General features: G+C 67.9%; 53 protein-coding genes (1 of these 53 only partly in view). 29 read left to right on the forward strand and 24 right to left on the reverse strand.

What is annotated here, in order from left to right; genetic code table 11:
* A partial coding sequence (locus GV790_RS30770; protein WP_218586439.1) for a hypothetical protein occupies positions 1–279 on the reverse strand: 279 nt, incomplete at its 3' end.
* Between the two features lie 383 nt (positions 280–662).
* Between GV790_RS30770 and GV790_RS19305 the strand changes: the two genes are divergently transcribed.
* Positions 663–1,172 carry a hypothetical protein gene (locus GV790_RS19305; RefSeq protein WP_163814733.1) on the forward strand — a complete coding sequence of 170 codons (510 nt, stop codon included), beginning with the start codon at positions 663–665 and terminating at the stop codon, positions 1,170–1,172.
* Here the strand turns inward: GV790_RS19305 and GV790_RS19310 are convergent.
* Genes GV790_RS19310 through GV790_RS19320 form a run of 3 tightly spaced genes read right to left on the reverse strand, consistent with a single transcriptional unit; the run spans position 1,165 to position 4,940 of the window.
* Positions 1,165–2,937 carry an SDR family oxidoreductase gene (locus GV790_RS19310; RefSeq protein WP_163814734.1) on the reverse strand — a complete coding sequence of 591 codons (1,773 nt, stop codon included), beginning with the start codon at positions 2,935–2,937 and terminating at the stop codon, positions 1,165–1,167. The genes GV790_RS19305 and GV790_RS19310 overlap by 8 nt on opposite strands.
* A gap of 12 nt (positions 2,938–2,949) precedes the next feature.
* The gene (locus GV790_RS19315; RefSeq protein WP_163814781.1) at positions 2,950–3,987 is read right to left on the reverse strand and encodes a PDR/VanB family oxidoreductase; all 1,038 of its coding nucleotides are present in this window, start codon (positions 3,985–3,987) and stop codon (positions 2,950–2,952) included.
* Between the two features lie 50 nt (positions 3,988–4,037).
* Positions 4,038–4,940: a metal-dependent hydrolase gene (locus GV790_RS19320; RefSeq protein ID WP_163814735.1), complete on the reverse strand. Its 903-nt coding sequence runs from the start codon at positions 4,938–4,940 to the stop codon at positions 4,038–4,040.
* A gap of 216 nt (positions 4,941–5,156) precedes the next feature.
* On the opposite strand from GV790_RS19320, the gene GV790_RS19325 reads away from it, so the two are divergent.
* Positions 5,157–6,545, forward strand: a complete 1,389-nt coding sequence (locus GV790_RS19325) for a WS/DGAT/MGAT family O-acyltransferase (protein WP_163814736.1) — start codon at positions 5,157–5,159, stop codon at positions 6,543–6,545.
* A 53-nt stretch (positions 6,546–6,598) separates the two neighbouring features.
* On the opposite strand, the gene GV790_RS19330 is transcribed toward GV790_RS19325, so the two are convergent.
* Positions 6,599–7,483, reverse strand: coding sequence for an alpha/beta fold hydrolase (locus GV790_RS19330; RefSeq protein WP_163814737.1), 885 nt, complete (start codon positions 7,481–7,483; stop codon positions 6,599–6,601).
* Between the two features lie 214 nt (positions 7,484–7,697).
* On the opposite strand from GV790_RS19330, the gene GV790_RS19335 reads away from it, so the two are divergent.
* Positions 7,698–8,438, forward strand: a complete 741-nt coding sequence (locus GV790_RS19335; RefSeq protein WP_163814738.1) for a glucose 1-dehydrogenase — start codon at positions 7,698–7,700, stop codon at positions 8,436–8,438.
* Between the two features lie 13 nt (positions 8,439–8,451).
* On the opposite strand, the gene GV790_RS19340 is transcribed toward GV790_RS19335, so the two are convergent.
* Positions 8,452–9,990, reverse strand: a complete 1,539-nt coding sequence (locus GV790_RS19340) for an aldehyde dehydrogenase family protein (protein ID WP_163814739.1) — start codon at positions 9,988–9,990, stop codon at positions 8,452–8,454.
* 208 nt (positions 9,991–10,198) lie between these two features.
* On the opposite strand from GV790_RS19340, the gene GV790_RS19345 reads away from it, so the two are divergent.
* The 6 genes from GV790_RS19345 to GV790_RS19370 are packed head-to-tail and all read left to right on the forward strand — an operon-like array spanning position 10,199 to position 15,283.
* Positions 10,199–10,654, forward strand: coding sequence for a Zn-ribbon domain-containing OB-fold protein (locus GV790_RS19345; protein ID WP_163814740.1), 456 nt, complete (start codon positions 10,199–10,201; stop codon positions 10,652–10,654).
* Positions 10,651–11,151 (forward strand): Zn-ribbon domain-containing OB-fold protein, encoded by a 501-nt coding sequence (locus GV790_RS19350; protein WP_163814741.1) that lies wholly within the window; start codon positions 10,651–10,653, stop codon positions 11,149–11,151. The genes GV790_RS19345 and GV790_RS19350 overlap by 4 nt, the downstream gene beginning before the upstream one ends.
* Positions 11,144–12,214, forward strand: coding sequence for a lipid-transfer protein (locus tag GV790_RS19355; protein WP_163814742.1), 1,071 nt, complete (start codon positions 11,144–11,146; stop codon positions 12,212–12,214). The genes GV790_RS19350 and GV790_RS19355 overlap by 8 nt, the downstream gene beginning before the upstream one ends.
* Positions 12,211–13,365: a thiolase domain-containing protein gene (locus GV790_RS19360; protein ID WP_163814743.1), complete on the forward strand. Its 1,155-nt coding sequence runs from the start codon at positions 12,211–12,213 to the stop codon at positions 13,363–13,365. Before GV790_RS19355 ends, GV790_RS19360 begins: the two co-directional genes overlap by 4 nt.
* Before the next feature lie 46 nt (positions 13,366–13,411).
* On the forward strand, positions 13,412–14,611 hold the full coding sequence (locus tag GV790_RS19365; protein WP_163814744.1) for a thiolase C-terminal domain-containing protein: 1,200 nt from the start codon (positions 13,412–13,414) through the stop codon (positions 14,609–14,611).
* Positions 14,612–14,620: 9 nt separating this feature from the next.
* Positions 14,621–15,283 (forward strand): TetR/AcrR family transcriptional regulator, encoded by a 663-nt coding sequence (locus GV790_RS19370; protein ID WP_163814745.1) that lies wholly within the window; start codon positions 14,621–14,623, stop codon positions 15,281–15,283.
* 209 nt (positions 15,284–15,492) lie between these two features.
* Here GV790_RS19370 and GV790_RS19375 read toward each other — a convergent pair whose 3' ends face one another.
* Entirely contained in the window at positions 15,493–17,085 is a 1,593-nt protein-coding gene (locus GV790_RS19375; RefSeq protein WP_163814746.1) for an AMP-binding protein, read from the reverse strand.
* Positions 17,086–17,314: 229 nt separating this feature from the next.
* Here GV790_RS19375 and GV790_RS19380 point away from each other — a divergent pair, with 229 nt between their 5' ends.
* Both GV790_RS19380 and GV790_RS19385 read left to right on the forward strand, forming a co-directional pair.
* A complete protein-coding gene (locus GV790_RS19380) occupies positions 17,315–19,054 on the forward strand; it encodes a MerC domain-containing protein (RefSeq protein WP_163814747.1) in 1,740 nt (579 codons plus the stop codon).
* A gap of 9 nt (positions 19,055–19,063) precedes the next feature.
* Positions 19,064–19,435 carry a hypothetical protein gene (locus tag GV790_RS19385; protein ID WP_163814748.1) on the forward strand — a complete coding sequence of 124 codons (372 nt, stop codon included), beginning with the start codon at positions 19,064–19,066 and terminating at the stop codon, positions 19,433–19,435.
* A gap of 16 nt (positions 19,436–19,451) precedes the next feature.
* Here GV790_RS19385 and GV790_RS19390 read toward each other — a convergent pair whose 3' ends face one another.
* A complete protein-coding gene (locus GV790_RS19390) occupies positions 19,452–19,634 on the reverse strand; it encodes a hypothetical protein (protein ID WP_163814749.1) in 183 nt (60 codons plus the stop codon).
* A 513-nt stretch (positions 19,635–20,147) separates the two neighbouring features.
* On the opposite strand from GV790_RS19390, the gene GV790_RS19395 reads away from it, so the two are divergent.
* Complete coding sequence (locus GV790_RS19395) at positions 20,148–21,341, forward strand: esterase/lipase family protein (protein WP_163814750.1); 1,194 nt, start codon at positions 20,148–20,150, stop codon at positions 21,339–21,341.
* Between the two features lie 648 nt (positions 21,342–21,989).
* Here GV790_RS19395 and GV790_RS19400 read toward each other — a convergent pair.
* Both GV790_RS19400 and GV790_RS19405 read right to left on the reverse strand, forming a co-directional pair.
* Complete coding sequence (locus tag GV790_RS19400) at positions 21,990–23,543, reverse strand: acyl-CoA carboxylase subunit beta (RefSeq protein ID WP_163814751.1); 1,554 nt, start codon at positions 23,541–23,543, stop codon at positions 21,990–21,992.
* Between the two features lie 148 nt (positions 23,544–23,691).
* Entirely contained in the window at positions 23,692–23,838 is a 147-nt protein-coding gene (locus GV790_RS19405) for a hypothetical protein (RefSeq protein WP_163814752.1), read from the reverse strand.
* A gap of 318 nt (positions 23,839–24,156) precedes the next feature.
* Here GV790_RS19405 and GV790_RS19410 point away from each other — a divergent pair, with 318 nt between their 5' ends.
* The 3 genes from GV790_RS19410 to GV790_RS19420 all read left to right on the forward strand — a co-directional run bounded on the left by GV790_RS19410 (position 24,157) and on the right by GV790_RS19420 (position 27,112).
* Positions 24,157–25,380, forward strand: coding sequence for a serine hydrolase domain-containing protein (locus tag GV790_RS19410; RefSeq protein WP_163814753.1), 1,224 nt, complete (start codon positions 24,157–24,159; stop codon positions 25,378–25,380).
* Positions 25,381–25,426: 46 nt separating this feature from the next.
* Entirely contained in the window at positions 25,427–26,776 is a 1,350-nt protein-coding gene (locus GV790_RS19415) for a WS/DGAT/MGAT family O-acyltransferase (protein WP_163814782.1), read from the forward strand.
* 132 nt (positions 26,777–26,908) lie between these two features.
* Positions 26,909–27,112: a cold-shock protein gene (locus GV790_RS19420; protein ID WP_163814754.1), complete on the forward strand. Its 204-nt coding sequence runs from the start codon at positions 26,909–26,911 to the stop codon at positions 27,110–27,112.
* Here GV790_RS19420 and GV790_RS19425 read toward each other — a convergent pair.
* The gene (locus GV790_RS19425; RefSeq protein ID WP_175585947.1) at positions 27,109–29,208 is read right to left on the reverse strand and encodes an MMPL family transporter; all 2,100 of its coding nucleotides are present in this window, start codon (positions 29,206–29,208) and stop codon (positions 27,109–27,111) included. The two genes, GV790_RS19420 and GV790_RS19425, sit on opposite strands and share 4 nt — an antisense overlap.
* A gap of 62 nt (positions 29,209–29,270) precedes the next feature.
* Here GV790_RS19425 and GV790_RS19430 point away from each other — a divergent pair, with 62 nt between their 5' ends.
* Positions 29,271–29,783 (forward strand): MarR family winged helix-turn-helix transcriptional regulator, encoded by a 513-nt coding sequence (locus GV790_RS19430; RefSeq protein WP_163814755.1) that lies wholly within the window; start codon positions 29,271–29,273, stop codon positions 29,781–29,783.
* Between the two features lie 220 nt (positions 29,784–30,003).
* Here GV790_RS19430 and GV790_RS19435 read toward each other — a convergent pair whose 3' ends face one another.
* Complete coding sequence (locus tag GV790_RS19435; RefSeq protein WP_163814756.1) at positions 30,004–30,867, reverse strand: MerR family transcriptional regulator; 864 nt, start codon at positions 30,865–30,867, stop codon at positions 30,004–30,006.
* A 216-nt stretch (positions 30,868–31,083) separates the two neighbouring features.
* Here GV790_RS19435 and GV790_RS19440 point away from each other — a divergent pair, with 216 nt between their 5' ends.
* Positions 31,084–31,716 (forward strand): lipocalin family protein, encoded by a 633-nt coding sequence (locus tag GV790_RS19440; protein WP_256673401.1) that lies wholly within the window; start codon positions 31,084–31,086, stop codon positions 31,714–31,716.
* Positions 31,713–33,077, forward strand: coding sequence for a cryptochrome/photolyase family protein (locus GV790_RS19445; protein ID WP_163814757.1), 1,365 nt, complete (start codon positions 31,713–31,715; stop codon positions 33,075–33,077). Before GV790_RS19440 ends, GV790_RS19445 begins: the two co-directional genes overlap by 4 nt.
* A 29-nt stretch (positions 33,078–33,106) precedes the next feature.
* On the opposite strand, the gene GV790_RS30775 is transcribed toward GV790_RS19445, so the two are convergent.
* A complete protein-coding gene (locus GV790_RS30775; RefSeq protein ID WP_218586440.1) occupies positions 33,107–33,532 on the reverse strand; it encodes a hypothetical protein in 426 nt (141 codons plus the stop codon).
* 381 nt (positions 33,533–33,913) lie between these two features.
* Positions 33,914–34,471 (reverse strand): TetR/AcrR family transcriptional regulator, encoded by a 558-nt coding sequence (locus tag GV790_RS19455; RefSeq protein WP_163814759.1) that lies wholly within the window; start codon positions 34,469–34,471, stop codon positions 33,914–33,916.
* A 75-nt stretch (positions 34,472–34,546) separates the two neighbouring features.
* On the opposite strand from GV790_RS19455, the gene GV790_RS19460 reads away from it, so the two are divergent.
* From GV790_RS19460 to GV790_RS19470, 3 genes are read left to right on the forward strand one after another with little or no spacing between them, the layout of a single operon-like run.
* On the forward strand, positions 34,547–36,142 hold the full coding sequence (locus tag GV790_RS19460) for an FAD-dependent monooxygenase (protein WP_163814760.1): 1,596 nt from the start codon (positions 34,547–34,549) through the stop codon (positions 36,140–36,142).
* 42 nt (positions 36,143–36,184) lie between these two features.
* Positions 36,185–36,781 carry a TetR/AcrR family transcriptional regulator gene (locus GV790_RS19465; protein WP_163814761.1) on the forward strand — a complete coding sequence of 199 codons (597 nt, stop codon included), beginning with the start codon at positions 36,185–36,187 and terminating at the stop codon, positions 36,779–36,781.
* A 14-nt stretch (positions 36,782–36,795) separates the two neighbouring features.
* Complete coding sequence (locus tag GV790_RS19470; RefSeq protein WP_163814762.1) at positions 36,796–37,683, forward strand: alpha/beta hydrolase; 888 nt, start codon at positions 36,796–36,798, stop codon at positions 37,681–37,683.
* Positions 37,684–37,956: 273 nt separating this feature from the next.
* On the opposite strand, the gene GV790_RS19475 is transcribed toward GV790_RS19470, so the two are convergent.
* The 6 genes from GV790_RS19475 to GV790_RS19500 form a co-directional block, all read right to left on the reverse strand.
* A complete protein-coding gene (locus GV790_RS19475; RefSeq protein WP_256673403.1) occupies positions 37,957–38,529 on the reverse strand; it encodes a GNAT family N-acetyltransferase in 573 nt (190 codons plus the stop codon).
* Positions 38,483–38,899, reverse strand: coding sequence for a DUF6463 family protein (locus tag GV790_RS19480; RefSeq protein ID WP_163814763.1), 417 nt, complete (start codon positions 38,897–38,899; stop codon positions 38,483–38,485). The genes GV790_RS19475 and GV790_RS19480 overlap by 47 nt, the downstream gene beginning before the upstream one ends.
* Positions 38,900–39,105: 206 nt before the next feature.
* Positions 39,106–39,849, reverse strand: a complete 744-nt coding sequence (locus GV790_RS19485; protein WP_194991367.1) for an alpha/beta hydrolase — start codon at positions 39,847–39,849, stop codon at positions 39,106–39,108.
* A gap of 193 nt (positions 39,850–40,042) precedes the next feature.
* Positions 40,043–40,984, reverse strand: a complete 942-nt coding sequence (locus tag GV790_RS19490; protein WP_163814765.1) for an NAD-dependent epimerase/dehydratase family protein — start codon at positions 40,982–40,984, stop codon at positions 40,043–40,045.
* Position 40,985: 1 nt separating this feature from the next.
* Positions 40,986–41,351 (reverse strand): hypothetical protein, encoded by a 366-nt coding sequence (locus tag GV790_RS19495; RefSeq protein WP_280213331.1) that lies wholly within the window; start codon positions 41,349–41,351, stop codon positions 40,986–40,988.
* Positions 41,352–41,425: 74 nt separating this feature from the next.
* Positions 41,426–42,178, reverse strand: coding sequence for an SDR family NAD(P)-dependent oxidoreductase (locus GV790_RS19500; protein ID WP_163814766.1), 753 nt, complete (start codon positions 42,176–42,178; stop codon positions 41,426–41,428).
* A gap of 242 nt (positions 42,179–42,420) precedes the next feature.
* On the opposite strand from GV790_RS19500, the gene GV790_RS19505 reads away from it, so the two are divergent.
* The 3 genes from GV790_RS19505 (at position 42,421) to GV790_RS19515 (ending at position 44,096) form a co-directional block, all read left to right on the forward strand.
* Positions 42,421–43,017, forward strand: coding sequence for a TetR/AcrR family transcriptional regulator (locus GV790_RS19505; protein WP_163814767.1), 597 nt, complete (start codon positions 42,421–42,423; stop codon positions 43,015–43,017).
* Between the two features lie 276 nt (positions 43,018–43,293).
* Positions 43,294–43,671 (forward strand): RNHCP domain-containing protein, encoded by a 378-nt coding sequence (locus tag GV790_RS19510; RefSeq protein ID WP_163814768.1) that lies wholly within the window; start codon positions 43,294–43,296, stop codon positions 43,669–43,671.
* Positions 43,672–43,682: 11 nt separating this feature from the next.
* Entirely contained in the window at positions 43,683–44,096 is a 414-nt protein-coding gene (locus GV790_RS19515; RefSeq protein WP_163814769.1) for an RNHCP domain-containing protein, read from the forward strand.
* A 69-nt stretch (positions 44,097–44,165) separates the two neighbouring features.
* Here the strand turns inward: GV790_RS19515 and GV790_RS19520 are convergent, their stop codons facing one another.
* Together GV790_RS19520 and GV790_RS19525 are read right to left on the reverse strand one after the other, a co-directional pair.
* The gene (locus GV790_RS19520; RefSeq protein WP_163814770.1) at positions 44,166–44,435 is read right to left on the reverse strand and encodes a GlsB/YeaQ/YmgE family stress response membrane protein; all 270 of its coding nucleotides are present in this window, start codon (positions 44,433–44,435) and stop codon (positions 44,166–44,168) included.
* Between the two features lie 385 nt (positions 44,436–44,820).
* The gene (locus GV790_RS19525; RefSeq protein WP_163814787.1) at positions 44,821–45,972 is read right to left on the reverse strand and encodes a Rieske 2Fe-2S domain-containing protein; all 1,152 of its coding nucleotides are present in this window, start codon (positions 45,970–45,972) and stop codon (positions 44,821–44,823) included.
* A gap of 252 nt (positions 45,973–46,224) precedes the next feature.
* Here GV790_RS19525 and GV790_RS19530 point away from each other — a divergent pair, with 252 nt between their 5' ends.
* Together GV790_RS19530 and GV790_RS19535 are read left to right on the forward strand one after the other, a co-directional pair.
* Positions 46,225–46,878: a fasciclin domain-containing protein gene (locus GV790_RS19530; RefSeq protein ID WP_163814771.1), complete on the forward strand. Its 654-nt coding sequence runs from the start codon at positions 46,225–46,227 to the stop codon at positions 46,876–46,878.
* Positions 46,879–47,021: 143 nt separating this feature from the next.
* Positions 47,022–48,572, forward strand: a complete 1,551-nt coding sequence (locus GV790_RS19535) for a molybdopterin-dependent oxidoreductase (protein ID WP_163814772.1) — start codon at positions 47,022–47,024, stop codon at positions 48,570–48,572.
* Between the two features lie 23 nt (positions 48,573–48,595).
* Here GV790_RS19535 and GV790_RS19540 read toward each other — a convergent pair whose 3' ends face one another.
* Both GV790_RS19540 and sigK read right to left on the reverse strand, forming a co-directional pair.
* Positions 48,596–49,327, reverse strand: a complete 732-nt coding sequence (locus GV790_RS19540; protein WP_163814773.1) for an anti-sigma factor — start codon at positions 49,325–49,327, stop codon at positions 48,596–48,598.
* Complete coding sequence (gene sigK, locus GV790_RS19545; RefSeq protein ID WP_163814774.1) at positions 49,320–49,973, reverse strand: ECF RNA polymerase sigma factor SigK; 654 nt, start codon at positions 49,971–49,973, stop codon at positions 49,320–49,322. The genes GV790_RS19540 and sigK overlap by 8 nt, the downstream gene beginning before the upstream one ends.
* Positions 49,974–50,309: 336 nt before the next feature.
* Here sigK and GV790_RS19550 point away from each other — a divergent pair, with 336 nt between their 5' ends.
* The 3 genes in view from GV790_RS19550 to GV790_RS19560 are tightly spaced (each overlapping or abutting the next) and all read left to right on the forward strand, a layout consistent with a single transcriptional unit that may run on beyond the window.
* Entirely contained in the window at positions 50,310–52,568 is a 2,259-nt protein-coding gene (locus GV790_RS19550; RefSeq protein ID WP_163814775.1) for a DUF6603 domain-containing protein, read from the forward strand.
* A complete protein-coding gene (locus GV790_RS19555) occupies positions 52,568–54,949 on the forward strand; it encodes a hypothetical protein (RefSeq protein ID WP_163814776.1) in 2,382 nt (793 codons plus the stop codon). The genes GV790_RS19550 and GV790_RS19555 overlap by 1 nt, the downstream gene beginning before the upstream one ends.
* Positions 54,946–57,279: the 5' portion of a hypothetical protein gene (locus GV790_RS19560; protein ID WP_163814777.1), read on the forward strand. It continues 1,176 nt past the right edge of the window; the window shows 2,334 of its 3,510 coding nt (coding positions 1–2,334); the start codon lies at positions 54,946–54,948; the stop codon falls past the right edge of the window. Before GV790_RS19555 ends, GV790_RS19560 begins: the two co-directional genes overlap by 4 nt.

The following is a 57,279-nucleotide window of genomic DNA, read 5'->3' on the forward strand; positions in this document are numbered from 1 at the left end:
GCCGCCACCGCCGCCTCCTCCCCCACCGGTTCCGCCGGAGTCGCCACCGCCCGAGTCACCGGATCCGGCGATCCACCATCCACCGCCCGCGGCGGCCGCAGATCCGCCGCTGGTGCGACGCCTACCCGTCCGGCGATCGGCGCGAGTCCGCTGCGAACCCCGGGTACGCTCGGACCTGGCTGTTTCTGCCGAACGTCGCTGCTTCACGAGGAAGACGATCGCCACTGCCGCCGCGACCGCGACCAGCAGCAGCGCCAGCGCGATGAGAAATTCCGTCATCAGCTCTGGTTACCCGATCACGCAGGGGCGGAACCGCATTCGCCGCAACGGGCCCGCCGAGGGTGGCGGCGGCGGTTCTCGGTCAGGGATTCGCTCAGCCGCCACCACCGCAGCTGGAACCGCCTCCGCCACAACTCGATCCCCCGCCACAGCTCGCACCGCTTCCACTGTGATGGCCACCCCCATCCGGATACCCCGAACCGCCTGCCGCCCAGTAGGGTCCCGGCGGCCGACCTCGGTGCCGGGGCCGGCCCGCGCGCTGCACGGCGACCACGAACGCCACGATCCCACCGACCGCCGCGGTCACCAGCACGATCAGCACCAGCGAGAACATGATGAGCCCCATACATCGCAGCGTAGGGCTTCCGGTCCTACAGTGAACTGTGTTCGGATTCAGCAGACGAAGCCGCCGGGAAGTCGAGCTCGCTCGGGTCGATCGGGCGGTCCGGGACCTCGAGCTGCCGGACGCGATCTACAAGACCTGCCCGTGGCAGCCGCGCGAGCTGGTGGAAACCGGTCTGCGGCAGTGGCTTCGGTGTTGCGGAGCGGCCATGCGGGACGGGCAGGTGATCGGGATGCCGTCCCGCGCGGTGGACGAGGCATGGCACGGGTTGATCCTGTGCACCGAGCTCTACGCCCGCTTCTGCGAGCAGGCCTACGGTAGGTTCCTGCACCACTATCCAGAAGGGGTCGCTGCCCGCGCCGGCTCGCACGGCTCGATGAGCGCCCAGCTCGGGCGCACCGTCGTCGCCTGGGCGATGGTGGGCGCCCCCGGTGAGCCGTGCGTGTTGTGGGACCTCGACACCCGCGTCGGCGTCGACGCCCCGTGGGGTATCGACGCCGCGCGCGTGGCGGCCATCGAAGCCGAACTGCGGCGCGCAGAACTCAGGTGAGCTTCACCCGCGCCGCCACGAACCTGCCGATGGCGGGCGCCAACCGGCTCAGGTGATAGTTCACCCGAGCTTCCGGCGTCACCGGGACGATGCTGCGTCCGCGCGAGACCGCCGTCACGATCTGTTCGGCGACCTTGTCCGGGCCGTAACGACGCATCCGGTAGAGGTTGTCGTAGTGCTGCTGCTTGCGCTTTTCCTCATCAGCGTCGACGCCCGAAAATGTAGTGGTGGCAACGATATTGGTGTGCACGATGCCGGGGCAGATGGTGTGCACCCCGATTCCGCGCCCGGCGAGTTCGGCACGCAGGCAATCGGAGAACATGAAGACCGCCGATTTGCTGGTGGCGTATGCGCTGAACCCCTGCTGTGGTGAGTACGCGGCCATGCTGGACAGGTTCACGATATGCCCCGTACCGCGTTCTGCCATCGCGGGCCCGAATGCCCGGCATCCGTTGACTACTCCGCCGAGATTGATCCGCATCACCCGGTCGAACTCCGCCGACGGGGTATCGAAGAAATCGCCCGCCTGACCCACTCCCGCGTTGTTGACCAGAATGTCGGGCACACCGTGGGTTTCCAGCACGGCCCGAGCATGATCGTTCACCGCGGTTTCGTCGGAAACATCGAGCTGGTAGGCATGGGCGAGCCCACCGGCGGCGGCCACCAGTTCGGCCGTCTCCTTGGCCGCGGCCAGGTTGATATCCGACAGCACGATCTCGGCGCCCCGGCGCGCGAATGCCAATGCCGTCTCGCGTCCGATCCCACTGCCGCCGCCGGTGATCACCACCAGCTGATCGCCGAATTCGCCTCGGCTGCGGCCGATCTCGGCGCGACGCAAGCCACGCGGCGTGGGCCGTCCCGCGAGCGTGTCGATGAGTTCGGTCGTCGCGCTCGCCAGTAGCTCCGGGTGGGAGAACGGCATCCAATGCCCGGCGGGCACATCCCGGCGCCACAGCCGCGTCGCCCAGGTCCGTTCGTCGTCGTAGCCCGCGGGCCGGACCGCGACATCGCGTCCGGCGACGATCAACTGCACCGGCACATCGGTGTGTCGTTCCCGGGGAGCCAGCAGCCGCGGCAGGATATTCGCCCGGTAGATCAGCAGCCCGTCGACGATGTCCTGCCGGAAGGTGCTGCCGAGCGACACATTCGACGCCGAGGTCGCGTTCATCAATCCCACCAGCTGCCGCCAGCGTCCCTCGGTGGCCACCTGACCGAACACGACGCGCGGCAGCACCGGGGTCATGAAGAAGAAGGTGTAGGCCGAGGAGGCCAGCTGGGTGAGCGGCTGCCACACATTGCGCGGCGTCGGCCGCGACAGCCGCGCGCGCACCCATTTGCCGAGATGGTCCAGATTGGGCCCGGAAACCGAGGTGAACGAGGCGATGCGCCGGGATGCGCCCGGTTCGCAGACCGCTTCCCAGATGTGCACCGATCCCCAGTCGTGGGCCAGTACATGCACCGGCCGATCAGGGCTGACCGCGTCGGCGACGGCGAAGAAGTCCGAGGCCAGCTCGTCGAGCCGGAAGTCGGCGGTGCGCCGGGTGCGGGTGGACTCACCGTGGCCGCGGGTGTCGTAGCTGACGACGTGGAACCGGCGCGCCAGCAGCGGCACCACCTTGTCCCACAGGTGATGGGTGTCGGGCCAGCCGTGCACCAGTACCACGGTCTCGGCGGCTGGGTCGCCGTACTCGTGCACCGCGAGCGCGAACTCGCCGTTGTGCACGGTGCGCCGAAGGTGCTCCGGTTCGGATGATCGGGTGGTCACAGGTGGTCTCCTCTACAGGTCCAGCGTCAAACGTCCACCCGCCGAACGGGATACGCAGATGAGCATGTCCCCCGCGGCGCGGTCGGCCTCGGTGAGCACGGTGTCGCGGTGATCGGGCTGCCCGGCCAGCACCCGCACCGTGCAGGTGCGGCAGAAGCCCTGACGGCACGAATACGGCCGGTCCGGCCGGGTTTCCAGGATGACGTCGAGAGCCGTCCGGTCGGCGGGCACCTCGAGCACCTCACCCGTGGCGGCCAGCTCGATCTCGAAGGGCACGCCGTCGACGATCGGCGGCGGCGAGAACCGCTCGGAATGCAGTTCCACGCCGGGCAGGTGCCGGATCGCGTCGGCGACCATCCCGGTCATCGGCACCGGCCCGCAGCAGTAGACGGCGGTGCCGCTGGTGACGGCGGGCAGCAAGGCGGCCGCGTCGGGCAGCCCGTGCTCGTCGTCGGTGCGCACGGTGACCCGGCTGCCGAAGCGCTGCACCTCGTCCAGGAACGGGATGGTGTCGCGGCTTCGGCCGGTGTAGACCATGGACCAGTCGACGCCGAGCCGGTCGGCCAGCCGCATCATCGGCAGGATCGGGGTGATGCCGATTCCGCCGGCGACGAAATGCAGTCGCGTGGCGGGCGATCCGTAGCCGGGCACCGCGAACGGGAAGGCGTTACGTGGCCCGCGCACCGTGATCGGCGTGCCGACGACGAGGTCGCGGTGCACTTCGAGGGAGCCGCCACCACCGTCGGGGATGCGCCGCACGGCGACCCGATAGGCGCGCGCGTCGGCCGGATCGCCGCACAGTGAGTATTGCCGCAGCCTGCCCGACGGCAGTTCCAGGTCCAGATGCGCACCCGGACGCCAGGCCGGGAGTTCGCGGCCGTCGGGTGCGCGCAGCACCAGACTGATCACATCGGTGTCGCTGGCCTCGATCCGGCGTTCGGCGACCACCACCCGGATCCGGCCGTCATCGGCACGCGGCGCGCGCGGCCTGCGATTCACCCATGCGGCCCAGCGCAATCGAGCCTCGACGACCGCGTCGAGCACCCGCATCGTGCGATCAGTCGACCGTTTGCCGTACAGGTCGGCGGGCGGGGTGGCGATCACGACGCGGCTGCCCGGGCCGCCGGGGACGCGGCCAGATACGCGATGGCCTGCGCGGTGGAACCGACGGATTCCGGGTGGTAGCCAGGCTTGAAGGTCGACATCGCACTTCGCAGCAGCGATGGCACGCCGGGCAACGCTCCCCGCCACATCGCGGCGAAGATCGCCGGCACCAAGCGCGGGTACCCGTAGTCGGGCAGTGCCGGATCCTGGCGGACGAGGAACTTGGTGCCGCGCGCGACGAGCCCGATGAAGGCGGGGAAAACCAGCGTCATGATCGCCGCCCGCCGCAGGTACCCCGCACCGAAATACACCGCGACATCGTGCGCGACGTGCCGATGCTCGACCTCTTCGGCGCCGTGCCACCGGAACAGGTCGGCCACGCGAGGATCGGCGCCGAACTTCTCCAGCTCGGCATTGAGCACCCAGTCGCCGAGGTAGGCGAAGAAGTGTTCCAGGCAGGCGATGATGGTCAGCCGTTCCACGAGCTGCTGATGGCGCGCATTGCCGGTGTCGTCACGCGGTCCGAGCGAGATGCGGAACAGATACTCGGCCTGGCGCAGAAAAGGCTCCGGATCGATCCCGTGCGCGGCCAGCACCTCGTGCAGCACCTTGTCGTGGGTCTGGGCGTGCATTGCTTCCTGGCCGATGAAGCCGAGCATGGCTTCACGCAGCTTCTCGTCCCGCACCAACGGCAGCGCCTCGGTGTAGGTGGCGCAGAACATGCGCTCGCCTTCGGGAAGCAGCAGGTTCAGGGAGTTGATCAGATGCGAGGCGATCGGCTCGGCTGCCATCCAGTGCAACGGTGTGCCGGACCAGTCGAACCGCACATTGCGGGCATGCAGCGCCACCGGCCCCGGATCGGTATCCGGGCGCGGCCGGCCCCGGCGAAGTAGCTTCATCGATACTCCTCAGCGTGTCACAGCACCGTCGGCGGCGATCATCGTCGATCTTCCTTCACGACCGTAGCAATAGCATCCACATAGATGCAACCATGGGTTACATACAGATTCCGGACCGAGACACCTCGGTCACGATCTGGCAATACCGGCCGCTACTGTGATCGACTTCGCGCCGAACGGGCGAATTTCTAGAACACGTTCTAGTAGGCTTTTGCTATGGAACAACTCACCGGCCTGGACGCCAGTTTCCTCTATCTGGAGACCGGAACCCAGCATCTGCACGTCTGCGCCCTGCTGATACTCGACCCCGTCGAAGGCACCTACTCCTTCGACGAACTGAAGACCGAACTCGGCCGCCGGCTGCCACTCATTCCGCATATGCGGCGGAAGGTGCACGAGGTGCCGTTCAATCTCGACCATCCGGTTTGGGTCGACGACCCGAATTTCGACCTGGACTATCACATCCGCCGGGTCGGGCTGCCAAGGCCCGCCGGGCGCGCCGAGCTCGCCGAGCTCATCGGCGATATCGCCAGCCGCCCGATGGACCGGGACCGGCCGCTGTGGGAGATGTCGGTGGTGGAGGGCCTCGAGGACGGCAAGATCGCGGTGATCTGCAAATACCATCACGCCGCCGTCGACGGCATCACGGGCACCAACATGATGATGCACCTGTGCGATCTGGAGCCGGGCGCGTCGCGTCCCGATCCACAGCCATGGCAGCCCGAACCGGAGCCGAGCGATCTCGAACTGGCCGCCCGCGCGCTGGTGCGGTTCCCCGGCAAGGTAGGTGCGCTCGGGATGGTGCCCAAGACCCTCGGGATGGTCGCCGGATTCGCGCAGCGGCGACGAAAGAACCAGGCGGGCATGGCGTTACCGTTCTCCGCACCGCGCACCCCGTTCAACAAGGCCATCACCTCGCACCGCGCCGTCGCGTTCACCAAGGCCGATCTTGGCGCGATCAAGGAGATCAAGGCGGCCTTCGGCGTCAAGGTCAACGATGTGGTGCTCACGATCGTCGGCGGAGTACTGCGCACCTACCTCGACAGCCATGGCGAGCTGCCCGATCGCTCGCTGATCGCCTCGGTGCCGGTCTCGGTGCACGATTCCACCCGGCACACCGAGGGCATCAACAAGGTCTCGACGCTGTTCTGCCGGCTCGGCACCGATATCGCCGATCCGGAGCAGCGGCTGAAGATGCTCGCCGCCACGAACGAGGAAGCGAAGAAGGAGCACGATCTGATCGGCGCCGACTTCTTGCAGGACTGGTCGAAGTACGCACCGCCCAACACCTTTCAGCTCGCCTCGCGGGTCTATTCGTCGCTGAAACTGGCGCAGGCGCATCCGGTGGTGCACAACCTGGTGGTGTCCAATGTTCCCGGGCCGCCGATGCCGCTGTATTTCCTCGGCGTGCGGGTGGACGGCATGTATCCGTTCGGGCCGGTCTTCCACGGCGCGGGGCTCACCGTCACCGTGCTGTCCAATTGCGGCGATCTGGACTTCGGGTTCATCGCCTGCCGTGAATTGGTCCCCGATGTCGGCGAGCTCGCCGATGCGGTACCCGCGGTGATCGCCGATCTGCTGGCCGCGGCGCGAGCTCGGGGCTGATCACGCTCCGACCGACCGCCCTGTTCGCCACCGGCGTCGAACAGGGTCGTCCTTCACAAACGTGCCGCCACCGCCGCGCAGGCCTCGTCGAGCACCGGAACGAACCGGTCCGCGGCGAACGCGCAGGCCGTATGCCCCGCAGGAACCGGATGGATGCTCGCCCCCGGTATCGCGGCCGCCATGTCGATCTGCCGGTACACCGGAATCGCCCTGTCCTTGGTCGTGATGACCACCGCCGTCGGCATCCGCAGGCTCGACAGCCATTCGGTCGCGTCGAACCGGCCGATCTCGGCCAATATCGGAGTCAACGCCCACCCGCTGGTACTGCGGAACTCCCCCATCGCCCATCGGCGCAGCTGTCCGGGAATCAATGCCACCGGCAGCTCCGGTAGCGCTTCGGCCAGCCGCTCGGCCCGCCGATACGGGTAATCGCCCAGCGCACCCGCCATGGCCGCGAAGCTGCGATGAAAGGCCCGCTCGCGCCATTTGTCCTGGAAGCGATACGGAGTCGCGCACAATACGAGCCCGGCCACCCGCTCCGGATGACGGTGCGCGGTCAGCAGCGAGACCACGCCGCCCAGCGAATAGCCCACGCAGACAAAGCGTTCCAGCCCCAGCGCGTCGGCCACCGCGACCACGTCATCGGCGCAATCATCGAGCCGGAAGCGCTGCGAGCGGATGCCGCGCCCGTGCCAGCGTTGATCGAAGAGCACGATCCGGTAGCGCCGCGAGAGCGTCTCCAGCGCCGGAAACCAATTGAGCATCGCGGTGCACGCCGTGCCGTGCAGCAGGATCAACGTCGGCGCGTCCGGCGGGCCGGGAAGGTCGACGACGTAGGTGCGTCCGCGGCCGGGCAGCTCGAGCAGGCGCCCGCCCGGGATCTCATCGATCTCGGGCACCACGAACGGACCGGTCCGCACCGATCGGCCTGTTCCCATCGCGAACCTCCATGGGCTCATCCGCGCACAGTTTCTAGAACTCGTTCTACTCGATGATGCCACACCGCGACCGGGCCGCCGACCCCACGCCACCGCGAATGTTCCACCAATTCCCACGGTCCACACCCGATGGCAAACTTCCGCAGCGAAACCGCGCGGCATTTCTGTAACGTGTTTCACCAGCAGTCAGGGATTACCGAAGAGGAGATCGGCAATGGCACGGTTGACCGGCAAGGTGGCATTGATCAGCGGCGGATCGCGCGGGATGGGCGCCGCGCACGCGCGCGCGATGCTGGCCGAGGACGCCAAGGTGGTGATCGGTGACGTCCTCGACGAGGAGGGCAAAGCACTGGCCGAGGAACTGGGTCCCGATATCGCCTACGTCCACCTCGATGTGCGCGAACCCGAGGATTGGCGCGCCGCCGTCGCGGCCGCGGTCGACCGGTTCGGCTCGCTGAACGTGCTGGTCAACAATGCCGGCATCGTCAACGGCAATCTCATCGCCGACTTCGAATACGCCGAATGGCGGCGGATCATCGATATCAACCTGACCGGCACCTTCCTCGGCATGCAGGCCGCCACTCCGGCCATGATCGCGGCCGGTGGCGGCTCGATGATCAACGTCTCCTCCGTGGAGGGCCTGCGCGGCAGCCCGGGTCTGCACGGTTACACCGCCAGCAAGTTCGGCGTGCGCGGGCTCACCAAGTCGGTCGCGCTGGAGCTGGCGCCTCACGGCATCCGGGTGAACTCCATCCACCCCGGCCTCATCCGCACCCCGATGACCGAGGGCATCCCGGAAGACTTCCTGCAGATCCCGCTCGGCCGCGGCGCCGACCCCGAGGAGGTCTCGGCGCTGGTCACCTACCTCGCCAGCGACGAGTCCTCGTATTCGACCGGCGCGGAGTTCGTGGTGGACGGCGGGTTGACGGTCGGCGTGCCGCACAAATCGTTCTGAACCCGCCGCCCCGTCAGGACATGAGCTTGCGGGCGATGGAGCTACCGAATGCCAGGTCGATCATCCGCTCCAGCGTCCGCACGGTCTTGTCGGTGTAGGGGTACCAGATGTTCTCCTTCTTCAATCCCCACCGATCCAGTAGCACCGGCTGGGCGTGGGTGAAGCCACGCAGGGCGTCCCGGCCGTTGACGTGGCCCAGTCCACTGTCCTTGCGTCCGCCGAACGGCGCCTCGGGCACCCCGTAGATCACCGAGGCGTCGTTGTGCACCACCGACCCGGTGCGCAGCTGTTTGGCGAGCCGGACCACGGTGTCCGGGTTCTTACTGAACACGCTGCCGCTGAGTCCGTAGGCGCAGTCGTTGGCCATGCGGACCGCCTCGTCCTCGTCGGCGACCCGCATGATCGCCACGACCGGGCCGAAGGTCTCCTCGCGCATCAGGTCCATGTCGTGGGTCACGTCGACGATCAGCGTCGGCTGGAAGAACACCCCGTCCGCGGTGTCGCTCTTGCCGCCGACCAGCACCTTGGCGCCCTTGGCCACCGCGTCGTCGACATGCCTGGTGACGATGTCGAGCTGGCGATCCCAGAACAGCGGACCGACATCCTTGCCGGTGCCGGGACCATAAGTGACGGCTCGGGCCTTCTCCTGGACCTTGGCGATGAACTCGTCGGCGACGCTGTCCACCACGTAGATCCGCTCGACGCCGACGCAGACCTGCCCGGTATTGAACATCGACAGATACACCGCACCCGCCGCGGCGCGCTCCAGATCGGCGTCGGCGCACACGATCATCGCGTCCTTACCGCCGAGCTCCATGGTGCACGGGATCAGCCGGGCCGCGCAGGCGGCGGCGATCTTCTTGCCGGTGGGCACGCTGCCGGTGAAGGAGATCTTGTCGATATCGCTGTCCACCAGCGCGGCCCCGGTCTCGCCGTCACCGTGCAGCACCTGCACGACGTCGTCGGGAACACCGGCCTCACGCAGGATCTGCACCGCCCATTCGGCCGAATGCGGCGTCACCTCGGAGGGTTTGAGCACCACCGAGTTGCCCGCGAGCAGCGCCTGCGCGACCGGGTTGAGCGAGAGCACGAACGGACCGTTCCACGGCGTTATCACGCCGACAACGCCCAGCGGCTGATAGTTGATGCGGAGCTTCTTCAGCGGGGCGAGGTAGCCGTGCAGCCGTCGCTTCTCGTCGGCCAGGTCCTTGCGCGCCCGCCCGCTCCAGTAGTTGAGGAAATCGCAGGAGGGCACGATCTCCACCGCGAGCGCCTCCACCCGCGGTTTACCGGTTTCCGCCTGCACGGTGGCCACGATCTCGTCGCGCCGCGCGACCAGCACCCCGACCGCGCGACGGATGATGTCCGCGCGTTCTTCGACCGGGCGGGCGGCCCATCCCGGCTGCGCCGCACGGGCCCGGCGTACCGCCTCGGCGACCTCGTCCGCGGTGCTCACCACGATCTCACCGACCTCGTCGCGGGTCGCCGGGTTACTCAGGCCGAGCCTGCGGTGGCCGTCGGCCGTTGCGGGCAGCGAGTGGACTATGGCCATGGGAATCTCCTCACCCGAGGAACGCTTCTGAAACAAGTTCTACTTCGGCGCCAGACTACGACATCGCCGACCGGCTGTACATGCCCCTCAATCACCTGTTTCAAACGACTGATTGACACGCGGTACGGCACTGGGTCACGATCGACTCGCGGCCCGCTCCCCCGCCGGGGCCCGGCCGCCACTCTCGGTACCAGTCGGCAGGAGCCTCATGACAGCCGAAACACCCCACGACAGCTTGAATGCGCCCTACAGCCTGCAATTCCCGTTCAACCGCACGGTCGGCCCGACGATCGGGGCCTTCCTCGGTGGCCTGCGCGAGGGCAGGCTCTTCGGTACCCGCACCGATCGCGGCACCGTGCTGTGCCCGGCCGCCGAGTTCGATCCGGAGACCGCCCGGGCGACCGGCGAGCTGGTCGAACTCGCCGAGACCGGAACGGTGCGGCACTGGACCTGGGTACCGCACCGCGCCGGCGACGACATTCCGCACGACTACGCCTGGGCGTTGATCAGCATCGACGGCGCCGAGGGCGGGCTGTTCCATGCCGTCGACACCGGCGGCGACCCCGCACGCATGACACCGGGCCTGCGAGTCACCGCGCGCTGGCGCGACGAGCGAGTGGGCAGCATCCGCGACATCGTCTGCTTCGAGCCGGTGGCCTCATGAGCACCCGGCTGCCCGAACCCGTCACCGAGTTCACCAATCCATTCCGGATGGACTACACCTACGTCGCGGGGGTGGGCCGATCGGTGTTCCTGCGCGGACTGTCGAAACGGCACCTGCTGGCCCGCCGCTGCCCGAGCTGCGCCCAGGTGTACCTGCCGCCGCCCGAGTTCTGCTCGCGCTGTCTGACCGAGCTGTCCGAGCCGTTCGAACTGCCCGGCGACGGCATCATCTCGACCTTCTGCGTGGTGAATTTTCCGTTCCCCGGCCAGGTCTTCACCCCGCCCTACGTGGTGGCCCACATCCAGGTGCGCGGCGCCGACACCCGGCTGATGCATCTGATCCAGGAGATCGAGCCCGGCCGGGTGCGCATCGGCATGGCCGTCGAACCGGTCTGGTGCGCCGACGACGCGCTCGAGACATCGATGAACGCCATCCGTTACTACCGGCCCCTCACTGCCGGCGAAATCCGCACCGAGGCAGGGGGTTCCGATGCGTGAGGTGGGTATCGTCGCCTTCGCCCAGTCGCCGTGCGCGGCCGCCGACCGGCGCCACGATATGGCCGAGATCCTGCTGCCGGTGATCCGCCGCGCCCTCGACACCGCAGGCATCACCCGCGACGACGTGGATTTCTTCGCCTCTGGCAGCCACGACTTCTTCGAGGGCCGGACCTTCGCCTATATCGAATCCCTCGATGCGGTGGGGGCGTGGCCGCCGATCTCGGAATCGCATGTCGAGATGGACGCGGCCTGGGCCTTGTACGAGGCATGGAGCTGGTTGCAGCTCGGTGAGGGCGATATCGCGGTGGTGTACGGCATCGGCCGTGGGTCCTTGCCGCAGGATCTGGATCAGGTGATGGCCGCGCAGCTGGATCCGTATTTCCTCGCACCCTTGCGCCCGCATCGCGATGCCATCGCAGCGTTGCAGGCGTCGGCGCTCATCGAGTCCGGCGCGGTGAGCGAACGTGAACTGGCCGAAGTTGTTTCGCGCAGCCTCGCGGCGGCCGCCGGTAACCCCGCCGCACAGATATCCGGCGAGTATCCGGTAGATCAGCTACTGGAAGCGCCCTACATCGCATCGCCGCTGCGCGCCCACGACGTGGGGCCGGCCGGGGACGCGGCGGCGGTCGTGGTGCTCGCCGCGGGCGATGCCGCGCGCAGGCTCGCCGCCCGGCCCGCGTGGGTGCGCGGCGCCGATCACCGGATGGACAGCCACTATCCGGGCACCCGCGATCTCACCCGCGCCGACACCGTCGATGCCGCCGCCGCACGGGCCACCGAGCTCGCGGGCTTCGGCCCGGCCGAGGTAGACATCGCCGAATTACATTGCGAATACAGCTATCAGGAACCGCTGCTGGCGCGCACGCTCGGCCTCGACGGCGCTCGCATCAATCCCGGAGGCGGACCGCTGGCCGGGCGGCCCGCGACCGCCACCGGCCTGATCCGGATCGGCGAGGCCGCCGCGCACATCCTCGACGGGCGCGCCGACCGCACCCTCGCCCACGCCACCAACGGCCCCGCACTCCAGCAGAACCTGATCTGCCTGATGGAGGGAGATCGATGAGAACCGCGGTCATCGGCATCGGCCAGAGCAAGCAGGCCAAGAAACGCGAGGTCACCATCGGCGGGCTGGTCCGCGAATCGGTCGACGCCGCGCTCGCCGACGCCGGACTCGAACACCGCGACATCGACGCCATCGTGCTGTCGAAGACCCCGGACCTGTTCGACGGAGTGATGAATCCAGAGCTGTATCTGGCCGATGCGATGGGCGCACGCGGATTGCCGGTCACCCGGGTGTTCACCGGCGGCAGCGTCGGCGGGCACGCGGCGATCTACGGGGCCCACCTGGTGCAGGCAGGGCTGGCGCGCCGGGTGCTCGTGGTCGCCTATTCCAAGGAATCCGAAGGCGATTTCACCTGGGCGCTCTCGCGCGGCCTGCCCTTCAGCGCCAATCTCGGCGCCGGGGCGGGCGGTCATTTCGCGCCGGTCATCCGTGAATACATCCGCCGGTCCGGCGCACCCGAGCACATCGGCTGGCAGGTCGCGGTCAATCATCGGCTCAACGCGACGCGCAATCCGTACGCGCACATCCAGCGTCCGGATATCACCGTCGAGGAGGTGCGGGATTCGCGGATGCTGTGGGATCCGATCCGGTACCTCGAGTCGTGCCCGTCCTCGGACGGCTCGTGCGCGGTGGTGCTCGCGGGCGAAGCCGACGCCGAGCACAACCCGCAGCCGCCCGCCTGGATCCACGGCATGGCCTGGCGCACCGAGACCGGCCATTTCGCCGGGCGCGACGAGGTGAATCCGGAAGCGGGCAGGCAATGCGCCGCCGAGGCCTATCGGCAGGCAGGCATCACCGATCCGGCCCGGGAGATCGACACCGCCGAGCTCTACATCCCCTACAGCTGGTACGAGCCGATGTGGCTGGAGAACATCGGGCTGGCCGAGGTCGGGGCGGGCTGGAAGATGGTCGATTCCGGTCGCACGGCCTTCGGCGGAGAACTGCCGATCAACCCGTCGGGCGGGGTGCTGTCCGGCAACCCCACCGGCGCTACCGGCCTGCTGCGGTTCGCCGAGGCCGCGCTCCAAGTGCGCGGCACCGCGGGCGCCCATCAGGTGCCCGACGCGAAACTCGCCATCGGCCACGCGATGGGCGGCGCCTCGCAATTCCATGCCCTGTGGGTCGTCGGCAGCGACCGGCCCGAGCACTGATCACCAGCACACATCAACGCGCACAGCGCTTTCGAGGAGAAACACCGTGAACCAGCGAGCCTTCGTCATCGGCGTCGGGATGACGAAATTCGAGAAGATTGCCAGCCGGGACTGGCAGTACCCGGATATGGTCGCCGAGGCGGTGGGCGCGGCGCTGGCCGACGCGGGCATCGAGTACGGCCAGGTGCAGCGGGCGGCCGTCGGCTACGTCTTCCAGCCGTCGACGGCGGGTCAGCGCGCCCTCTACGACGTGGGCCTCACCGGCATTCCGATGGTGAACGTGAACAACAACTGCGCCACCGGTTCCACCGCGCTGATGCTGGCCCGCGAATGGGTGCAGGCCGGGCTGGTGGACGTGGCGCTGGCCGTCGGCTTCGAGCAGATGACCAAGGAGGCCATGGCCGGTTCGGGCACACCCGCGGTCAGCACCATCGACCGGCATATCGCGGTTCTGAAGTCCACCAACGGTTTCGGTACGGCGCCGCTGACCGCTCAGTTCTTCGGCGCCGCGGCCGCCGAGCACATGCGCCGCTACGGCACCAGCCGTGAGCAACTCGCCGGCGTCGCGGTGAAGAACCACGAACATTCGACCCGCAACCCGTACGCGCAGTTCCAGGACGCCTACACCCTGGACCAGGTGCTCGGTGACAAGCCGGTGCACGATCCGCTCACCCGCTCGCAGTGCTCGCCCATGTCCGATGGTTCGGCGGCCGCGGTCGTCGTCAGCGAGGCGTTCGTCCGGGCTCACGGTCTCGCCGACCGCGCGGTGGAGATCCTCGGGCAGGCGCTGGCCACCGACGACACCTCCTCCTTCGGCACCGAATCCATGATCGATGTCGTCGGCGCTCCGATGACGCACAAGGCCGCCGCCGAGGTCTTCACCGCCACCGGAAGCACCATCGACGAGGTCGATGTGATCGAGCTGCACGACTGCTTCTCGATCAACGAACTCATCACCTACGAGGCACTCGGCATGTGCGCGCCCGGCGAATCGGGCGCGCTGATCGACTCCGGCGCGACCACCTACGGCGGACGCTGGGTGGTCAACCCGTCCGGCGGGCTGATCTCCAAGGGGCATCCGCTCGGCGCGACCGGCCTGGCCCAGTGCGCCGAGCTGACCTGGCAGCTGCGCGGCGAGGCCGGGCCGCGTCAGGTCGAGGGCGCCCGCCGCGCGCTCGCACACAACCTCGGGCTCGGTGGCGCGGTGGTCGTGACGCTCTACGGTGCACCCGGCCCGCTCGATTAGGGTGCGCACGTGAGCCGAGGACTTTCGACGGAACCCGCGCAGGCGGGGCCGGATGACACCGCCCTGCCCACCGACAAGCGCCTGATCCGCGCCGCCGAACGGCTGTTCGCCGAGCGCGGGATCGACGCGGTGTCGCTGCGGGCGGTGATGTCGGCGGCCGGCGCGAACGTCGCCTCGGTGCACTACCACTTCGGTTCCAAGGACGCGCTGGTCGAGGCCCTGCTCGAACAGCGAGGCGGGCAGGTGTCGCAACGGCGGTCCGAATTGCTGGACCACATCGAGGCTTCCGGCGACGCCACGGCCCGCTCCTTGGCCGAGGCGTTCGTCCGTCCGGTGGCCGAGCAGATCGCCGCGGGCGGTACCGCGTGGGTCACCATCGTCGCGGGCATCATCGGCAGCAGGCATCCCGCGCTGTCGCGGATCACCGAGGGTTTCGCCCCGCAGGCGCGCCGGTTCACCTCGCTGCTCGGCGCGATCTATCCCGACGTCCCGGCCCGCACCATCCGGTTCCGGCTGACCCAGGCGATGAGCCTGACCTTCCAGGCCCTCGGCGATCTCGACGGACTGCGCGACATGCTGGCACTGAGCGGAACCCGGCTCACGCCGGAGGAAGTACTCGAGGAGCTGATCGATCTGGTGACCGCGATTCTCGCCGGTCCGCCGGATCGCTGATTCCGCCATCTGTTTCGCCGCGCAGCCGCGATCGAATCCGTTCGCGGGGGCGTGCGTTCGTGCCTACTTCGAGAGCATTCCGCCCGCATCTGAGCGACAACGAATGTCGTTTGTCGCTCAGATGCGGGCGGAAAGTACTTGGCCCCTGCTGCTGATCTCCACAAGGCCGCGCCGGCGGAACACGTCGCCCCGCCGGCGCCCGCGAGAGCTCAGTTCACCTGGCGGGCACCGTCGCTCCAATACTGCGCGCGCAGAGCCTTCTTGTCCGGCTTGCCCAGCGGGCTGAGCGGGATGCTGTCGGCGAAATCGATGGACTTGGGCGTGTATACGGCGCCCTTACGTTCCTTCACCAGCGCCTGCAACTCCTCCACCGCCACTTCGCGGCCCGCACGCAGCACCACGACGGCCTTCACGGCCTCGCCCCATTTGTCATCGGGCACACCGATCACCGCGGCGGCACTGACGGCGGGATGCGCGGACAGCACATCCTCCACTTCCCGCGGATAGACGTTGAAGCCGCCGGTGACGATCATGTCCTTCTTGCGGTCGACGATGTAGAGGAAACCGTCGGCGTCGCGTCGGGCGATGTCGCCGGTGTGCAGCCAGTCGTGTTCGGTGGCCTCGGCGGTCTGCTCGGGCTTGTTCAGATAGCCCTTCATCACCAGCGGGCCGCGCACACAGATCTCACCCGGCTCACCCGTCGGCACCTCGTTGCCCTCGTCGTCGAGCAACGCGACGTGCAGCCACGGCACCGGGCGGCCACAGCTGGCCAGCCGCTCGGGCACGGCCGGATCGTGATCTTCCTTGCGCAGCACCGAGATCGTCATCGGGCATTCGGCCTGGCCGTAGAACTGGAAGAAGATCGGGCCGAACTTCTCGATCGCCTCGGCCAGCCGGGTCGGTGAGATGGCCGAGGCGCCGTAGAAGACCGTCTCCAGGCTCGACAGGTCGTATTTGTCGAGATCGGGGTAATCGAGCAGGGCGTAGAGCATGGTCGGGACCAGCATCGTCGAGGTGATGCGGTACTTCTCGATGGTGGCGAGCACGGTCGCCGGATCGAAACCGGGCAGCACCACGATGGAACCGCCTTGCAGGCTGGTCGGGTTCCAGAACGCGCCACCGGCGTGGCTGAGCGGCGTGCAGACCAGGAAGCGCACCTCCTGCGGCCACTGCCATTCGGTCATCTGGATGCGCAGCAGCGTCGCGCCACCGCGGAAGCTGAGCATCACGCCCTTGGATTTGCCGGTGGTGCCGCCGGTGTAGGCGAGGCTGACGGTGTCACCGGGGGCGACGTCCGGGGCCACCAGCGGGGCAGGTGCGAAGGCGTCGGCGGCGGCCAGCAGATCGGTGCCCGCTTCGGTGGGGCCGAAGGCCAGCAGATTCTTCAGCCCGGGGACCCGCTCGGCGAGCTGGGCGGCGCGCTGTTCGTATTTGTCCGGATCGTAGACGAGGGTTTCGATGCCCGCGTCCTCCAGCACGTAGGCGTGATCGTCGAGCGAACCCATCGGGTGCAGTGCGGCGAACCGGACCCCGGTGACGGCATTGGCGCCCTGGGTGAACAGCACCTCCGGCCGATTGGCCGACAGGATCGCCACCGGGCTACCGACCCCGAGGCCGAGCGAGGTGTATGCCTGGGCGAACTTGCTGATCTGGTCGCGCACCTGCCGGTAGGTCAGCTGCTCGTCGCCGATATGCACCGCGGTCCGGTCGGCATACAGCTCGAGCGAGCGGATGAGCATATCGACCGCCAACGGCTCCCGATGGAGGAGATCGACCTCGGTGATCTGCGGATCAGTGTTCATTCATGCGCCTTCCGGGCCCGCGTCGTCGACAGATGCACCCTCAAAGTTAGAACGCGTTCTAGTTCGGGGCAAGGGGTGCGCGCAGATCCGTTCCGGTCCGCGCCCTCGGCCGACACTCCCGGCCACGACACTCCGATAGCCGAGAAGATGTGCGCCGTGAATCCCGAGCTGTCGCCGGTGACCGCTGATAACCTCTGGGGCACAAGCGATTCACGTTCGTCAGGGGGCGATGGATGAGCACACCGGCCACGCATCGGGATCGGTCGCCGAGGCCGCGATGAGCACACCCACCGACGAGCCGACGCGCTTCCTGGCGGCCGCGGTTCACCTCGACGACGCGCTGGCCGATGCACTGGTCGAGGAATATCTGGCGGAGCCGAAACGGGCCGTTCCGCCCTCGCCGGGAGTGGACGCCGTCACCGTGCTTCGCGAGGCGGCGGCAGCCCAGTGGCGGCGGCGCACCATCAACCTCGTGCTGGTGGCCACGCTCATCCTGACCACCGTGTTCTCGCCGATTCTGGTGCTCGTCTGGCTGATCGCCGGGCTCACGTGGCGGCTGTGCGCGGCGATCGTGGCCCGGTTGGCGCAGGGCAGGGGCGGGTCCAACTGGTTCCTCGCCGAGCGGCACCGGCGATGGTGGGTCACCGCGCTCGCCTGGTCTGCGCTCAGCGCGTTGTCGACCGCGCTGCCCTCGCTGGCCATGGAATCGATCGGCGAGCCGATCCTCACCACCCCTGATTCCGCCCTGTCCACCGTGTTCATGCTGATCACCCTCGCCCTGGTGACCGCGATGCTGTGCCTGCTGATCGCCCGGCACTATCTGCCGTGGCAGGTCGCCACCACCTGGTACGGCTACGGGCGATATCAACCGGACAGTCCACCGCGAGAGGCCGCCATCACCGCGAGCGCGCCGTACGCCGACCGGCTGCACCGCATCTCCCAGGATCAGCTGCGGCGCGCGCAGGACAGCTCGGGCGAGGTCGTGGTGTATCGCGGCCACAAACCGTTCGTCGGCGCGGGCGTCCGGGTCCGGTCCTGGTCGTCGGCGCTGGAACTGTATGCGAGCTCGGAGACCGCCGAGTCGGCCGATCCCACGCGCGCCACCGACCCGGTCCCGAGCTTCGAGCCCCGTGAGCTCCAGGAGTTCGTCACCGCAGATCTGAAAACACTGCGCAGATCGCCGACCCTCACCCCGGGCCGGCGCTTCGCCGAACTCGGCGTCACCAGCTGGGCCCTGCTCTCGCCGGCGGACCTGTTGCACAATCCGTCCGGGCGCGCGCTGCTCGGCCGGCTCGATGCCGGCGCGGAACCGGAGTTGAACGCCGAGGATTGGGCGGCACTGAGCAACGAATCACCGGAGTGGTTGCGCTATTACCGCTGCTTCCGGCTGGATGGCTGGGCGCGTCAACTCGCGGTATCGGGCTTTCTGCACGTCGGCTGCGAGGAGCGGATGCTCGTGCTCGAATGGCATGGATTCGTCCTTGCCCCGATCGCGCCCGAATTCCGCCGCGTCGATTCCCCGCCGAGCATGCTCGAACTACGCACACTGTGGGCCGCCGCGGGCGATCTGGCGTTGTTGCCCACCTCCGTGCCCGGCCGGATCGCCGATGTGATCCGTGGCGTGTCGGCGCGCCGCCGCGCCGGCGGCGCGTGGAACACGCCGGATCAGGCGGAGCAGGTCTTCGGCGCCGCCGCGAGCATCCGGGAACTCGGCGCGGGCGACGAACTCGCCAACCTGTTCCAGGAAACCGACTGCGACCGCTACCTCAAGATCCTCGAGCAGCACACGCTGGATTCCGTGCATCGGTTCCTGAGGGAAAAAGGCATTGCCGCCAAGGGATTCGCCGACATGGTCCAGCAGATCAACAACTCGACCGTCATCAACAACTCGAACGTCATCGCCGGGAATATCGGCGGCATGGGCAATTCCGGCTCGGTGGGAGCCGGCGCCGGCGCTGCGACGAAGTAGGAGGCCCTCATGTCAGATTCCTCGGTCAACATCACCGGCGGCCGGGTGGCCGCCGGAAACATCGGCGGCTCGGGCAACAACGGGCAGATCAACGGCCCGGTCGATCTGTCGGCAGGCGCGGAGACCGATCAGCTCGCCACCGCTCTCGCCGAACTTCGCGAGGAACTTACCCGGCTGAGCGCCCAGCTGGCCGCGGCCCCGGATTCGGCCGCCGATGTCGACGATGTTCTCCAAGACCTCGCCGACCCGGAACCGGATATCCCGGCCGCCACCACCCGATGGGAGCGATTGCGCCGGCGCATCCCCGAGCCGCTGCAGAATCTCGACACCATTCAGCAGATCGTCGGCCTCCTGGAACAGGTGCGCGGACTGGCATCCTGATGCGGGCGTGACCTTTTCACCAGCCGGCCGCCAGTTGCATCCACACCAGCATCACCACCACGCTCAGCAGGCAGACCGGGCCGAGGGAGCGCTGCATCTTCACGCGGGTGGGACCGGGGGCCGCCCACACCACCCAGAGCGAGGTGGTTCCGAGTGCGGCGAAGGTCAACCAGGTCACCACTATGCCTGCGAGGTACATCCGGCTTCGCCCTCCTGTCCGGGCCCGGTGCTGCGCACGGCATTGCTCACGCGCCGTTGATATCTCGGCGCCGAGATGCGTCCGATTCCTCGCTCCGACGCGGCGGCGCGGACGCGTTCGCACCCTGACGATTTCACCGGGATGATCACCGTATCCGGTGCGATTCGCGGAAACGCGGGTAGCGATGAGCAATTGGACAGCTCACAGCGTGTGCTCTTCGAGAATTGTTTCCACACACATTGATCAGGCGAACCCGAGGCACGATCTATTTCATACAGTTCAGCAAAACCGCTACTCAACGCCGGGAACAGCTGATACTCCGATGTTCTCGGACGACATCACACAAGACCCCGCCGCTGCGACTGTCCCCTGTGCCGAATGCCGGTGAACGTTTTTCGTGAAGTTTCCAGAGACCACGCTTCTTCCCGAGATGGCGCCGATTCCGCAAATACCGTTGGCGCAGTTTCGATGCCGTTGAATTCGCGGCGGCAGCGTTGTTCAGGAAGGCACGTGATGAGACGAAGTACCTCTGGCCGGTTGTGGCGTTCGGTGGTGGTGGTGAGTGCGGCGGTGCTCGCGTTGACCACGGTGGGTGGTCAGGCTGCGGCTGCGCCGACGGAGCAGGATTTGGCCGATTATATTGCGGCGGGTCGGTCGGTGGCGGGGCCGGTGGCTGATTCGGGGTCGAGTTCGGGGTCGGCGTGTGATTCCGGGTCGGGTGCGGGTTCGGGTAATGGTTCCGGTGATTGTTACGGCGGGTCCGGGAGTAGTTCGGGGTCTTCGGGTGGGTATGCCTCCGACACGGTCGGGTGGGGTCCGGCGCAGACGTCGTGGCTGGCGGCATTCGCCTATGGGCTGGCCAATGGTGATGCGGCGCCGCCGGGGGCCAATGACTGGAATTGCAAGCCGACGCCCGAGCATCCGCGGCCGGTGTTGTTGATCCATGGCACCTGGATGAACGCCTACAACGGCTACGCCTACATGGGGCAGCCGATCAAGGATGCCGGGTTCTGCACCTTCACCTTCAACTACGGGCGGTCGAACCTGCTCGAGGGTGGTGGCCTGGGGTCGGTGCTGCCCGGGGTGATGGGCACCGGGTATATCCAGGACTCGGCCAAGCAGTTGGCGGTGTTCGTCGATCGGGTGCTGGCCGCCACCGGTGCCTCCGAGGTCGATATCGTGGCGCACTCGCAGGGTGGGTCGATGTCGAACTGGTACACCAAGTTCGAAGGCGGTGCGGCGAAGGTGAAGAACCTGATCACCTATGGCGCCACCCATCACGGCACCAGCCTGGACGGGATCGGTGCGCTGGGGCGTGCGATCAACAACCTGGGCATCGATATTCTCGGGTTCATCGAGATCTTCGTCGGGCATGCCGGGATCCAGCAGACCATCGGTTCGGACTTCGTCAACCAACTCAACGCAGGTGGTGACACCGTGGCGGGGGTGGATTACACGATCGTGGGTTCCCGCTACGACGAGATCACCAACCCCTACGATCTGACGTTCCTGAAGCCGGGTCCGGGTGCCACCGTCCGCAACATCACCCTGCAGGACGGTTGCGAACAAGACATCTCCGACCACCTGACCATGATGTATTCCCCCCGCGCGCTGTCCATCGCGCTCAATGCCCTGGACCCGGTGCAGTTCCCGCAACTGCAATGCACCTTCAACCCCTGGCTCATCGGCGGCGGCGGACAACTCTGACCACCCCCTAGACCGGCACCCACCGGACCGGATCGACACCGACTCCGGCCGGTCCGGTGGGAGCCCGGCCGCCGCCCGCGCCCGAAACCGGTGACCCGCGCCGGTTCCGTCCGACGGCCGGCGGATGCCCATCGAGCGGCTCAGGCCCTGCCCGCTCGGTGGGCATACCCATATCCGTGGCACGTTGCGATCGACGGCAGCCCATCCCCGGGCGGTGCCACGGGTGCGATTTCCAGCAAACACGATCTGCTGGCTACGGAAAGGCCGCTACGTTCCAGGGCATTTCAGCGCATCGCAGGATCCACTGTCGGCCCAACGGCATTCACGACGCGATTGCGCTGGTCGAGCCAGCAGGCACCGCGACTGGTCAGGCCAGACGCCACCTACGGCACGACCCTCACCGACCGGCCGACGAGCATCCGCCCCGGTCTCGTAGTGGCTCGACCCGGTCCACCGCCCGCAGGTCCCGCCGGAACCATCCGCGCTGCCTGTGCACAGGACCGCGATGGGATCGAGGGGCGCGGCCGTGGCGCTCGCTGGGACCACCGCGGCCGCACCGGATAGCAGGGCGGCCACGACCGTCACCGTTCGATGCCCGAATCCGGCCATGACGTACTTCCTGAACTGGCCGCACGAGCGGCCGTGTCTTCACATCGGATACAAGCTGTGCTTGCGCGGGTTGAACTCCGCCGCCGCGGCCTTGTCCTGGAGCAGGCGCAGTGCGTGCCGCAACTCCAGGCGGGTGGTGGACGGTTCGATGACGGCGTCGATGTAGCCGCGCTCGGCGGCCACCCACGGCGTCGCGACGGTGGCGTTGTACTGCTCGATCATGAACTCGCGCACCGCAGCCCGCTGTTCGGGCGGCACCTGTTGCAATTGCCGGCGCCCGGCGATGTCGACGGCGCCCTCGGCACCGATCACCGCGATGCGGGCGGTCGGCCAGGCGAAGCTGACATCGGCGCCGAGCTGCTTGCACGCCATGAACCCGTACGCGCCGCCGTACACCTTGCGCACGACCAGATTGATGATCGGCACGGTCGCCTCGATGATCGCGCGCGGCACCCGGCCACCCCGGATGATGACGCCGTTGCGTTCCTCCTCGACGCCGGGCAGGATCCCCGGCGTATCCACCACGAAGATCAGCGGCAGCCCGAACGCATCGCACAACCGGATGAAGTAGGTGGCCTTGTCCGAGCAGTTCGCATCCAGCGCACCACCGAGCACCAGCGGCTGATTCGCCAGCACCCCCACCGGGCGGCCGTCGACCCGGGCGAAACCGGTGATCAGGTTCGGGGCGTGGGCCGCCCGGATCTCGTGGAAATCACCGTCGTCGAAGATCCGCAGCAGGATCTCGTGCATGTCGTAACCCTCGCGATCGGAGTCCGGAATGATCGACTCCAATTCGAGGTCATGCATGGTGATCCCGGGCTCGAGACCGGGGTTGACGATCGGCGGCTGCTCCACACAGCTCGACGGCAGATAGCTCAGATACTTACGCGCCCAGTCGAAGGCGTCCTGCTCGGTCTCGCACACCTGGTGGATGACGCCGTTGCGGGCCTGCACCTGCGCACCACCGAGTTCCTCCGCGGTGACATCCTCACCGGTGACCGCCTTGATCACCTCGGGACCGGTGACGAACATATGCGCCTTCGGCGTCGCCACCAGCACATCGGTATTGATCGGCCCGTACACCGCACCCGCCGCGCATTTGCCCAGCATGATCGACACCTGCGGCACGAAACCGGACAGCCGTTCCTGGCAGCGGCTCATATGGGCGAACCAGGCCAGGGAGGCGACCGCGTCCTGGATCCGCGCCCCGCCGGAATCGTTGATCGTCACCACCGGGCAGGCCTTCTCGAAGGCGAAGCGCAAGATGTGGGTGAGCTTGCGTCCGAACATCTCACCGACCGAACCGCCGTACACGGTCTGGTCGTGCGCGATCACCACCACGGGCCTGCCGTCGATGCGGCCGTGGCCGGTCACCACGCCGTCGCCGTACATGGCGTCGGGGTCACGCGGATTACGTACCAGCCCGCCGATCTCGGTGAAGGTCCCCGGATCCAGCAGCGCCTGCACCCTGGACCGCACGCTGGGGATGCCCTTCTGCGCACGTTTGGCGATCCCGGCCGCACCCGCCGGCTCCGCCGCGACGGCCAGCACCTCGCGCAATCGGTCCAGCTTCGTTTCGGTGCCAGTCGTCATCCGGATACGCCTCTCGCCGTGCAGTGGTCCGGCCGAAGATAACCGGGCAGGCACGCGAGTTCGGTGCTGTGCGGCGCAGTCTGGACACACTCACAGCGTCAGCGGATCAACCGCTGGCGATATGACCAAAAAAGATGTGCGCGTCGGCTCAGGATCCGCTGTCGCCGCGGCGCAACCGCTGAGCCGCCGCGACGGCTTCCTGCTTGGAGAACCCGTCCGCCATCCATTCCGAGTCCACATACCAGGCTCGCCAGGTCCCGTCACCACGCTGTTCGGTCCGCAAACTCTGGTCCATGGCAATCACCCGGGACTCCCCTGTCTGGTCGTCGGTCATCGACCTCGCGGTCGATCTGAGGCGGACCAGACCCTACAGCCCGAGCGCGGCAAGGGCACGGATTCGGTGGTGCGGCGGCCCGGTTGTAATACAACCGGCATGGAGCCTCACCCAGCCACCGGCACCCGGCCTCGGCCGATCGACCGATCTCCGGGCCGCGCCGCGCCGACGCTCCGATGACACACACAGGCCGCCGTGTCCTGAACGATGTCCAGTATCGTAGATGGGTACTGCTGTCTCACGGCTGCGTGCGGCGGTATGACCCGAAGGATGCGAACAATGCTCGAACCCATTCGACCCATCTCAGGCGGCTCCACCGTTCGCGGCGCGGCCGACCCTGGATACCGCAGAGCGGTCACCGCATTCGCGCGGTTGTTCGCCGGGGGCCGCGGGGGCGGTGCGCTGGCGGTCTACCATCGCGGAATTCCCGTGGTGGACATCTGGACCGGAATCGCGGATGCCGACGGCAACGAATGGCAGAAGAATACCGGCGCCGTCTCGTGGTCGACCACCAAGGGCATCACCGCGACCGTTGTGCACCGCTTGGCCGCGCGCGGCCTGATCGACTATCGCGCCCCGGTCGCGGAGTACTGGCCCGAATTCGCCGCCAACGGCAAGAAAGCCATTACCGTCGCGGAAGTACTCAGCCATCGCGCCGGGCTTTCCCGCATCGGCCCCTTGGCCAGGAACACCACCGAGATGCTCGACCACCTCGCGATGGAGGAGCGTCTCGCCGCCGCACGGCCCGATCGGTTCCGTGGCCTGCCCGCCTACCACGCGATCACCTACGGCTGGCTGGTCGCAGGCATCGCGCGCGCCGTGACCGGCAAGGGAATGGCCGAGCTGTACCGCACCGAATTGGCCGAACCGCTCGGCATCGACGGGTTGCACCTGGGAGCGCCGCCCGCGAGCAGTGATGTCTCCGTGGCGACGCTGTCCGGCTCGTCGCTGCCGCTCGGCCTCCCGAACGCCGAGCAGATCCTGCGGACCACCACCCGATTCATCGGCCCGGGAACAGGATTCATCCGATCGATCTACGCCGCGGGCATCGCCGATCTCGCCGCCGGGCCCGAGGCGCCCATCCTGCGCAGCGAAATGCCAGCCGCCAACGGCGTGTTCACCGCGCGTGCGGTCGCGGCGGTCTACAACCTGCTCGCCACCGACAACGCACTGCTGTCGCGGCGACGGGTCCGCGCGGCCTCGCGGATCCAGACCTACCTGCCGGACCGCAACCTGCTGCTGCCGATGGGCTGGCGTCTCGGCTATCACTCATGGCCTATTCCTGGCGCACCGGGCGGATTCGGCCATATCGGACTCGTCGGATCCGGCGGATGGGTCGATCCCGACAATGAGCTGGCCGTCGGCTTCGTGCACAACTGGCTACCCGAGGCCACCAAGCTGCCACGCGACCAGCTGATTCTTGCCCGGCTGCTCACCCCCATCGTCCGTGCGGCCGCCGCACCGGCATCCGAAGACAGGTCCAGGCAAGCGAAAGCCGGGTGATCGGCGCGCGTCGCGCCGCGCCCGGAGGTAGTGAGGAGCCGCGATGATCGACCTGATCGCACCGACCGACGCGATCTTCCTGCTGAACGAATCGCGCGAGCACCCCATGCACGTGGCCTCGCTCCAGCTGTTCGAGCCGCCGGAAGGCGCAGGGCCGGATTTCGCCCGGTCGATCCATCAGCGGCTCGTCGACTCGCCGGTGACCGATCCGACGTTCCGCAAACGTCCGGGCCGGATCCTCGGCGGCATCTCGAGCCTGGCCTGGACCCACGACGACGAAGTGGACCTCGACTATCACGTGCAGCGGGCGGCCCTCGCCTCTCCCGGCCGGGTGCGTGAATTGCTGGCGATGACCTCGCGTTTGCACAGTGGGCTGCTCGACCGGCATCGGCCGCTGTGGGAACAGCATCTCATCGAAGGGCTCGACGACGGCAGATTCGCCGTCTACACCAAGGTGCACCACGCGTTGATCGACGGCGTCGCGGCCCAGCGACTGCTGCGGCGTACCCTCACCACGGACTCCTCGGACACCGAGATCCGGACGCCGTGGAACCTGCCGAGGCGTTCGCGGTCCGGCTCGTCCGGCGGCCGTTCCCGCGCCACCGACGCCGCCCGGACGATCGGGAAGCTCGCGCCGTCGACCGTGTCGCTGATTCGCTCGGCGCTCACCGACCAGCAGCTCACGCTCCCGTTCGCCGCACCAGACACCCTCTTCAATGTGCGCATCGGCGGTGCCAGGCGATGCGCCGCCCAATCGTGGCCGCTGGACCGGATCCGCGCGATCAAGGCCGCGACCGGGGCGACCGTCAATGATGTTGTGCTGGCGATGTGTTCGGCCGCGTTGCGCACCTATCTGCTGGAACACAACGCACTCCCCGATACCCCGCTGATCGCCATGGTTCCGGTGTCGCTGCGGACCGAGAGCGAAGCCGACAGCGGTGGAAACATCGTCGGAACCATCTTGTGCAATCTCGCGACGCACAGCGCCGACGCGGCCGAGCGCCTGGAGATCATCAGCGCCTCGATGCGGGAAGGCAAACGGCTGTTCGCGGAGATGCCGAGAATCCAGGCCTTGGCGGTGTCGGCGGTGATGATGTCGCCGCTGGGGCTGGCGAGCCTGCCCGGTTTCGTCTCGATGACGCGCCCGCCGTTCAATATCGTCATCTCGAACGTGCCCGGCCCCGAGCAACCCATGTACTACTGCGGGGCGCGGATGGACGGCAGCTACCCGATGTCGATCGTGCTGGACGGGCAAGCACTCAACATCACCCTGTCCTCCAATGCCGGCAACCTCGACTTCGGCATCGTCGGCTGCCGGCGCAGCGTGCCGCATCTGCAACGGCTACTTGCGCATCTCGAGACCGGGCTCACCGAGCTCGAACACGTCACGGCGTGATGTCGCGACGGCACAGTCGAGGCTGTTCGACCGTGCCGCCGCGCGGCGTCCTCGGCAGCTGTGCCATGCTGGGTGACGAGTACGGGTTGTTCACGTGATCGCTCGGCTCGCAACAGGAAGCAAAAACAAAGTATGTCGCAAGGCAGTGTGAAGTGGTTCAACGGCGAAAAGGGCTTCGGGTTCATCGCGCAAGATGACGGCGGTCCCGACGTTTTCGTCCATTACTCCGAGATTTCCGGCTCCGGCTACAAGTCCCTCGAAGAGGGCCAGCGGGTCGAGTTCGAGGTCGGGCAGGGCCAGAAGGGCCCGCAGGCCCAGAGCGTCCGCGCCATCTAGGAGCGTTCAGCCCAGAAACCCGCGCCGCGGCGCGGGTTTCTTGCTTTCCGGGCCTCTCCCGGCATGCTCGGCCACCAGATGCGGTCCCCGATTGTGGCGAAGACGGCCGGGATGATGATCGTGCGCACGATGAAGGTGTCGAGCAGGATGCCGAGACCCACCACGATGCCGAGCTGGGTGAGGGTGATCAGCGGCAGCACGCCGAGCACACAGAACACGGCCGCCAGCACGAGCCCGGCGCTGGTGATGACCGTGCCGGTGGTCGAGACCGCACGCACGATCCCCTGTGTCGTCCCGTGCCCTGGCGTCTCTTCGCGAGCGCGGACCACCAGGAAGATGGAGTAGTCCACGCCGAGCGCCACCAGGAACAGGAAGGCGAACAGCGGCACATTGGTGTCGATGGCGGGAAATCCGAACAGGTGCACGCTTGCCCAGCTGCCGAGTCCGAGCGCGGCGAGCGCGCTCAGCACCGTCACCGCGACCAGCACCAGTGCCGCCGGGATCGCCCGCAGCAGTCCGATCAGGATGATCAGCACCGCCACCAAGATGAGCGGCATGATCACTGCGCGGTCCCGGCTCGCGGCGTTCCGGGTATCGAGGGCCTGGGCGTCGCTGCCCCCGACGAGGGCGTCGGCGTCGGGTATTCCGGCCAGGCGTTCGCGCATCGACTCGATCCGATCGAAGGCGCGTTCGGACTCCGGGGCCGCATCGATTACCACCGCCCAGCGGGTCAGCCCGGTATCGGCGGTGCCGGTTCGGGTGACCCGCTGCACCCCAGGCGTCTCCGTCAGCACCTGCTCCGCCCGCGCCGCCGCGGCCGAACGCGCGACGACGACCGCCGGATCGCCGGTGCCTGCCGGAAAGTGCGCGGCCAGGGTGTCGAAGCCGGCCACCGACTCGGCCTGCACCCGGAACTGCTCGGTCTGCGAGAGCCCGATATCGACGGTGAACAGTCCGGCCGCACACACCACCAGTGCCGCCGTCGCGCCGGTGGCCACGACAGCACGGCGCTCGACCACCCGCGTCGCGATCGAATGCCACACCCCGGTTTCGGAGCGATCGGGACCACCGGCCTCCGGAACAAAGGGCCAGAACACCTTTCGTCCGCACAGCGCCAGCGCGGCCGGCAGCCCGAACAAGACGAACAGCACGACGACCAGCAATCCGGCCGCTGCCGACGCACCGAGGCTGCGCGTGCTCGGCACCGAGGCCAGCAGCAAGATCAGCAGCGCGGAGACGACGGTGAGGTTGCTGGCGAGAATGGCGGGCCCGGCCCGGCGGCACGCCTGCCTGAGCGCGCGCCGATGGTCCGGTTCCCGCCGTAGTTCATCGCGGTAACGCGACACCAGCAGCAGCGCGTAGTTGGTGCCCGCCCCGAACACCAGCACGCTGGTGATGCCCGAGGTGGAGCCGTCGAAGCTGAGGCCGGTCAGTTGCGCGAGCGCCGTGCCGACGCTGGTGGCCACCCGATCGGCGAGGCCGACCACGAGCAGCGGTATCAGCCACAGCACCGGTGACCGGTAGGTGACGATCAGCAGGATGGCCACCACGATCGCGGTCACCGCCAGCAGGGTGGCGTTCGCGCCGGAGAACGAATCGGCGATATCGGCGCCGAACGCGGGCCCACCGGTCACCTGGAGCTGCAGGGCCTCGGGCAGGCCGGTCGTGGAAACCGTACGCAGACGTTCGATCTCGTCGGTGAGCGCGAACCCGCTCAGCTGCGCGGATACCGGGACACCGCCGATCGCGGCGGCGCCGTCGGGTGAGGTGATCAGCCGGACGTCGCTCGGCTCGGCCGACGTCGCCCGCGCCACCGCCGCACGCGCGGCGGACAGATCGGCCTCGCTCAGCGCGGCGCCGTCGGCGCGGGAGACCACGAGCACCGCCGAGGCCGAATCGGCGTCGGGAAACTGCGCCAGCGCCTGTTCGATCTGCGCGGACTGGTTACCGTCGGGCAGCGAATTCGGTGCTTCACCTGCGGACTCGTTCTCCCCGACCGCACCGATCACCCCGATCGCGGCAATCGCCAGCACCAGCAGCAACCACCATGACCTGCGCGAGCTGACCGTCGCGGCGTACCGGCTCCAGATATCCACAGGCGAACCCTCTCAGATTCTTAATATTTAAGCAACAGAGGTTCTGCGGCTAGGCTGTGCCCGTGGATCAGAAGCGACGCGCGCCCAAGCACCGAGGCGACCCCGAGCGGCCGGCGATCGAAACCGAGATCGGCTCCGACCTGCGCGCGCTCACCGCGGTCTCCGAACAGCTCGGGCACGTCTTCGCGCGGTCGAACAATCTGCGGCCCAACGACTTCCGGGCCTTGCTGCACATCGCGACCGCCGAGTTCGAGGGCGTCCCGCTCACTCCGGGGCGGCTGGGCAGACTGATGGGCATGTCCTCGGCCGCCGTCACCTATCTGGTCGAGCGCATGATCGACACCGGGCACCTGCGTCGCGACGCCGACGACACCGACCGACGCAAGGTCCTGCTCCGCCACGACGAGCAGGGCCGGTCCGCAGCCGAGGACTTCTTCATTCCGGTGGGCACGCGGACCAGGGCGGCGCTGGCCGAATTCTCCGACGACGACCTCCGAACCACCCATCGCGTGCTGACAAGCGTCATCGCGGCACTGCGCAACCACCTCGACGAAGTGACCGCACCCGATCGGTGAGGTTCCCGCTCGATCGCCGTCCGTCGTCAACCGGTGCCTCATCGCGACCTGCCGTGGCCGGATCGTCGGCGCCGCGTGCGGTTCGGCGCGAGATCGACTGTCATCGCGGTCCCTCGATCCGGATTCGTCACGCGTTGCCGCGGGAGGTGCGCAACGATTATGCATCGTTTTCTCGGATGAAGTCGAGGCCCGCGCTACCGGGACAACCGGCCAGGCCGGCTCAGGCGTCCGCGTCGAGGATCCGGTCCACCGCGTCGGCGAGTCCGGACAGGCACTGGGCCGATTCCGGCAGAATCGCCGACTCCCAGCCCGGACCGCCGACGAATACCCGCGCACCGGTCGCGCCCGCGGCGCGAATCGCCGAGATCAAAGCGGTCGACTCCTGCTGGGACCACAGCACGACGGCGGGCGGGCGATCGGTGCGGGCGAGCGTATCGGTGAGCGCCGCCGTCGGAACGTTCGCGCCGAGCATCCGCACCCGCACACCACGTTCGGCGAGCGCGGCGCGCAGCGCTTCCAGCGGCAGCACATGGGTTTCGCCGCTGGTACAGGCCAGCACCGCGGACTGCGGGCGCCGCGCGCCGACGGAGGGCGGCAGGTAGGTGTGCAATGCGGCGGTGATCGACCACGACAGCAGATGCTCGACGTCGACGCAGCCCTCGCCGCCCAGCTGACGTGCCACGATCTCGGCGAATGCGGGGCGGCACAGCAGTTCCCAGGTGTCGATGACGCCGAAGGTTTCCAGGTGTGTGGCCAGCAGATCGGCCATGGCATGGGTGTCGAGTTCGAAGGCCGCGTCTAGCAGCGCCGCCCAGCCGCCGCGCTCCGGCGCGGTGCGCCTGCCCGCGATCGAGGCCGCCGCACTCGACGGGCTCGCGCCCGCGCGGATCAGCGCGAGCATCTGCTCCAGCAGGGCGATATCGGATTCGCTGTAGAGACGATGACGCCCTGGCTCGCGGGCGGGCCCGATGCCGTACCGCTGGTTCCAGCTGCGCAGTGTCGCCGTCGGGATGCCGAGGCGTTCGGCGACCACCCGCACCGGATAACCGGGCGAGTCGGGAGCGGGAGTCGAGCCGGCGAGCATGCAGATCATTCTGCCCCGACGACGCGTGCGGCTCGCCGCCCGAGAGCCGCACGCGCGAGGCCCGGAGCGCACCGCGCGGTGGCCCCGGAGCCGCGCACCGGGACCCACGAACGCGGCAAGCTGACGACGCCGCGCGGCCATGTCCCCGTGATGCATCGTTTATGCATCTTTTCATGTAGCGTTGATGGGAACAGGACAGAACGCGAGGAGTTGCGAATGAAGTCGTGCACCACGACCGGGCGCACGCCGATGGCGATCCTGCTGGCCGGATTCGCGGCCGCGATGACCCTCGCCGTACCGGCGCAACCGGCGTCGGCCGGCCCGCTACCGAGCCAGGTCGCCGGGCCGGTGCCGGTACCCGCTCTCGACGTGCAGCGTTACCTCGGCACCTGGCGTCAACTGGCCGTGGTACCGCAGCCGTTCAACCTGTCCTGCGCGCGCGACACCACCGCCGAGTACGCGCTCGACGCCCGCGGTGACATCTCCGTGCACAACTCGTGCGTGACCTGGACCGGCGAGCTGAACGAGATCCGCGGCACGGCAACGGTCAACGATCCGCAGACCAATGCGCAACTGCATGTCAGCTTTCCCGGAGTACCCGGGCAGGATCAGCAGCGCGGTGCCACCAACTACATCGTCACCGCCCTCGCACCGGACTATTCCTGGGCGCTGGTGACCGATCCGACACGACTGTCCGGCTTCGTGCTGGCCCGCGCGGCCGGCCTCGACGCCGCGACCTGGGATCAGGTGCGTGCCGCGATCACCGCCGCCGGGCAGAGCCCCTGCCTCTACCTGACCTCGCCGACCACCGGCGGGATCAGCGACGTCGCCCCACTGTGCCTGCGATGAACGAGCCGGCCGAGTCTACGGGCACGTCTCGCACCGGGGCGAGCCCCTCGATCGCCTTGTTCACTCGTGATCTACGGGTGGAGGACAATCCCGTCCTCGCGGCCGCCCAGCGCACCGGGTCCGCGGTGGTGCCGCTGTTCGTTCTCGACGAGGACATCATCACCCGTTTCGGCGCGGCCAACCGGTTACGTTTCCTGCTCGCCGCCCTCACCGAACTCGACGCGGAATTGCACCGTGTCGGTAGCCATCTGGTGATTCGCCGCGGCGATACGGTCACCGAGACCGTGCGGCTGGCCGAGCAGATCGGGGCCGCGCATGTGCACGTCGCCGCCGACGTCAGCGCCTACAGTGCGCGCCGCGCCCAGCGCCTGCGCGACCGGCTCGATCAGGACGCCCGCACCCTGCACACCCATGGCGAATCGGTGACCGCGGTGGATCCGGCCGCCTTGCGCCCCTCCGGTGGCGGTGATCATTTCGCGGTCTTCACCCCGTATTTCCGGCATTGGATCGACGACCACCGCCGCGTCCCCATCTCCGCGCCCGCCCAGCTCACGACACCCGATGTGCCCACCGACCAGCTACCGACCGTCGCAGAGCTCTGCCGAGAACCCGGCTCCCCGCAGCTGAACGTCGGCGGCGCGACCACCGGCCGAAAGCTACTGCGGCAGTGGAGCTCTGGCGCTGTGCGCGACTACGACCGGCTCAGCGACGCGCTCGACGCGGACGCCACCTCCCACCTGTCCCCCTACCTGCATTTCGGATGCCTGTCGCCGGCCCAGATCCTGTCGGCGACCGATCTGCGCACCGACGGTGGCTATGCCTTCGCCCGGCAACTGGCCTGGCGGGACTTCCACCATCAGGTACTCGCGGCGCGACCAGATGCCGCCTGGGCCGACTACCGGGCCCGCGCCATCACCTGGCGCGCCGACCCCGAAGCCGTGCGCGCCTGGCAGCAGGGCCGCACCGGCTTCCCGATCGTCGACGCCGGGATGCGTCAGCTACTCACGCAGGGCTGGATACCGGGGCGGGCGCGGCTGATCACGGCGAGCTTCCTCAGCACAACACTGCGCATCGACTGGCGGATCGGCGCCCGCCATTTCCTGCACTGGCTCGTCGACGGCGATCTGGCCAACAACCAGCTCAACTGGCAGTGGGTCGCAGGCACGGGCACTGACACCCGCCCCAATCGGACCCTCAACCCGCTACGGCAGGCCGCCCGCTTCGATCCCGACGGCGATTACGTCCGGCGCTGGATACCCGAGCTGGCCGAGCTGCCCGGCGCCGCGATCCACCGCCCCTGGCGCCACGGCGTCGACCTCGCCCGCTATCCCGCGCCGATCGCGGAGTGCGCGGGCATGTAAAGCGACGGTCCAGCCGATCGACGCGGTGCTCACGCCGCCGATGTACCGACCCCACCGATGCGAGTAGTGACGTCGCGCAGGCAACGGGTGCCGCAGCGGCCGCGGTCCCAGCGGAACTGCATCTCCGTCCAGAAACCCTCACCGCTGATGCCCGGCCGGGAACGCACGGTCGCCGAAGGGGCGAGCGCGTAGACGATCTGCCAGTCGAGATCCTGCGCATCGCCGGGCGGAACCGAATGGGTAGCAGCGCCCAGCTGCACGTGCACAACGCTTGCGCTGGAAGTGATCTCGCAGTGCACCACCGCGGCATCATCGGTGCTGCCGACCAATTCGGTGGCCATCTCGTTCACCACGAGGCCGATGGCATCGACGTCGTCGGCCTCGAAAGACTCTGTCAGAGCGACGGTTTCAGCGATCGACTGCAAGGTCGCCGCCGCGTCCGGCCGCGCCGGCAAGCCGAGGCTCACTGCCGCAGCGGCGATCGGTGTGTTGTCGGAATCAGGATCCATTCTGCGCACCTTTCGATCTCGCGGCCGTCCGTTCGGGCAGCGCAATACCTGGCCGACCGACCCGACCCGGGCTATCTCGTGTCGAAATGACGCATGGTCAACGCCACTACGATGAGCAGAACACTGGGCACCAGCAACACCACGATCGCACTCGTTATCACCGCGGGCCACCCCACTCGACCGGGGACGCCACTGCAACCAGGCGCTCGCGGAGAACGAACCGATCCCGCAGACCGGCAGCTGAACCACAACTCTGCCTCGCCATCATCAACGGTTTGTACCCGACCGGTAGCGAACGCAAACCCCGAGCGCACCCCACCGCCTCCGCTATTCGAAGAAGCCGCGCAGCACAGCGCTCGCCGCCTCGGCGGTATCCATCGCGGGCACATCGAGAGTCAGGCGATCGAAGGCAATGCCGGTGAGCAGGGATGCGATCGCGTCGACCTGCTGGTCGGTCGCGCGCGGGTAGGCGGCTCGGATCCGGGTGGCACGTCTGCGGACGGTGACCGCGCGGAGTTCGCGCATCGTCGCGGCCAACTCGGCATTTCGGCTCGCTTCCAGCGACAGTTCGAACCGGGCCAGATAACGGTTCCTGGCCGCACCCGTGCCCGCATCACCGGCTGCGGCCAAGTAGTCCGCGACGTCCTCGGACCTCGCCTCGTCTTGCGGGGAGTCCGGCTCGGCTTCGAGTTGAAGATCGAGGATGCGGCGGGCGATGGCCTCGTACAGCGCCGCCCGGGTCGGGAAATAGTTCGAGGTGGTGCCGATGGGTACGTCCGCGGCGGCGTCGATGGCGCGATGGGTGACCTGCGCCAGGCCGTGTTCGTCGATCAACGCCAACGCTGTGTCGGCCAACAGGGCACGGCGCTCACTTTTCTTCGGCATCCCTTGAGATTACTACATCGTAGTATTACGTTGTAGTACAACGATGTAGTGAATACGAAAATGAGGTGGGAACCCATGCCGGACAATGACGTTCAGGAGACCGAGGTCCTGATAGTGGGAGCCGGGCCGACCGGCCTGTGCTCGGCCATCGAGCTGGCCAGGCGCGGGGTGCACCACCGGCTGATCGACCGCAATGACGCCCCGGCCCTCGGGTCACGAGGCAAGGGACTCCAGCCACGAAGCCTGGAAGTACTCGACGATCTCGGCGTGGTGGACGCGATCCGCTCCGCGGGGGTGATCGGACTGCCGTTGCGTGTGCACCAAGACCACAGGCTCACAGTGGAGTTGGCGACGGCCGGTTCCGGACCGCGGCCCGGTGTGCCGTATCCGGATCTGCTGGTGATCCCCGAATGGCGGGTAGAACGGTTACTGGCGCAGCGACTGCACGAAGTGGGCGGCGAGGTGTCGTTCGGACGCGCGCTGAGCTCGTTCCGGCAGGACGACGATGGAGTCACTGCCGAACTCGATACCGGCGAGGTGATCCGCGCGCGTTTTCTGGTCGGTTGCGACGGCGGGCATTCCACGGTGCGCAGACAACTCGGGATCGGCATGCACGGGCGCACGCATGACGACCAGTACTTCCTCGTCGGCGATGTCTCGATCGAGGGGCTCGACGACGATGCCGCCTACGCCTGGTTCGGCACGGACGGCAGCTACCTGGCGGTTTCCCCCTTGCCGCAGGCCGAGGGGGCATGGCAGTTCCAGGCCAACGTCGTGCCGGGGCCGGACGGGTCGATCCCTGAGCCCACGCTGGACGTTTTCCGCGAGTTGTGCGCCGCGCGAACCGGCCGTGCGGATATTTCACTGAGCCGCCCGACGTGGTTGTCCCGCTATCGGTTCAACGCCCGCATGGTCGACCGCTACCGGCACGGGCGAGTGTTCCTGGCCGGCGACGCCGCCCATGTGCACTCCCCCGCGGGCGGGCAGGGCATGAACACCGGCATCCAGGATGCCTACAACCTCGGCTGGAAACTCGCCGCCGTTCTCGACGGCGCGCCGAGCGCCCTGCTCGACAGCTACGAACTGGAACGAATCCCGGTCGCCAAGGTTCTTGCCGACAGCTCCCGCGGTTTCGAGTCGGTGTTCGCTCTGCGCGGGGTGCGACGAGCGCTCCGAGACCATGTGCTCTTCCCGGTGCTCAAAAGGCCCGCTGTGATGGGTAGGCTCCTCGCCAGGACCAGCCAGCTCGGCATTTCCTACCCCGACTCCCCACTCACCGTCACCACCACAAGGCGCCATCGAGGCCCAGGCCCCGGCGACAGGGCACCGGACGCTCACGGTGTCGACATCGGCGGCACACCGACACGGCTGTTCGACGTTCTGCGCGGAACCCACTGGACCCTCCTCGGTTTCGGCGCCGACTCGATCCAGGCCTTCGATGGCATCGACGGCGTGAACGCCGCACGCGTCCGCACCTGCCTGATCCTCGATCCCTCGACCCGCCCTCCATCAGCAGCCCCGCAGTTGCTGATCGGCGCCGAAGCCGAGCGGATATATCGCGCCGACTCCGGCACCCTGATCCTCATTCGCCCTGATGGATATATCGCGGTGCGCACGCACACCGGCGCGACGATCTCCGATTACCTCCACCGGCTGCACTCGGGCGATTGACCGACCGACGGTCGGTCTGTACCGTCGGTTATGGAGGTGCACATGCGGGAGGTCAAGAAGCCCGAGGTGCGCAAGGCGGAGATCGTCGACGCGGCTCTCGCCCTGTTCACCGAATTCGGATTCGAGAAGACCACGGTGGAAGCGATCGTCGGGCGGCTCGGGGTCGCGAAGGGGTGTTTCTACCACCACTTTCGATCCAAGAGCGACGTGCTGGAGGAATGCGTCACCACGCTGGCACGGCGGATGGAACGCGACTATCTGAATATCATCGGCGACCGCACGGTCGCGCCGGGGCGACGCCTGGTGGCCTATCTCGATTACAACTACGAGCTGGCCGCGGCGCCCGCGTCCGCAGGGTTCCTCGCCGATCTGCACACCCGATCGTTCGACGACGTGCACAAGAGGGTGACCGGCGAAGTTGTGGCCGCACTGTTGCCGGCGATGACGCGCCTACTGGAAGACGGTGTGGCGGCGGGCGAATTCGATGTCACCGATGCCGAATCGACCGCGGTGGCGATACTCGGCGCGCTCACCGGACTACACGAGTTCTACGTCGGCCGGCCTGAACTCGACCTGGCCCGGCACCGGCGCCATGTGCTCGATCTGCTCGGACGAATCCTTGCTACCGAACTGGCTTGAACAAGGAGCGATGTATGGACGTGATACGAGTCGAATTCCGTTCCGGGGGCACCGAATGCGCGGCGACCGTGTATCGCACGAAGCGGGCAACGGGGCTTCCCGGCGTCGTGCTGTGCCCCGGGTTCGGTGGCACTCAGGACACACCGTCGATCGAGGCGGCCGCGCGCACCTTCGCGGCAGCCGGCTACATCGCGGTCACCTTCGACTACCGGAACTTCGGAACGAGCCACGGCGAGCCACGGCAGTTGGTCGACATTGCCGGGCAGGTCGCCGATATCCATGCGGCCACAGCCCTGACACGTGGGCTCGATGAGGTCGACCCGAATCGGGTCGCACTATGGGGAACCTCGCTCGGCGGGGGCCATGTCGTCACGGCAGCGGCCGACGACTCACGAATCGCGGCCGTGGTCGCCCAGATACCGTTCAACGGATTTCCCAAGAAGGCCGCGGGACGCTCTCGAAAGGCGACCTTCGCGTTGTTCAGCGCCATGATGCGCGATCGTGTGCGTGGCTGGACCGGCCGGGCACCGTATTACCTTCCCGCGGTCGGTGAGACCGGCGAACTCGCCGTGATGACGGGGCCACAAGCGTCCCAGACCATTGCGGCCATGCACAGCGCCACATGGGAAAACCGGGTGGCCCCGCGAGCCCTGTTCGACATGATGCGCTACAAGCCGGAAACCTGTGCGCACCGGCTCACCATGCCGCTGCTGGTCTGCGTCGGCGAATTCGACAACGAGACCACCGAATCCGACAGCAGTCGGCTGGCCGAGGTGGCGCCGAGCGGATCGCTGCGCCGGTATCCGTTCGGGCACTTCGACTTCTATCGCCCGGACGCCCGAACCGAGGTCCTCGCGGATCAACTAGAGTTCCTCGACAACGTGCTACTCCGCACCGCCTGACGCGCCGGCCACTCGAGATCCGCGGGTGGACGTCCGCCTCGCCCGCCTGCTGCTCGGTGATGACGCCGGCGATCCCGCGATCGCCGTCGGGCCACTGCCGTAGCCGGCGGAGGTCAGACGGGTTCGAGATCGCCGGGCGTCCAACTCTGGTCGAAGAACCCGGTGTTGATCGCACAGATACGCCTGCACCGCGCGCTGGATCGCAGCTCCTCGGTGAGCACGCGCGCCATCTCCGCCGGTGGCGTACCCGCCGGCGAAGTCGGCTCCGGGCCGCTACCGATCGGGCATCGCCGTGCTGAACCGGGCCGTGCTCCCATCACCGCCGACACGGTGCAGTCCGGCCTTTTCCAGGACGCGGATGGAGGCCGGGTTCGCCTCGTCCACATCGGCGTACACCGTGTGGACCTCTGGTGCGGTCAGCGCGAAGGAGACCATCGCCCGAGCGGCTTCGGCGGCATATCCTCGGCCGCGCCGTGACGTGACGATGCCGTATCCGAATTCGAGGGCGCCGTCGTTCGGCGGCCACAGCAGACTGATACTGCCGACGACCAAGCCGGACGCCCGCTCGACGATCTGCCGGTGCCCCTCGCGCGTTCCGGCCTCCTGCTGGGCGATCACGCCGGCGATCACGCGATCTCCCTCGGCCGGGAAGTCGTCCACCCAGTCCGCCCGCCGTTCGCCATCGGCGACGGCGGCGAGATCGTCAGCGGGCCATTGCCGTAGACAGAGGCGGTCGGTGTGCAACACTGCCCCGGATAGCGAGAAAATTGATGACATGCGACGCTCCAATGTCTCTGGTTCAGCCGGCGCGAACGGATAGTGCGGCCTCGTTTCCGGGCCCGTCATGACGAGCACGGCGGGAGCCGGCCAGGAGCAGACCGGCGACGACCAGGAGGATGAGCAAGGGCGAGGGGCCGCCGACCGCGACGGTGATCAGGGTCCAACCGGCGACCAGCCAGGCGAGGAACGCCGGCGGTGTGATGCCGCGCCGGTCCAGCCACAGCACCAGCAGGCCGATCATGAGGAACGGCACGCCGAAGCTGAATATCGTGTACCACAGCGTGGCTTCGGCGTAGTCCATCGCATTGGCTTCCGCCGTCCATCCCGTCCCGTCGAGCCATGCTTGCCCGTGGGTGGGGGCCGACTCGATGAGAGCGCCCGTTGTGTGGCCGATTCCGGGAAACAGCACTATGAGCCAACCTGCCCACTTGATCATGTGAACTCCTCGTTCTGGATATGGAACTCCCCGGCTCCGCCGGGTACACACGGCGCGTCTTCACACCGCCGCGTTCGCACCGATTCACTCAAGTATACGGTGCCGTATATTTGAGCTTATGTCATACATACGGCGCCGTATACATCGGGCTTCATGAAAGGAATCACACCGGACGAGATGAAATTTCGGGCGTCGTGTCCCCGGAATCAAGCGACGAGGTGGCGGCCGAGAAAATCCAGGACGAGTTCGGTGTAGCGCTGTCGCGCGAGCTTCAATCCCTCCAGATGCCCGGCGCCGGGCAATACCTCCACCTGGAAACCGGTATACCGGGCCGCCAGAGCCTGAACGGCTTCCGGAGTGGTGATCTGATCGTTTTCGCCGCAGATGAAGAGCGCGGGTACCTGCGCGGCCGTGGGCGATACCCGTGGCGGCCATTCGACACCGAGCAATGCCTGCGCTGTCGCCGTCATCGCCGACCTGGTGGCGGCGCCGGCCCGACCACGGGCGAATACTCCCGGCACAGGCAGTGGCCCCGCTGCCAGGAAGCGTTCGAACAGGGCGCGTCCGTCATCCACCGGCCCGCTATCACAGATGATCGCGTCCACGGCGAAGTCCGGACGGGTCAACGCGTGTACCGAAGGGAAGGTGGAGAACGAGAAGCCGAACAGTGCGATCCTCGCGTCACGAAACTCCGCCATCGCACGCAGCGCCGCGACGACCTCGACGATATCGGTGGTGAAATGCTCTCCGAGCCTGCGGAAACCGCGGTGATAGCTGCTCGCCCCATGGTTGCGATGATCGAACAGGCACACCGTGTAGCCCGCCTCGTGGAGCAACTTCGCATGGGCAAGGGAAGCCGATTTGCTCAGCCCTATGCCGTGCCCGAGCACGACGACGCGGTCCCGCGCACCCGCGCACAGCCACACGTGAATCCGCCCCGTCGGGGACACGTCGACGATTCGCTCTGTCGCCGCAAGTTCGACATCCTCCGGTCGCCGGTGGTGCGGGCGGCGCGGCGGATGATACATCCGAAACCCCAGTGCCACACCATAAGCCGCTCCGACCGGAGCAACAAGGGTGGACATCAGCTTCCTACTATTCGAGCTCACAGCGAGTTCCTTCCCGGGCAGACGGGTCGAACGTTCATCGGATCTGGTAGTCATCCACATCGAGTGCGGCCAGCCCCTCGTGGCAGCTGGCGTATCGAGGTGTCCAGCCGAGCTCCCGTTTCGCTTTCTCATTCGACAATCGGATGCTGGTGCCGACCATGAGTCCGTACAGATAAGGAGCGGGCCGTAGCAGCCAGCCGGGAATACGCCGCGGTTCGGGAGCATCGGATGCCCGCGCGATCGCGCGAATGTAGTCATCGAATCCGAGGGGGCAGTCGTCGGCGACGTTGTACGCTTCGCCGCCGCGACCCCGCTCGAGCGCGGCGACGGTCGCCGCGGCCGCATCGAAGATGTGGATAGGCGAGGTGATGCCCGCACGTGCGGGTACCGGGAGCCTGCGGGCGCGAGTCGACGCGGCGAAACGCCGGGTAGTGGGTTCCGGTCCGTAGAACAGGCCGTAGCGCAGCGCGATACCGTCGATTCCGCGTGCGGCGAAGACCTGATCCTCGTTCGATCGCATCGACCGCAGGTGACGATCGAAAGCCGAACCGTCCGGCCGGCCGAACAAATGCTCCTCGGTGACCGGCTCGCTACCGTGATCGCGGTAGCCGTAGCCGAGAAAGAAAGATTGAGTGAGGAACCGCCGCGCCCCCACCGCCGCGGCCGCGAGCAGCAGATGCGAGGTGCCGATGTCACGCAATGCGTTGGTCTCGTCGAGCCGGCTGTGCGTGATCGGCATCCGGCTGAGCGCGGTGGCCTGGTGGATCACCGCATCGGCGCGATGGCCCGTCAGCGCCGTCAGCAGCCCGTGCTCGTCCAGCACGTCGGCCACCACCGGTTCCGCGCCGATCACCGTCAGCCGGTCCGCGCCCTCGGGCCGGCGACATAGGCCGATCACCGAATGCCCTGCGGCGATCAACTGCTCGGTCAAGGTCATACCCAAGGTGCCGGTCGCGCCGGCGACGATAACTCTCATCTCACTTCTCCTTACGCTGTTCGAGGATTCGCAAGCGCACGCCCAGCGCCGCGATCGCGATCAGGGAGACGGCTCCCAGCGTCCAGAAATCCGAACTGTTGCCGCCGAGGTCGGCATCCATCGCGTGGTTGATCGCATGGAAGGTATTGGCGAATGCGAAACCGAACAGCACGACAGCCAAGGCATCCGGCCATCGCAGCGCGCACAGCATCATCAGCCCGATCCCCAGCTGGAACACGCCCGCGTCGTGCAGGAAGTGCACGTGATTGGGCCAGTTCGCCCATTCGGCGAACCCCGCCGGGTCCACCCGCATCCACCCGCCGAACACCACCATCGTCGCCGAACAGAGGATCGTCGCGATGACCACGAAGCGCCTGGAAGAACCGAGCCGGTGGCCGCGGACGGACACAGTCGTGGCTCGCGGCTGTGCTGGTTCCGCGCTCATGACCGCCGCACCCCCAGTCGCACAGCACCATCGAGCCGCATCGTTTCGCCGTTGAGCATGGCGTTGTCGATGACGTGGGCGACCAGTGCGGCGAATTCGTTCGGCACGCCGGGCCGGGCGGGATGCTGCGTGGCCGACAACGAAGCCCGCTGTGCGTCATCGGGCAGTCGGCCGAACATCGGAGTATCGAAAATGCCGGGCGCTACGGTCACCACGCGAATGAGTGCCGGGGCGAGATCCCTGGCGGCGGTCAAGGTCATTCCGGCCAGACCTGCCTTGGCCGCGACGTAGGCGACCAATCCGGCAGGAGCATCCGTCCCGGCGATCGAACCGGTATTGATGATCACTCCGCGTTCGCCTTCGATCGGCTCGAGGTCTGCCATGCGAGCAGCCGCCAGCCGCAGGAGATTGAACGCGCCGACCAGGTTGACCCGTATCACCTCGGCGAACTGCTCGATGGGCAAGGGGCCGTCCGCATTCAGCGTCGAGCCGACGCGATCGATGCCCGCGCAGTTCACAACCGCTCGCAGGTGGCCGAGTTCGCGCGCCCGGTCCAGCGCCGACGCGACATCGCCGTCGGCACAGATATCGCCTGGGACATGGTGGATTCGGCTCTCGCCGCCGCCGGCGCCCGCGTGGGTGTCGAGCACGACGACCGTCGCCCCCGCCCGGGCAGCTCGGTCCACCACCGCCAGGCCCAAACCCGAGGCGCCGCCCGCGACCAGGACGACCGATCCGTCGATCTTCATCGCGGGGACCTCCTCGGCCCGCCCGGGCTCGTGTCAGTTGTCATCGTTGTCCCTCTCCACTGGGGGTTCGTCAGAGGCGCGTTCGTCGTCGCCGTGGGGGATGGATGAGCCCGGCGGACGGTGGTCTCGCGCACCGACGGCCGAGCTCTATGTCGGCCAACATAGCCTGTGCTGAATAGTCGGTCAATGGCTGCCTAGGCTAGGCTTGCGTCGCCGGAACCCTGGAAGGACGGACGAACGACATGGCCGATCGACGTGCCGAGACCACACGGGAGAGCCGCAGGCTGCTGATCGAGGCCGCCGCCGGCCTCTTTGTCGAAAAGGGCTATCAGCAGACCACTTTCGCTGATGTTGCGGCCCGTTCCGGCGTGAGCCGCGGCTCGATCCCGTGGCATTTCGGCAACAAGGAAGGACTGCTCGCAGCGGTGCTCGACGACGCGGGCAACGCGCTGCTGGCCGGACCAGGCGAACCGTCCGGCGACGGCTCGCCGAACCCGACCGACGATCTACTGGCCGGCGTCAAGCAGCCGGCGATCGCGAAGATGTCTTTGCTCTTCGTGGCCTTGTTCGCCGAAGCCGCGAACCCGGACTCCCCCATCCACGACAAGTACGCGGGTTTGCATGAACAGCTGCGTGAGATTGCCGAGCGATGGGTCGACGCGCACGTTCACCTGCCCGACGGCGTGCGGCCCGACGGCTTGGCCACCATCTTGATCGCCGCCTCTATCGGCATACACCTCCAGGCCACGATGGCTCCTGAGCTCATCACCGTCGAGGACATGGTCGAGCAACTCGAAGCGCTGATAAAACCGCTACTCATCGAACCACCACGCCGATGACCGCCGTCGCACCGAATTCCCGGCGTGGGACCGCTGAGAAATTCGCTGGCACCCTCGCGCGCCCGCGGCCTACAGTGCTCCATCGACCCGTCGAACCACAACGTTCCGACTTCGGAGGATGAGGATGTCTACCCCCTGGATGGCGCCGAGCGCGCCTCACCGAATGACCGATGCCACTACCGCCCAGGCCCGGCCTGCGCGGTAGCCCGCCATCCATCGAGGCGCACTCGGCCGGCTCTCGCTGTTTCTCTCTTCGTCTCAGTCAGGAGCTACCGGGTGTCCGACACCACCACACACAACAACCCGAGTCCGGCACAACGGACCGGCACCTTCACCTGCCTCCGATGCGGGCTCGTCGTAGCCGTACTCGCGCCGGATGACAGCAGGCGCAATCACTGCCCGAGCTGTCTGCATTCCAGGCATACCGTCGATCATCGGGACAGCGGCCGTTCCGATTGCGGTGGCCGGATGGCGCCGCTGTCCATCGCGGCGCTGCGGACCGGGCACTGGGCCATCGTGCACCGCTGCGCCCGGTGCGGCGAGCTGTCGCTCCATCAGATCACCACCGATGACAATCAGCTGATCCTGATGCGCCTGGCCGTGCGTCCGCTCGCGGAGCCGCCGTTTCCGCTCGAAATCTTCAGCGAGCTGTGAGGACATCGGCGATGCCGCGCAGAAACACCACACGACGCCATCGGCAGCGCGCCAAGGATGTGCTGCACGCGACCGACACCGGGTCATCGGCCGATACGTTCCGCTGTGTGCAGTGCCGGTTCGATGTTCCTTTCGCCGCACCGGGTACCGCACATCGCAATCACTGCCCGCAATGTCTGACCAGCCGGCATGTCGACCGCAGGCGGCCCGGCGACAGGGCCGAGCCGTGCCGGGGCCGGATGACGGCGATCAGCATCTCGGTGCGCGACAGTGGCGAGTGGGCGCTCATTCACCACTGCCTGGCCTGTGGTGCGGTGCGCTCGAATCGCATTGCGGGCGACGACAACGCCCTGGCGTTGATGCGAATCGCGGTGCGCCCGCTGGCTGATTCGCGTGCCGGAAGGCGGGCCATGCTCGCACTGTAACGCCGCCGCGGGCGTCCCATCGGGACGCCCGCGGCGGTCGGTGCCGGGGTGCTAGGTCCAGGCCGCGTATCAACGCACCCGGCGGCCTGTGACAGCCAGGTACAGCGCGATCAGGACGACCGCGACCACGATGCCGACCACTAGCGGAATGATCTGGAATCCACCATTGCTGTTGGAGTATCCCGCCTGGTAGGCGATCCAGGAGCCGGCGAAGGAGCCGATCACACCCAGCAGGATCGTCATGATGACACCGATGTTCTGCTTACCCGGCATCACCAGCCGCGCTACCGCGCCAACGAAGAGTCCGACGATGATCGCGCCGATAATCGTTCCGAGCATGAAGATCCTCCTTCTGCGACACGGGCCGAGGGGCCCACGATCGGCATACCACGAACGCCGGCGACCAAACGGCCCCAGTCGGCGTTCGCGGGCTCGCCGGCGGGCGAGCCCGCGAACAATCACACCGATTGCGTTTCGATGATGCACAGTTCCCCGGAGGCAACTGCCGCGTCGATGGTCCGCCGGATCCGTGAGCACCCGGCCAGCGCCGGTCCCGGCGCCGGCGAAGACGCCAATTCATAGCAGGCGGAACGCGCTTCGGCATTCCACTGCAGACTTGTCTGGGCCCGGCTGCTCTTACGAACCAACACTCGAGCAGCGCACTCGTCGCAACGCAGAGGTTGCAGGGGTACGTCGTCGAGGCGGTTGTCGGTGCGATCCGCGATCATGCCGGTGCCCCGGTCGGATCCGCCTGATCAGCCATATTGTCGGCAACCTCCTTGCGCCAGACCGCCTGAGCCCTGGACAGATCGAGTTCGTGTTCGAACCGGTCCACCATCTCCGGGGTGACATCGGCGCGGTCCAGATAGAACTGGTTGTACCAGCGACGCAGCTGGTAGACCGGCCCGTCCTCCTCGCACAGCAACGGATTATCGATGCGAGCCTTGTGCCGCCAGATCTCGACGTCCTGCTCGAATCCAAGGCGGATGTAATCGCCGAGCGCGACCGCCGCGTGTACCGCCACATCCTCGGGCACACCGGGCTGTTTCTTGCCGATGATGCCGTACATCAGCACGAATTTGCCGGCGCTGACCGGGTAGTGGCAGTTCAACAGCACGGTCTGCTGATCACCGGTCTCGTAGTGGTAAGTGAGGTCGTCGATCATGAAGGCGGGACCGTAATACGAGGCGACCGAGGTGGAACCGAGCAGTTTCGGCTGCCCCTCCGGCGCCGCGAAATCCTCGCGAGCCTCGCTCTTGAAGTACTGGGTGGCGATATGCCCCTCGAAGACGTTCTTGAAGTACGACGGCAGAGAGCCGTGGACATAGTAGAAGTGCGCCATGTCGACGACGTTGTCGATGATCTCGCGGCAGTTGTTGTCGACAATCGTTGTGTACCAATGCCAGTCGGTCCACTCGTCGCTCTCGGCGCCTTCGATACGCGGGATGGTTTCCGCGGCGGTGGGCGGCTTGCCTTCCGGGTCGTGCCAGACGAACAGCATGCCGTCCTGCTCCAGACTGGTCCACGCCCGGGTGCGCGCAAGCGGAGGAACACGGCGCGCGTACGGGATGTTTGTGCAGCGGCCGTCACCACCCCAGCGCCAGTCGTGGAACGGGCAGGCTATGTCATCGTCTTTGACCTCGCCCTCGGACAGATCACCGCCCATGTGGCGGCAGTAGGCGTCGAGAATATTGATCTTGCCGTCGCCGGTTCCCCGGAAGACCACGAGCTTGGTGCCGAAAGCTTCGACCGTATGTGGCTTTCCGTCGGCGAAATCGCGAAGCAGGCCAAGGCAGTGCCAGCCGCGCGCGAAGCGGGCCGGCGCGGAGTCGGCCTCGATTTCGCGGAAATCGGAGTCTGATCGCAGAAGTGTCATTGCACCCTCCTCGGAGGAAAAGTGTTCGAGTGCCGCGGCAGGCTGATGTCCGCCACTCGAACGGGCGAGAACACGTTCTAACACGGTTCGCATGCACCGAGACCGGTCGATGTTCACTGATCGGGAAGCGTTGGCCGGTGGGCCACCTCGCCACGGGTCGGGGACCCGTCCGGCATCGATCGCACGACGAACTCCGTACGGCACATAAGAACTGAACGACCGTCCAGGTCGTGGACGAAAGTGATGAACCCGATGAGAATCAATCGCAGTACTCTCGCGATCGCGGTCGTATCGACCGCCGCATTGCTCGGCGCGTCGGCGTGTGGCGACGATTCGTCCAGCGAATCCGCTCCAACGACGACGATGTCGCCGCCCGCGATGCAGACCAACGAGCCCACCGGCGGCAGCGCCGCGGCGGATCTGGTCGGCCCCGGCTGTGACGAATACGCCGCGCAGGTACCGACCGGTGCGGGCTCGGTCAGCGGCATGGCGCAGGATCCGGTGACGGTGGCGGCGTCGAACAATCCGATGCTGACGACGTTGGTCAAGGCGGTGTCCGGGCAGCTCAACCCGCAGGTGAACCTCGTCGATACGCTCAATGGCGGCGAGTTCACCGTGTTCGCGCCGGTCGACGCCGCCTTCGCCGAGATCGATCCCGCGACCATCGAGTCGCTCAAAACCGACGCCGACACCCTCACCACCATCCTGACCTACCACGTCGTGCCGGGGCGGATCGCACCCTCCGATATCTCGGGCGAACAAGCAACAGTGCAGGGCGGCACGGTGAACGTCACGCGCACCGGTGACGACATCAAGGTCGGCAACGCATCGGTGATCTGCGGTGGGGTGTCCACGGCCAACGCGACGGTCTACATGATCGACGGCGTCTTGATGCCTCCGGCCTGAACCACCTGACTTCCGGATAGTGGTGCCGCCGGTCGAGGTGACCGAGCACCATCACCGGGGTGGAGAACCGGCCGCGCGGGTTCTCCACCCCGGCGCACGGATCTATCGTTGCCAGCACATCTACCGCCAGGTCTCGAGGCGCCATGGACACAACACACGACCCGAACCACTCGACATCGCGCCCGCCGGGGGTAGTCGCGGCGGCGCTCGCGGGTGCCGTCGCGACCGCGGTCGTACTCGGCGTCGCGGAGTTGGTCGCCGCGGTGACGAACCCCGCGGCAGCTCCCTTCGTCGCCGTCGGAGCCACGGTCGTCGATCACACACCGGAGCCGTTGCGGGAGTTCGCCATCGAGCAGTTCGGCACCCGCGACAAGCAGGCCCTGTTCGTGTCGATGGCGCTGGTGATCGCGGCTCTGGCACTCGCGGTCGGGCTGCTCGAACGCACACGGCCCCTTGGCAGTGCGGTCCTCGGCGTACTCGGCATCGTGGTCGGCATCGTCGTGTGGCAGCGGCCGGGTGCCGAGGCAGTAGACGTGATTCCGACAGCGCTCGGGGTGGCCACCGGAATCGTCACGCTGCGCTGGTTGATCAACCGCGCTCCCCGGCCGGAGGTAGCTCGATCCGACCTCACGCGCCGCCGATTCTTGCTGCTGGCAGGCGGTGCGGCAGTCGTCGCGGCCGGCGCGATGGCGACCGGGCAGTGGCTCGGCGAGCGGCTGCGTGCGATCACCGCCGACCGCGCGGCATTCCGGCTGCCCGCCCCACGGGTTGCCGCGCCCCCGCCGCCCGCGGGGACCGACCCGCCGGTGCCGGGCATTACTCCGTTCGTGACCGCCAACGACCGCTTCTACCGGATCGATACCGCACTACGGATCCCCACCGTCACCCGCGACGACTGGCGGCTGCGCATTCACGGCCGGGTCAATCGAACGGTGCAGTTCTCGATGTCGGATCTGGAGGAACTGACCGCGATCGAGAAGATGATCACACTGACCTGCGTCTCCAACGAGGTGGGCGGTGATCTGGCAGGCAACGCGGTATGGACCGGATATTCGCTGGCCGAGCTGCTCGCCACGGCAGGCATCGCCCCCGAGGCGGACATGCTGCTCTCCCGCAGCGCGGACGGTTTCACCGCCGGGACACCGGTCGCCGCGATCACCGACGGACGCGATGCTCTCCTCGCGGTCGGCATGAACGGCGAACCGCTGCCACTCGAGCACGGCTACCCGGCTCGCCTGGTCGTCCCCGGGCTGTACGGCTTCGTTTCCGCGACGAAATGGGTTGTCGACCTGGAACTCACCCGGTTCGACGAAGCGACGGCGTACTGGACCGATCGCGGCTGGGCCGAACGCGCCCCGATCAAGGTGGCCTCCCGAATCGACGCTCCCGGCGCGTTCGCCACGGTGGCGGCCGGTCCGGTGATGGTGGCGGGAGTCGCGTGGGCGCAACACCGGGGCATCGCGCTGGTCGAGGTCCGAGTCGACGACGGACCATGGTCTCCGGCCCGCCTCGTCGCCGAATACTCGGCCGACACCTGGCGACAGTGGACCTGGCGGTGGGACGCGCAACCCGGACGACACACCCTGCGGGTGCGCGCGACCGACGGCGACGGCCAACGGCAGCCAGAGCAGCGGACACCGCCGATCCCGGACGGCGCCACCGGATGGCACTCGGTCGCGGTGACCGTGACCTGACCGGAGACGACGGCCCGGCCGGTTCACCCCAGCGGTACCGCGGCGACCGGGTCGCTCGTCGGCCGGGGCGAGCCACCGGAGGGTTCGACCGTGACCGCCAGTCGCGCGCCGTCATCGAACCGGACGACCAGCGGCGATTCCCGATTCGGAATGCTGTCCAGAACGCCTGCCGAATGCGGTTGCCCGTCAGCGGGAATCAACCACATCTGATACACCGTGCCGGGTGGAGGCGACGGCAGATCCTGGAACGATACGGCCGCGGCGGCCAATCCCGGCGAGGAGTAGACGGACATCGTTCCACCGGTGGATGCCTCGACCACTCGACTGCGCGTGTCCGACTCGGTCAGCACCTGTTGCGCGGTGACCCGCCCCGCATCATCTTCCCCGCCGAGAGAGACGGCGACTCCCACCCCGACACCGATCGCGACGATCGCCGCGGCCACCGCCGCCAGCCAGCGCCGCCGCCGCGCCCGGCCGGTGTGCTCGGCGAGCACCGTGACCGTCGCGGGCCGGTCATCGAGGGCACGCATGATCGCCGCCTCGACGTTCGGAGGTGCGGGCACCGCGTCGAGCACGGACATATGCGCCAGGGTGTCGCGCAGCGCCCGGACCGTGGCCCGGAATTGCGCCGCGGATCGTTCATCGGCCTGGTCGAGCAGGCGTTCGATCGCGTCGCTGTCCGCTTCCGAGAGCGCATCGAGTGCGTACGGGTAGGCAAGGTCGAGCAGTTCACCGGCCGGCGTATCTTCAGGCATCGCTCACCGCTCCCGCCAGACAGCTCTGCAAACGTTTGAGGCCATCCCGAATCCGGGTCTTCACCGTCGACAACGGTATGCCGAGGTAGGCCGCGACCTCGGAGTACGTCCGGCCGCCGTAATAGGCCAGCGCGACCGTCTCCCGTTGGCGATCGGTCAGGGCGGCCAGGCAGCGGACCACCGCCTGCTCCTCATAGCGCTGATCGACGGTCTCGGCGACCGTATCGTGATCACGGCCGAGATTGCGTTGACCGTACGCGAGCTCCCTTGTCGCCGAGGATGTTTCGGCTCGGACACGGTCTACGGCGCGGCGGTGGGTGATCATCATCAACCAGCCGATCGGACTCGCCAGCCGCTGGTCGTACTGCGCGGCGGTATTCCAAACGTAGAGGTAGACCTCTTGGGTGACCTCCTCGGCCGCGGCGGGTCGCCGGATGATGCGCAGTGCGAGCCCGAACACCCGATCGTGGGTGGATCGGTACAGTTCGGTGAACGCCGTGCGATCCCGGTCGGCGATGCGTTCCAGGTATCCCCCGAGCCGGCGCATGAGTTCTTGCTCCGCGCCGGTCCCGCCGGCCGGGCAGGCAGCGGGCGGATCGGGTTCGCTGTCCGGTTCCCGCTGGCCGAAGCGAGGTCGGTCCGCCATTGCTGTCCGTCTCCGTGGGTCGAGGGCGCCCGAGGGCAGGTGCGCGGCGCGGCGTTCACCGCAACCGGCGACACACTCCCCAGTCGCAGCAATCGCCGATACATGCGAGGAGTTCGTAACAGCCGGTCGATCGGCTTGGTTCGAACGCGTCACACCGTTGCCGGTTCCCGGCACCGTACCCGTTCCGGTAGCCGATACTGCCGCTCGGGGCCGATGGCCGATGCGAGTTTCGGGCGCCTCGGAAATCGAGTAGTCGATTACTCATATCGCACGGCACCCACCGGTCGACAATGGGACAGGAACCGATTGTCGGCCGACGCGGGCGAGGAGCAGCGCATGGGGCCATTTTCGACGTACGCGGTACAGATTCGGACGGTTCTCGGCCAGGTCGCCGGTCCCCAGGCCGCGGCGGCCCTCGACCAGCTCGATACAGCGGCAGCCGGCGTCGATCTCGCGCTGGCTCCTGGCACATCCACGCAACAGTGGACACAGGCTGTGGCGGCGTGGCGGACGGCGCAATCAGGCCTGCTGCCCTACCTGCCGGAGTTCTTGATGGCCGGTCTGCCGAAGATCCCCGGCCTCGACCTGCTCGCCGACGCCGTGCGGTGGGACTCGCCGGACGGGATGAGCGGCACGTTACCTGTCGGACCGGTGACCCTCGGTGTCGCGACGTCGTCGAGCGTCGCGACGCCACCGGTCGCCGAACCGGCGGCGGTGATCGGCCCGCTGCGGCCGGAGAGTCTCTCCGCGCGGATAGCGCCGCCGTTCGGCGCGGCGGCTGCGGCCGGTGGCGGCGCGATAGTCAGGGCCGGTGCCGATTCCTTCGGCGGGCTCCTCCAACTCCCGCTCGGCCCACTACAGATCGACGCGTCAGCGATACTCCAACGTCTGCCCGATGGCACGATGTCGTTCTTCGCGGTCATGGGCGCGCAATTCACACCGCCGCTGCAGCTGTCGTTCGGGTTCTCACTCGACCGAGTCGGCGGCGTCCTCGGAGTGAACCGGACAGCGCATATCGACGCCCTGTCCGCCGCGGTCCGCACCGGCGCCGCGGGCGATCTGTTGTTCGCGGTGCGGCCCCCGGCCTCACCAGGTGCGCTCGCGGCAACGGCGAATTCGTTGTTTCCCGCCCGCCCCGGCTGCTTCCTGATCGGACCGGCGGCCAAGCTGTCCTGGTTGTCGTTCGGCGCCGAGGGAAGCCTACTCGGCGTCGATCTCGGCGTGATCATCGAGATACCCGCGGTCAAGGTCGTGCTGGTCGGCGTCGCACGGGCGAGCATTCCGCGGCTGACCCACCTGCTGAATCTGCGGCTGGACGTGCTGGGTGTGATCGATCCGGGGCAGCGGCTCGTCGCGGTCGACGCGAGCCTGGTCGACAGTCACGCCTTCGGTGTGCTCGACCTGTTCGGAGATGCGGCGATGCGCGTGTGCTGGGGAACGCGGCCCTACGCGGTGCTCAGCGTCGGGGGCTTCTATCCCGGGTTCGATCCGGAACCGGCGAAGCTGCCCGCGCTACGCCGGGTCGGCGTTGCGATGCAGCAACCGCTCGGGATCATCGAGCTGCGCGCCGAGGGCTATCTCGCCGTCACCACCAACACCGTCCAGTTGGGCGGCCGGTTCGATGTGCGGATCCGAGCCGGACTGGAAGCGCACGGATTTCTCCAGGTCGATGCTCTGGTCCAGTTTCGCCCATTCGCGTTCGCCGCCGCGTGCTCCGCGGGATTCGATGTTTCGGTGTCCGACTTCACCTTCGGCGGGGTCCGGCTCGACGGCGTGCTGAGCGGGCCTGCCCCACTGACGTTGCGCGGCAGCCTGACGATCGAAACGTTCCTGTTCGACTTCTCCTGGTCGGAGACGATCACCATCTCCGGTGGAACTCCGGACTCGGCACCCTCGGTGGGTTTCGACGACGTCGTGAAAGCGGAACTGTCGGACGCGCACAACCTCACCGCCGAGCACACGACCGACCCGGACGTCGTCCTCGAACCCCGACCGGGCACAGCCGGACGCGCACTGGTGCCCCCGACCGGCGCGCTGCGTTTCGAGCAGCGCCGCTTCCCCTTCGGCGTGCCGATCGATCGGGTCGATGGGCGGCCACTGGGCGGTACCCGGCGCGCCGACCCGACCTCGGCAGGCACGCCGGTGACATCGATGTTCGCCCCAGGAAGCTTCCTCAGTCTTTCGCAGTCCGAAGCCCTGACCAAGCCGGCGTTCGAGCCGCTGGTCAGCGGCGTAATCCTGGCTTTCTCCGCCAAACCCGGGTCGGCTCCCGACATCGTCCCCGACAACAGGTCGGTCCGCCAGATCGTGCTCTACCAGGGCCTCGAAGTGTCGAATCTCGCGTCGCTGACCCGGCTGCTGCTGGCCGACACGGTCGCGATCATCGCGGCAAGCCAGGCGCCGCCGGCCCTGGGCAGCGATACCGCACTGATCACCGCGCGTTCGGAACGCTGGGTGTCGGTCCCGGGTGACCCACCTACTCCGCGGGACAGCGCCACCGCCGCATACCGGTATTCGGCGTCGTGGGTCGGCGGGTATGCGGTGCCGGAGACCGACCTGATCGATCCCGTCGACCTGACCGGCGTCGGTGTGTGATGGCCGAATTCCGATCGTGGGATCAGACCGAACTTCGTTCGCATGCCGACATCGAAGGCGGTGCCCGGCTGCGTGGTAAGGCCACGGTTTCCGCCAAGGTCGACATCACCGATCAGAACGTCACCGGCGACACCGAATTCGAGGTGCTCGGGCCGGGCGATGTGCGTGAACTGTGCCGTGCGGCGATCACCCGGCGTTATCCGGCGCCCGGCGCCACCGACGCCGAAGAGACGAAGGTCGCGCTGGTCGAACTCCGCTCGCCGGATCTGCCGTGGCGGTACACGCCGCTCGCGCCGCACGGCACGCTGCGGCCGTGGCTCGTCCTCGTCGTCGGCGTGCCGACCGACGTCGCCCCGACCAGCGACGGCCGCCGGGTGCAGCTCAGCGTCGCCGCGCAAGGCGCCCACCCACTCGCCTCGTCCTGGCGGTGGGCCCACGTGCACGAGGTGGCAGGTCGACCGATCGGGCGCATCCTCAACCCGATCGATCTCCGATCCGGCCAGGTATACAACGCCTGCCTCGTCCCCGCCTTCCGCGTCGACCGCGACGGGACACTGCGCGATGCCTGGGCAGGCACGCAACCGGTGACCGTCCCGTGCTTCGATCAGTGGACCTTCCGCACCGGTGCCGAAGGAGACTTCCCCGATATCGCCAAACGGCTGCACCGGGCGGATCTCGAAGCGCTCGCCGAGCGGGCGGGCAAGCCACTGGGCCAAGCGGAGATCCGGTATCGGCGACGCGGAACCGGCACACCCGAGCAGACCATGCTGGCCACGTTCGGCGCATTGAAGCGGCCCGATGCACCCGCCGCAGGCGTGGTGCCGAGCTGGGCCGCAGCCGAGGTGCGGGCGCTGACCGATCGCGTCGTCAGTCCCGACGGACGACCGGTGATCACTGCTCCGCGCTATCCGGCGCCCTTCACTTCGAGCACAACCGGCGGCTGGGTCGACCAGCTCACCGCCGACCCGCGCCACCGCGGCGCAGCAGGCCTCGGCGCGTGGGCGGCCATCGAATGGCAGGAGAAGATCACCGCGGCGGCCGCGGTGCGCGCAGGCGAGCTGTCCATCGCCGCCGGGCGGCTGGCCGATCTCGCGCTGGGCGTCGGCGCCGCGAGATCGATGTGGCGCCGGCATGTTCCGAAGGACCCGGTGGCAGCGCTGGCGGTACTCGCCCCCGTGCTCGGCCGGCTGCCGACGACCACCATGAACCTCAGTGTGCTGCGGGCCGTTACCAGCGCCGCATCGCCGCTGCCGCGCGCGCTGTTCTCCTCCGCCGCACGACGTGTCCTGCGCCGAGGCCCGGCGCGCACGGCCCTGGCGAAGCCCGGCGCCTGCGACCCCGGCGCGGTGCTCGTCGTCGCCGGCGACTGCCGAAATCAGCCCCGCCCGCCGCCCCGGTTCGATGTGGAGGTGGTCGAGCATGCGCTTACCTCCGGCTCACTCGATGACACCACGATCGAACGGCTGCGCAGGATGCTGCGACCGGAGGACGGGTTCGGTGTCGAGCGACTTTCCGGGACGGACGAGCGGTTCCCCGTGCGTCCGTGCAGTTCCGTCGATATCCACCTGCTCGGGGTGAAGGTGGCCGACGCGGTAGATCCCACCCGTCCTCGTCCTCCCGCCGTCGAACGCGTACTCGCCACGCTCCCCGGAATCGACTCTTTCGGCCCGATCGAGATCGAACCCGAGCTCGACCTGCCGCTGTGGCAGTTCCTGTGCGAACGATCCCCCGACTGGATGTTGCCCGGCGCAGGGGATCTCGCAATGGACGAGGTGGTCGCACTGTCGACGAACCCCGAGTTCGTCAACGGTTTGCTCACCGGTGCCAATCACCAGACACAAGCCGAACTGCGCTGGCGCAACCTGCCGATCCGCACCGGGTGGTCGCCCTTGCGCAAGTTCTGGCAGCGGGCGGCGGGAACACTCGATATCCGGCCGATCAAGACCTGGCCCGCCGCTGACTCGCTCGGGGCGCCCAGCCAGCTGGTCAACTCTCCCGCGGCGGAAGCGGTTGTCCTGTTCCGCAGCACACTGTTTCGCCGCTATCCCGCAACGGCTGTCTATCTGTTCGCCACCCGCACGACCGGCGACAAATGGGCGCCACCCCTCGCCAACGATCCACTCACCGCCCGGGTCGAGCCGGTGTTCCGCGGCGCGATCACCGACGAGCTCGTGTTCTTCGGCTTCCCGATCGCACCCGAGGATCTCGCCGACTACTGGGTGGTGCTCGAGGAGCCGCCGTCGGGCTATCGCTTCTACCACTGCGCCGATGACGACGCCGAGCCCGTAGCCGACGACGACACCGCCGCCGAATTCGGCAAGCACACCTTTGCCCTGCCCGTGCGCATCCTCATCGGTCCGCTGCTCGAGGAGCACCCATGACCACCATCGAAGTCCTCGCGCCACTGCGCATCGAAACCCGTTTCCGGCCGCCGGACCCAGAGGACCCGGCATCCCCGTGGGTGTTGCGGCTACGGGTGTTCCCCGACGAGTTCTCGATGGCACATCCGCAGCCCGCCCCGACACCGGAGGAACTGGCGCTGGTCGCGGCACTGCAAGCCAGCGACCACACCGCCGACGACGCGTTCGCGGCACTCGCCGACACCGTCGGTGCGCCCCGCGCGACCTGGCTGTTGCGCGGGCCGAGCCCGGCAGCGCATCAGCACGGACCGAAGGACTGGCCTATCACGTCGGTACCGCTCGGGCTGCCGCCCGAACTCGAGGTGTGGATCGTGCCGGTAGGCGCTCCGCGCTACCTGGCGGCTACGTTGCATCCCGACCGCGAGGAGATCGGCAAGGACCTCGAACCGGGTGCGCTCGCCACTGTCGCCGATACCGGCGTGCTGCCGAAGACATGGTGGTTGTCGTTCGAGCGCGCGTGTGCCGTGGAACTCGGCTGCGACATCCCGCTCGGTACGGCGGTGCCCGATATCGACGCGCTCGTCGTCGTCGGCATCGGCGACACCGCGCCGGATGGCCTGCTCACCACGCACGCGACCTCCGGGCGCCTCGGGGTTCTCGCACCCGGCACCCCGACGAACACGGTCGAGGGCGAACCGACGACCGATCTCGGCACCGACCATGAGCTATGGCATCGGCTCGTCACCGCGGACCCGCTCGGGCAACCGTCGACGGTGGCGGTGTGGCACGCACTGACCGGCACCGATCCCACGGTTCCGCTGCCCGGCGCCGAGGCCGACCGCAACCCGCTCGAGCCCGGTTGGGCTATCGTCGACGCGCTGTGGCCGGCATTGTGGGCCAGGTCGTTTCGTGATGTGCTCGGTGCCGGCGCGATCGAACCCGACATCCGCGCGTGGGCACGCAAACGCCTGAAAGTCGAGGGCCCGTTTCCCGCCATCCGCGTCGGTGCGGTCCCCTATGGCCTGTTGCCCGCCACCGTGCTCGACGAGTGGATCCCCGACCCGGCCGACGCGCTCGCGGCGATCGACGCGCGACTGGCGGAATGTGCGCGGCGGTGGCGGGACCTCGCGGATGACGCCGCGTCCGCGGAACCACCGACCGTGCTCGGGGCCGACACCGCGGCGATGCTGCGGCGCTATGGTGAGCACGCACCCAGCCGGTACTGGCGGATTCGTCCGGTCCAGGCCGCGGGCGTTGCGTCGGTGACGGCGACGGCATACGGATATCAGCAACCGCAGGCCAGTACATGGCATCCCGAGATGATCGCCGCCCTCGGCTCGGCCGAGCACGAACCCATCGCCCCGTTCTGGTTTCCCTTCGACCTACCCGACGATCTCGCCGGACAGGACAATCCCGAGCTCCTGCGCCGGATCATCGATCCGGTCGAGGACGGGACCGACCATGACGGAGTCGTCTTTCCGCAGGGCCCCTACGGGCTGCTCGGTCACCTTCTTCGTGAGGCCGCGGTAGCAGCCCGACTCGTTGTCGGGCAGGCCTGTCGAACGGTGCACGAGACGTCGGGCCCGCTCGATCCCGATGCGCCGCTGCCGGTCTGGGTACCGCCAGGGGATCCCGATCTCGAAAACCTGCTGAATCGCGGCTCGAACCATCACGTCCTGGCCCTGCAGCAGCTCGATCCGGCCGATCCCCGCCACGACGCGGCGGTGACGGTCGCCGAGCGTTTCATCGAATGGCAGCGCGCGGCCCTCGATTTCGTCGACAACCAGTGGGCCCACGATCCGGACCGGAGTCTGCAGGCCCTGCGGGCAGCACTGGACACCGCCGCGTTCCGGGTCGATCCGTGGGTGACTGCGTTCGCCGCTCACCGAGTGCGGCGCATGACGATTGCCGGCGCGCCGTTCCGGCTCGGCGCCTACGGCTGGGTCGATAGTCCACGCCCCGCGGTGGGCGCGGCCGACGACCCTCCACCGGCGGGACCGACCGCGGCCGGGTTGCTGCACGCACCGTCGGCGACACAGGCTCTGACGGCCGCGCTGCTGCGCGATGCCGCCATCCGATACCCCGCCGAGGACCGCTGGCAGATCACCCTGGATTCGGCCAAGATTCGCGCCGCCCTGCGCATGGCCGAACGGGTGCGCCTCGGCACGCATCCGCAGGAGGCGTTCGGCCTCGAGGTCGAGCGGGTTGCCGGTGACTGGGACACAGTGCGGTTGCTGCGGAAGACATTTCCGCTCGTCGCCGAGAACCCGGAGCGGCGGGTGTGCGACGGGCAACGCGCCATCGACGCCATCGTGCACCAGGCCGAACCGGTATCCGCGCTGCTCGCGCCG

Source organism: Nocardia cyriacigeorgica (assembly GCF_010858045.1).
In the GTDB taxonomy this organism is placed as follows: Bacteria; Actinomycetota; Actinomycetes; order Mycobacteriales; family Mycobacteriaceae; genus Nocardia; species Nocardia cyriacigeorgica_E.

Coding starts and splice junctions, on each gene's coding strand:
- GV790_RS19315 (WP_163814781.1), bottom strand. CDS start 3,987: ATGCGGGTGCTCGACGCGGTCGTCGAGGCTCGATTGCGCTGGGCCGCA.
- GV790_RS19320 (WP_163814735.1), bottom strand. CDS start 4,940: ATGAAGCTACTTCGCCGGGGCCGGCCGCGCCCGGATACCGATCCGGGG.
- GV790_RS19325 (WP_163814736.1), top strand. CDS start 5,157: ATGGAACAACTCACCGGCCTGGACGCCAGTTTCCTCTATCTGGAGACC.
- GV790_RS19330 (WP_163814737.1), bottom strand. CDS start 7,483: ATGGGAACAGGCCGATCGGTGCGGACCGGTCCGTTCGTGGTGCCCGAG.
- GV790_RS19335 (WP_163814738.1), top strand. CDS start 7,698: ATGGCACGGTTGACCGGCAAGGTGGCATTGATCAGCGGCGGATCGCGC.
- GV790_RS19340 (WP_163814739.1), bottom strand. CDS start 9,990: ATGGCCATAGTCCACTCGCTGCCCGCAACGGCCGACGGCCACCGCAGG.
- GV790_RS19345 (WP_163814740.1), top strand. CDS start 10,199: ATGACAGCCGAAACACCCCACGACAGCTTGAATGCGCCCTACAGCCTG.
- GV790_RS19350 (WP_163814741.1), top strand. CDS start 10,651: ATGAGCACCCGGCTGCCCGAACCCGTCACCGAGTTCACCAATCCATTC.
- GV790_RS19355 (WP_163814742.1), top strand. CDS start 11,144: ATGCGTGAGGTGGGTATCGTCGCCTTCGCCCAGTCGCCGTGCGCGGCC.
- GV790_RS19360 (WP_163814743.1), top strand. CDS start 12,211: ATGAGAACCGCGGTCATCGGCATCGGCCAGAGCAAGCAGGCCAAGAAA.
- GV790_RS19375 (WP_163814746.1), bottom strand. CDS start 17,085: ATGAACACTGATCCGCAGATCACCGAGGTCGATCTCCTCCATCGGGAG.
- GV790_RS19380 (WP_163814747.1), top strand. CDS start 17,315: ATGGATGAGCACACCGGCCACGCATCGGGATCGGTCGCCGAGGCCGCG.
- GV790_RS19385 (WP_163814748.1), top strand. CDS start 19,064: ATGTCAGATTCCTCGGTCAACATCACCGGCGGCCGGGTGGCCGCCGGA.
- GV790_RS19390 (WP_163814749.1), bottom strand. CDS start 19,634: ATGTACCTCGCAGGCATAGTGGTGACCTGGTTGACCTTCGCCGCACTC.
- GV790_RS19395 (WP_163814750.1), top strand. CDS start 20,148: ATGAGACGAAGTACCTCTGGCCGGTTGTGGCGTTCGGTGGTGGTGGTG.
- GV790_RS19400 (WP_163814751.1), bottom strand. CDS start 23,543: ATGACGACTGGCACCGAAACGAAGCTGGACCGATTGCGCGAGGTGCTG.
- GV790_RS19405 (WP_163814752.1), bottom strand. CDS start 23,838: ATGGACCAGAGTTTGCGGACCGAACAGCGTGGTGACGGGACCTGGCGA.
- GV790_RS19410 (WP_163814753.1), top strand. CDS start 24,157: ATGCTCGAACCCATTCGACCCATCTCAGGCGGCTCCACCGTTCGCGGC.
- GV790_RS19420 (WP_163814754.1), top strand. CDS start 26,909: ATGTCGCAAGGCAGTGTGAAGTGGTTCAACGGCGAAAAGGGCTTCGGG.
- GV790_RS19435 (WP_163814756.1), bottom strand. CDS start 30,867: ATGCTCGCCGGCTCGACTCCCGCTCCCGACTCGCCCGGTTATCCGGTG.
- GV790_RS19440 (WP_256673401.1), top strand. CDS start 31,084: ATGAAGTCGTGCACCACGACCGGGCGCACGCCGATGGCGATCCTGCTG.
- GV790_RS19445 (WP_163814757.1), top strand. CDS start 31,713: ATGAACGAGCCGGCCGAGTCTACGGGCACGTCTCGCACCGGGGCGAGC.
- GV790_RS19455 (WP_163814759.1), bottom strand. CDS start 34,471: ATGCCGAAGAAAAGTGAGCGCCGTGCCCTGTTGGCCGACACAGCGTTG.
- GV790_RS19460 (WP_163814760.1), top strand. CDS start 34,547: ATGCCGGACAATGACGTTCAGGAGACCGAGGTCCTGATAGTGGGAGCC.
- GV790_RS19465 (WP_163814761.1), top strand. CDS start 36,185: ATGCGGGAGGTCAAGAAGCCCGAGGTGCGCAAGGCGGAGATCGTCGAC.
- GV790_RS19470 (WP_163814762.1), top strand. CDS start 36,796: ATGGACGTGATACGAGTCGAATTCCGTTCCGGGGGCACCGAATGCGCG.
- GV790_RS19475 (WP_256673403.1), bottom strand. CDS start 38,529: ATGACGGGCCCGGAAACGAGGCCGCACTATCCGTTCGCGCCGGCTGAA.
- GV790_RS19480 (WP_163814763.1), bottom strand. CDS start 38,899: ATGATCAAGTGGGCAGGTTGGCTCATAGTGCTGTTTCCCGGAATCGGC.
- GV790_RS19490 (WP_163814765.1), bottom strand. CDS start 40,984: ATGAGAGTTATCGTCGCCGGCGCGACCGGCACCTTGGGTATGACCTTG.
- GV790_RS19500 (WP_163814766.1), bottom strand. CDS start 42,178: ATGAAGATCGACGGATCGGTCGTCCTGGTCGCGGGCGGCGCCTCGGGT.
- GV790_RS19505 (WP_163814767.1), top strand. CDS start 42,421: ATGGCCGATCGACGTGCCGAGACCACACGGGAGAGCCGCAGGCTGCTG.
- GV790_RS19515 (WP_163814769.1), top strand. CDS start 43,683: ATGCCGCGCAGAAACACCACACGACGCCATCGGCAGCGCGCCAAGGAT.
- GV790_RS19520 (WP_163814770.1), bottom strand. CDS start 44,435: ATGCTCGGAACGATTATCGGCGCGATCATCGTCGGACTCTTCGTTGGC.
- GV790_RS19525 (WP_163814787.1), bottom strand. CDS start 45,972: ATGACACTTCTGCGATCAGACTCCGATTTCCGCGAAATCGAGGCCGAC.
- GV790_RS19530 (WP_163814771.1), top strand. CDS start 46,225: ATGAGAATCAATCGCAGTACTCTCGCGATCGCGGTCGTATCGACCGCC.
- GV790_RS19535 (WP_163814772.1), top strand. CDS start 47,022: ATGGACACAACACACGACCCGAACCACTCGACATCGCGCCCGCCGGGG.
- GV790_RS19540 (WP_163814773.1), bottom strand. CDS start 49,327: ATGCCTGAAGATACGCCGGCCGGTGAACTGCTCGACCTTGCCTACCCG.
- sigK (WP_163814774.1), bottom strand. CDS start 49,973: ATGGCGGACCGACCTCGCTTCGGCCAGCGGGAACCGGACAGCGAACCC.
- GV790_RS19550 (WP_163814775.1), top strand. CDS start 50,310: ATGGGGCCATTTTCGACGTACGCGGTACAGATTCGGACGGTTCTCGGC.
- GV790_RS19555 (WP_163814776.1), top strand. CDS start 52,568: ATGGCCGAATTCCGATCGTGGGATCAGACCGAACTTCGTTCGCATGCC.